This window comes from Anabaena sp. UHCC 0253 (assembly GCF_009712085.1).
Taxonomy (GTDB): Bacteria; Cyanobacteriota; Cyanobacteriia; order Cyanobacteriales; family Nostocaceae; genus Dolichospermum.
On sequence record NZ_VILD01000002.1, the window covers coordinates 801743 to 859413 of the forward strand.

Annotated in this window: 50 protein-coding genes, 1 tRNA gene, 2 pseudogenes and 1 riboswitch (1 of these 54 cut by a window edge); of the genes and pseudogenes, 32 read left to right on the forward strand and 21 right to left on the reverse strand. The window is 38.2% G+C overall.

The genetic code is table 11. From position 1 onward, the window contains the following. Positions 1-219: 219 nt before the first annotated feature. The gene (locus FJR38_RS07865; RefSeq protein ID WP_168536305.1) at positions 220-1035 is read right to left on the reverse strand and encodes an exosortase-dependent surface protein XDP2; all 816 of its coding nucleotides are present in this window, start codon (positions 1033-1035) and stop codon (positions 220-222) included. A gap of 360 nt (positions 1036-1395) precedes the next feature. Between FJR38_RS07865 and FJR38_RS07870 the strand changes: the two genes are divergently transcribed. Further along, positions 1396-2268 (forward strand): Cof-type HAD-IIB family hydrolase, encoded by an 873-nt coding sequence (locus FJR38_RS07870; protein WP_168493163.1) that lies wholly within the window; start codon positions 1396-1398, stop codon positions 2266-2268. A 451-nt stretch (positions 2269-2719) separates the two neighbouring features. Continuing rightward, complete coding sequence (gene miaB / locus FJR38_RS07875) at positions 2720-4081, forward strand: tRNA (N6-isopentenyl adenosine(37)-C2)-methylthiotransferase MiaB (RefSeq protein ID WP_168493164.1); 1362 nt, start codon at positions 2720-2722, stop codon at positions 4079-4081. 50 nt (positions 4082-4131) lie between these two features. Here miaB and ctpC read toward each other — a convergent pair whose 3' ends face one another. The 5 genes from ctpC to FJR38_RS07900 all read right to left on the reverse strand — a co-directional run bounded on the left by ctpC (position 4132) and on the right by FJR38_RS07900 (position 7903). After that, positions 4132-5415 (reverse strand): carboxyl-terminal processing protease CtpC, encoded by a 1284-nt coding sequence (ctpC, locus tag FJR38_RS07880; protein WP_168536307.1) that lies wholly within the window; start codon positions 5413-5415, stop codon positions 4132-4134. A 220-nt stretch (positions 5416-5635) separates the two neighbouring features. Further along, entirely contained in the window at positions 5636-6862 is a 1227-nt protein-coding gene (gene ispG, locus FJR38_RS07885; RefSeq protein ID WP_168536309.1) for a (E)-4-hydroxy-3-methylbut-2-enyl-diphosphate synthase, read from the reverse strand. Positions 6863-6973: 111 nt separating this feature from the next. Next, a tRNA-Pro gene (locus FJR38_RS07890) sits at positions 6974-7047 on the reverse strand. Positions 7048-7169: 122 nt separating this feature from the next. Then, positions 7170-7535, reverse strand: a complete 366-nt coding sequence (locus FJR38_RS07895) for a DUF1818 family protein (protein ID WP_168536311.1) — start codon at positions 7533-7535, stop codon at positions 7170-7172. Positions 7536-7753: 218 nt separating this feature from the next. Beyond that, on the reverse strand, positions 7754-7903 hold the full coding sequence (locus FJR38_RS07900) for a nicotinate phosphoribosyltransferase (RefSeq protein ID WP_168493168.1): 150 nt from the start codon (positions 7901-7903) through the stop codon (positions 7754-7756). A gap of 378 nt (positions 7904-8281) precedes the next feature. Between FJR38_RS07900 and FJR38_RS07905 the strand changes: the two genes are divergently transcribed. From FJR38_RS07905 to FJR38_RS07935, 7 genes are all read left to right on the forward strand, one after another. Beyond that, complete coding sequence (locus FJR38_RS07905) at positions 8282-9664, forward strand: nicotinate phosphoribosyltransferase (protein ID WP_168536313.1); 1383 nt, start codon at positions 8282-8284, stop codon at positions 9662-9664. Between the two features lie 143 nt (positions 9665-9807). Further along, the gene (locus FJR38_RS07910; protein WP_168536315.1) at positions 9808-10398 is read left to right on the forward strand and encodes a nicotinate-nucleotide adenylyltransferase; all 591 of its coding nucleotides are present in this window, start codon (positions 9808-9810) and stop codon (positions 10396-10398) included. Next, a complete protein-coding gene (locus tag FJR38_RS07915) occupies positions 10368-11114 on the forward strand; it encodes an NUDIX domain-containing protein (protein ID WP_168536317.1) in 747 nt (248 codons plus the stop codon). The genes FJR38_RS07910 and FJR38_RS07915 overlap by 31 nt, the downstream gene beginning before the upstream one ends. A 47-nt stretch (positions 11115-11161) precedes the next feature. Continuing rightward, a complete protein-coding gene (locus FJR38_RS07920; protein WP_168536319.1) occupies positions 11162-12850 on the forward strand; it encodes an NAD+ synthase in 1689 nt (562 codons plus the stop codon). 281 nt (positions 12851-13131) lie between these two features. Next, positions 13132-14304, forward strand: a complete 1173-nt coding sequence (gene moeB / locus FJR38_RS07925) for a molybdopterin-synthase adenylyltransferase MoeB (RefSeq protein WP_168536321.1) — start codon at positions 13132-13134, stop codon at positions 14302-14304. Between the two features lie 626 nt (positions 14305-14930). Continuing rightward, complete coding sequence (locus FJR38_RS07930; protein WP_168536323.1) at positions 14931-15647, forward strand: response regulator transcription factor; 717 nt, start codon at positions 14931-14933, stop codon at positions 15645-15647. A 160-nt stretch (positions 15648-15807) separates the two neighbouring features. After that, on the forward strand, positions 15808-16680 hold the full coding sequence (locus FJR38_RS07935) for an endonuclease/exonuclease/phosphatase family protein (protein WP_254445226.1): 873 nt from the start codon (positions 15808-15810) through the stop codon (positions 16678-16680). Between the two features lie 10 nt (positions 16681-16690). Here FJR38_RS07935 and FJR38_RS07940 read toward each other — a convergent pair whose 3' ends face one another. The 3 genes from FJR38_RS07940 to pdxA all read right to left on the reverse strand — a co-directional run bounded on the left by FJR38_RS07940 (position 16691) and on the right by pdxA (position 18591). Continuing rightward, a complete protein-coding gene (locus tag FJR38_RS07940) occupies positions 16691-16987 on the reverse strand; it encodes a DNA-binding protein (RefSeq protein WP_168493175.1) in 297 nt (98 codons plus the stop codon). Continuing rightward, positions 16980-17318, reverse strand: a complete 339-nt coding sequence (locus tag FJR38_RS07945) for a type II toxin-antitoxin system RelE/ParE family toxin (RefSeq protein ID WP_168493176.1) — start codon at positions 17316-17318, stop codon at positions 16980-16982. Before FJR38_RS07945 ends, FJR38_RS07940 begins: the two co-directional genes overlap by 8 nt. A gap of 235 nt (positions 17319-17553) precedes the next feature. Next, on the reverse strand, positions 17554-18591 hold the full coding sequence (gene pdxA, locus FJR38_RS07950) for a 4-hydroxythreonine-4-phosphate dehydrogenase PdxA (protein WP_168536325.1): 1038 nt from the start codon (positions 18589-18591) through the stop codon (positions 17554-17556). A 221-nt stretch (positions 18592-18812) separates the two neighbouring features. On the opposite strand from pdxA, the gene FJR38_RS07955 reads away from it, so the two are divergent. From FJR38_RS07955 to FJR38_RS07980, 6 genes are all read left to right on the forward strand, one after another. Then, on the forward strand, positions 18813-18917 hold the full coding sequence (locus FJR38_RS07955) for a PetM family cytochrome b6-f complex subunit 7 (protein ID WP_168493178.1): 105 nt from the start codon (positions 18813-18815) through the stop codon (positions 18915-18917). A gap of 223 nt (positions 18918-19140) precedes the next feature. Beyond that, a complete protein-coding gene (locus FJR38_RS07960) occupies positions 19141-20139 on the forward strand; it encodes an SDR family oxidoreductase (protein ID WP_168493179.1) in 999 nt (332 codons plus the stop codon). Positions 20140-20245: 106 nt separating this feature from the next. Beyond that, complete coding sequence (locus FJR38_RS07965) at positions 20246-21163, forward strand: NAD(+) kinase (protein ID WP_168536327.1); 918 nt, start codon at positions 20246-20248, stop codon at positions 21161-21163. Between the two features lie 508 nt (positions 21164-21671). Then, positions 21672-22385 (forward strand): response regulator transcription factor NblR, encoded by a 714-nt coding sequence (nblR, locus tag FJR38_RS07970; RefSeq protein WP_168536329.1) that lies wholly within the window; start codon positions 21672-21674, stop codon positions 22383-22385. A gap of 177 nt (positions 22386-22562) precedes the next feature. Continuing rightward, positions 22563-23081: a DUF192 domain-containing protein gene (locus FJR38_RS07975; protein WP_168536331.1), complete on the forward strand. Its 519-nt coding sequence runs from the start codon at positions 22563-22565 to the stop codon at positions 23079-23081. A gap of 695 nt (positions 23082-23776) precedes the next feature. Further along, the gene (locus FJR38_RS07980) at positions 23777-23968 is read left to right on the forward strand and encodes a DUF2949 domain-containing protein (protein WP_168493183.1); all 192 of its coding nucleotides are present in this window, start codon (positions 23777-23779) and stop codon (positions 23966-23968) included. Between the two features lie 92 nt (positions 23969-24060). Here the strand turns inward: FJR38_RS07980 and FJR38_RS07985 are convergent, their stop codons facing one another. The 5 genes from FJR38_RS07985 to lpdA form a co-directional block, all read right to left on the reverse strand. Further along, positions 24061-25212, reverse strand: coding sequence for an alanine--glyoxylate aminotransferase family protein (locus FJR38_RS07985; protein WP_168536333.1), 1152 nt, complete (start codon positions 25210-25212; stop codon positions 24061-24063). A gap of 268 nt (positions 25213-25480) precedes the next feature. Further along, on the reverse strand, positions 25481-25726 hold the full coding sequence (locus FJR38_RS07990; RefSeq protein ID WP_168493185.1) for a DUF5340 domain-containing protein: 246 nt from the start codon (positions 25724-25726) through the stop codon (positions 25481-25483). Between the two features lie 134 nt (positions 25727-25860). Then, a complete protein-coding gene (gene trpC / locus FJR38_RS07995) occupies positions 25861-26742 on the reverse strand; it encodes an indole-3-glycerol phosphate synthase TrpC (protein ID WP_168536335.1) in 882 nt (293 codons plus the stop codon). Positions 26743-26824: 82 nt separating this feature from the next. Continuing rightward, positions 26825-27208 carry a four helix bundle protein gene (locus FJR38_RS08000; protein WP_168493187.1) on the reverse strand — a complete coding sequence of 128 codons (384 nt, stop codon included), beginning with the start codon at positions 27206-27208 and terminating at the stop codon, positions 26825-26827. Between the two features lie 43 nt (positions 27209-27251). After that, on the reverse strand, positions 27252-28682 hold the full coding sequence (gene lpdA / locus FJR38_RS08005; protein ID WP_168536458.1) for a dihydrolipoyl dehydrogenase: 1431 nt from the start codon (positions 28680-28682) through the stop codon (positions 27252-27254). 374 nt (positions 28683-29056) lie between these two features. On the opposite strand from lpdA, the gene FJR38_RS08010 reads away from it, so the two are divergent. From FJR38_RS08010 to FJR38_RS08025, 4 genes are all read left to right on the forward strand, one after another. Further along, positions 29057-30166, forward strand: coding sequence for a hypothetical protein (locus FJR38_RS08010; RefSeq protein ID WP_168493188.1), 1110 nt, complete (start codon positions 29057-29059; stop codon positions 30164-30166). A 36-nt stretch (positions 30167-30202) separates the two neighbouring features. After that, on the forward strand, positions 30203-30931 hold the full coding sequence (locus tag FJR38_RS08015) for a hypothetical protein (protein ID WP_168536337.1): 729 nt from the start codon (positions 30203-30205) through the stop codon (positions 30929-30931). A gap of 178 nt (positions 30932-31109) precedes the next feature. Continuing rightward, the gene (locus tag FJR38_RS08020; RefSeq protein WP_168493190.1) at positions 31110-32600 is read left to right on the forward strand and encodes a UDP-N-acetylmuramoyl-L-alanyl-D-glutamate--2,6-diaminopimelate ligase; all 1491 of its coding nucleotides are present in this window, start codon (positions 31110-31112) and stop codon (positions 32598-32600) included. Between the two features lie 252 nt (positions 32601-32852). Further along, complete coding sequence (locus tag FJR38_RS08025) at positions 32853-34220, forward strand: DICT sensory domain-containing protein (RefSeq protein WP_168536339.1); 1368 nt, start codon at positions 32853-32855, stop codon at positions 34218-34220. Positions 34221-34405: 185 nt separating this feature from the next. Here the strand turns inward: FJR38_RS08025 and acs are convergent, their stop codons facing one another. Continuing rightward, entirely contained in the window at positions 34406-36376 is a 1971-nt protein-coding gene (acs, locus tag FJR38_RS08030) for an acetate--CoA ligase (RefSeq protein ID WP_168536341.1), read from the reverse strand. A gap of 275 nt (positions 36377-36651) precedes the next feature. Between acs and FJR38_RS08035 the strand changes: the two genes are divergently transcribed. The 5 genes and pseudogenes from FJR38_RS08035 (at position 36652) to FJR38_RS08050 (ending at position 39958) form a co-directional block, all read left to right on the forward strand. Continuing rightward, complete coding sequence (locus FJR38_RS08035) at positions 36652-37344, forward strand: hypothetical protein (protein WP_174763515.1); 693 nt, start codon at positions 36652-36654, stop codon at positions 37342-37344. 66 nt (positions 37345-37410) lie between these two features. Beyond that, positions 37411-37833: a hypothetical protein gene (locus FJR38_RS08040; protein WP_168493193.1), complete on the forward strand. Its 423-nt coding sequence runs from the start codon at positions 37411-37413 to the stop codon at positions 37831-37833. A 24-nt stretch (positions 37834-37857) separates the two neighbouring features. Then, a pseudogene (locus FJR38_RS29260) lies at positions 37858-38038 on the forward strand (hypothetical protein); the annotation flags it as partial. Positions 38039-38186: 148 nt separating this feature from the next. Next, a complete protein-coding gene (locus FJR38_RS08045) occupies positions 38187-39389 on the forward strand; it encodes a helix-hairpin-helix domain-containing protein (RefSeq protein ID WP_168536343.1) in 1203 nt (400 codons plus the stop codon). A gap of 2 nt (positions 39390-39391) precedes the next feature. Next, positions 39392-39958: a DUF4365 domain-containing protein gene (locus tag FJR38_RS08050; protein WP_168493196.1), complete on the forward strand. Its 567-nt coding sequence runs from the start codon at positions 39392-39394 to the stop codon at positions 39956-39958. 380 nt (positions 39959-40338) lie between these two features. Here FJR38_RS08050 and FJR38_RS08055 read toward each other — a convergent pair whose 3' ends face one another. From FJR38_RS08055 to FJR38_RS08070, 4 genes are all read right to left on the reverse strand, one after another. Further along, positions 40339-41145 (reverse strand): superoxide dismutase, encoded by an 807-nt coding sequence (locus FJR38_RS08055; protein WP_254449390.1) that lies wholly within the window; start codon positions 41143-41145, stop codon positions 40339-40341. Positions 41146-41191: 46 nt separating this feature from the next. Beyond that, the gene (locus FJR38_RS08060; protein WP_168493198.1) at positions 41192-41542 is read right to left on the reverse strand and encodes a phage holin family protein; all 351 of its coding nucleotides are present in this window, start codon (positions 41540-41542) and stop codon (positions 41192-41194) included. A gap of 176 nt (positions 41543-41718) precedes the next feature. Then, the gene (locus tag FJR38_RS08065) at positions 41719-42750 is read right to left on the reverse strand and encodes an AI-2E family transporter (RefSeq protein ID WP_168536345.1); all 1032 of its coding nucleotides are present in this window, start codon (positions 42748-42750) and stop codon (positions 41719-41721) included. Positions 42751-42880: 130 nt separating this feature from the next. Then, positions 42881-44221, reverse strand: a complete 1341-nt coding sequence (locus tag FJR38_RS08070) for a mechanosensitive ion channel family protein (protein WP_168536347.1) — start codon at positions 44219-44221, stop codon at positions 42881-42883. A gap of 790 nt (positions 44222-45011) precedes the next feature. On the opposite strand from FJR38_RS08070, the gene FJR38_RS08075 reads away from it, so the two are divergent. Together FJR38_RS08075 and FJR38_RS08080 are read left to right on the forward strand one after the other, a co-directional pair. After that, complete coding sequence (locus tag FJR38_RS08075; protein ID WP_168536349.1) at positions 45012-45803, forward strand: SDR family oxidoreductase; 792 nt, start codon at positions 45012-45014, stop codon at positions 45801-45803. A gap of 382 nt (positions 45804-46185) precedes the next feature. Next, positions 46186-46773 (forward strand): Uma2 family endonuclease, encoded by a 588-nt coding sequence (locus FJR38_RS08080; protein WP_168536351.1) that lies wholly within the window; start codon positions 46186-46188, stop codon positions 46771-46773. Positions 46774-47069: 296 nt separating this feature from the next. Here the strand turns inward: FJR38_RS08080 and FJR38_RS08085 are convergent, their stop codons facing one another. Continuing rightward, positions 47070-48470: a Rieske 2Fe-2S domain-containing protein gene (locus FJR38_RS08085; RefSeq protein WP_168536353.1), complete on the reverse strand. Its 1401-nt coding sequence runs from the start codon at positions 48468-48470 to the stop codon at positions 47070-47072. 118 nt (positions 48471-48588) lie between these two features. Then, positions 48589-50218 (reverse strand): annotated as a pseudogene (locus FJR38_RS08090) (cation:proton antiporter). An 88-nt stretch (positions 50219-50306) separates the two neighbouring features. Continuing rightward, a riboswitch (Fluoride riboswitch) is annotated at positions 50307-50370 on the reverse strand. 360 nt (positions 50371-50730) lie between these two features. On the opposite strand from FJR38_RS08090, the gene modA reads away from it, so the two are divergent. From modA to FJR38_RS08120, 6 genes are all read left to right on the forward strand, one after another. After that, entirely contained in the window at positions 50731-51540 is an 810-nt protein-coding gene (gene modA, locus FJR38_RS08095) for a molybdate ABC transporter substrate-binding protein (RefSeq protein WP_168536355.1), read from the forward strand. A gap of 182 nt (positions 51541-51722) precedes the next feature. Beyond that, complete coding sequence (locus tag FJR38_RS08100) at positions 51723-52586, forward strand: M48 family metalloprotease (RefSeq protein ID WP_168498598.1); 864 nt, start codon at positions 51723-51725, stop codon at positions 52584-52586. A 666-nt stretch (positions 52587-53252) separates the two neighbouring features. Then, a complete protein-coding gene (locus FJR38_RS08105) occupies positions 53253-54668 on the forward strand; it encodes a SulP family inorganic anion transporter (protein ID WP_168498611.1) in 1416 nt (471 codons plus the stop codon). A 43-nt stretch (positions 54669-54711) separates the two neighbouring features. Beyond that, entirely contained in the window at positions 54712-55575 is an 864-nt protein-coding gene (locus FJR38_RS08110; RefSeq protein WP_168536357.1) for a universal stress protein, read from the forward strand. Positions 55576-55821: 246 nt separating this feature from the next. Next, a complete protein-coding gene (locus FJR38_RS08115; protein ID WP_168536359.1) occupies positions 55822-57501 on the forward strand; it encodes a SulP family inorganic anion transporter in 1680 nt (559 codons plus the stop codon). 120 nt (positions 57502-57621) lie between these two features. Beyond that, on the forward strand, positions 57622-57671 hold the beginning of the coding sequence (locus FJR38_RS08120) for an arsenic resistance protein (RefSeq protein ID WP_168536361.1). 916 nt of this gene lie beyond the right edge of the window; the window shows 50 of its 966 coding nt (coding positions 1-50); its start codon is at positions 57622-57624; its stop codon lies beyond the right edge, outside the window.

Genomic DNA, 57671 nt, shown 5'->3' on the forward strand with positions numbered 1-57671 from the left:
GCAAACATTTAAGAAACCAAACACACACTAGTAGGAATACCAGTGTGTGTGCGAAGTCCTCCATCTCTACCTTTAGCAAAAGCGAAGTAGGAACGAAAAGCGAGGGAGTGTCCATCAACAAGGATGAATGTAGGCTTGTTTATAAATGGAGAATTAAAAGTCAATTGATTAACCGAATTAGGGAACTATTCTATTGTAAACAGACACTCCCATTAACTATTAGTTAGCAGCTTGATTTTGTTGACGACGACGCAAGAAAGCGAGTGTAGCCACTGCACCTAAGCCCATCATTGCACCAGGTTCAGGAGTAGTTTTTCTAGCAACAACTTTGAAGTCAGGACCATCAAAGCTGTCATTTGCTGTTAATTTTAAACCGCTTAATTGGGTTACTCCTAACTGCGCTAGGCTAACTCCCCATGAACCAACATTTTGAGAACCGCCAATTTCTTTTGTGTTAATTTGATATCCAGCGTCTGATTGATCCCCTCTTAATAATTTCAAAGCATTACCAATCGTATTTCCAGACGCATCTAAAGCTCGAATTCGCAAGTCACTATTTTTACCCCGTTCCCAAAAGAACAGACTATCTAATCCAGAATCATCTGCTTTAATCAGGCTATCGAAGAATATTTTAATGTTAAAAGCACCATTATCTTCGGTGTCAATGATATTGTTTAAGTTCTTGTTACCCAAGTATGCAGCAATTTCAGCGTTTGTTGGATTTTCATTGGTAGCATAACTACCAGTACCGAAAAGCTTAATAGCATTAGATGCGTTATCTCCTTTGTCTGTACTTGCTGCACCAGTATTATTATGCGTCCATGTGTCATTGCTAATTATATTAGCACTATTAACTAAGGAAAAGTTGCTGATTGTCTTGCCATTCTGTGTCACAGAATTTAACCAAGTATCACCCTTAGCACCATTGTTTTGGGTGAACTGGGTTGTAAATGTTGCAGCTTGAGCAGATGCGGACATTGCCAATACTGAGCTAACTACTAAAACAGCGGGTACTAATAAGTTCTTGACTTTCATGATGTTTGTCCTTGATCTATGATTTGCTTGAACTGTATAGTTAGTTTTGTTTTGGAAAACATCACTTAACTTATTTAGTAATAGATCGGTATGCCTATTGATGTCTATAAGTGAATCCACTAATTCACAAACTCTTTAAACAAGTAAGTTATTGGTAATATCTACAGAATACTCATGGAAAAACCTAACCGTATAGGTTCTAGTTGTATCTTGACCAACAATCCCTCTTTGGCAAATATATTGTTTTAGTAAAGTATAAACAAACAACTTAGTTGATTAGTTTTGACATTTCATCAGGTAAAGTTATTCAAAAAGAATAAACTGTGTAACGTTCTTATGGCTCTGGAATCGAGAAAACTTATGACACCATTAGAGAATTTTTTAACATCAACCGCTCATCTGACTAAAAATGGCAAAGAGATTAAATTGTTGGTTTTAGATATAGATGGGACTATTGCTGGTGATTCCAATACTGTCAGTGTCACTGTCAAACAAGCTATTGCTGCGGTACAAGCCCAAGGAATTCAAGTAGCGATCGCCACAGGAAGAATGTATCGTTCTGCTGTGCGGTTTCATCGGGAAATTGGCTCTACTCTGCCTTTAGTCGCTTATCAAGGTGCTTGGATTCAAGATCCAAATACGCAGAAAATTCACCGTCATTTACCTGTATCTAGGGAAATTTCCCACCAACTACTAGAATATTTTGAACAGTCACAATGGCGATCGCTCCTCTCGGTCCATTTTTATATCAACGATCAACTGTATGTCCGAGAAATCACTAAAGAAACGGCAATTTATGCAGAACGCTCTGGTGTTACTCCGATTCCTGTCGGTGATTTACGTAAAGTATTAAATGATGAACCTACAAAAGTTTTAGCTTTGTGTAACGACGCAAATTTAATTCAACAACTTTTAGGTAATTTACGTCGTCAATATACACCGGCAGAATTATATATGACAACATCTGTGGCTACCTTCTTAGAAGCAGCTAATACCTGTGTTAATAAAGGCAATGCTGTCCGTTACCTAGCAGAAGAGATGCTAGGACTAGAAAGCCATAACGTCATGACTATTGGTGATAATTTCAATGATGTAGAAATGCTAGATTATGCGGGAATTGGTGTAGCAATGGGTGACGCACCAGCAGAAGTTCAAGCGATCGCTCATTGGGTAGCACCCAGTGTAGAAGCAGATGGAGCAGCAGTAGCAATGGAAAAATTCTTACTTTCCTAGCTAAATTTTACCATACACATCAAAAAAGACACCGACGACTGGCCGTGTTTCGTCTCGGTGTCTTTTTTGGTTCGCTCCTCACACATTTGCACAGTTTAGCCAGAGATATTTATTTTGTCAATAGTGGTTAGTCAGACAAAATTAAATTCATAACTGGGAAAGAGGACGACAGCCGATGTTATCAATACTGCTTGTTTCACAACTGAGATCAATAGATGCTTCTTTACAAGCGTTCAATAGTAAGAATATATGTCTATGCGATGCTTGGCGTAAGTTCAAAAAGCAATAGTTGAGATTCCCAAAGAGCTAAAAACATAAATTTTGTATAATTTGCATAAAATAGACAAAAAATCTATAATTATAATCTCAACCTATAAATCTTTTAAACCAGATGTCTGTAATAAGATAGTAAACAGACTTGATATACATTACTAATTAAGCGTAATTCCTAATGACCACTAACCGCCATTACCACATCATTACCTTCGGCTGTCAAATGAACAAGGCCGACTCTGAGCGCATGGCTGGTATTTTAGAAGACATGGGCTTTGAGTGGACAGAAGACCCAAACCAAGCAGATGTAATCCTTTACAATACTTGCACCATTCGGGATAATGCAGAACAAAAAGTATATTCTTATTTAGGTAGGCAAGCTAAACGCAAGCATGAACAACCTGATTTAACACTGATTGTTGCTGGTTGTGTTGCCCAACAAGAAGGAGAAGCTTTACTGCGGCGTGTACCAGAATTGGATTTGGTGATGGGTCCTCAACACGCTAACCGTCTCAAGGACTTACTAGAGTCTGTTTTTGAGGGTAATCAAGTTGTTGCTACTGAAGAAGTTCACATTTTTGAAGATATCACCCAACCCCGTCGAGATAGTCAAGTCACAGCGTGGGTAAATATCATTTATGGCTGCAACGAACGTTGTACTTATTGCGTAGTTCCTAACGTCCGTGGTGTGGAACAGTCCCGCACACCAGAATCTATTCGTGCGGAAATCGAACAGCTAGGAAAACAAGGCTACAAAGAAATTACGCTTCTGGGTCAAAATATTGACGCTTACGGGCGAGATTTACCTGGTTCTACCCCAGAAGGTCGTCACCTGCACACATTGACAGATTTACTTTATTATGTTCATGATGTGCCAGGGATTGAGAGAATTAGATTTGCTACCAGTCATCCCCGTTATTTTACGGAAAGATTGATTAAAGCTTGTGCCGAGTTACCAAAGGTTTGTGAACATTTCCATATTCCCTTTCAATCTGGCGATAATGAGCTTTTAAAAGCCATGTCAAGAGGTTATACTCACGAAAAATATCGCCGGATTATTGATACTATTAGGCGATATATGCCGGATGCTTCTATTAGTGCGGATGCGATTGTGGGGTTTCCTGGTGAGACAGAGGCACAATTTGAAAATACTTTGAAATTAGTAGAAGATATCGGTTTTGATTTGTTGAATACTGCTGCTTATTCACCCCGTCCTGGAACACCTGCGGCTTTGTGGGATCATCAATTAAGTGAAGAAGTCAAAAGCGACAGATTGCAAAGATTAAATCATTTAGTTAATATCAAAGCAGCCGAGCGATCGCAGCGTTACTTGGGACGCACTGAAAAAGTATTAGTAGAAGATCAAAACAGCAAAGATAAAACTCAGGTCATGGGACGCACTGGTGGTAATCGTCTCACTTTCTTTACTGGTGATATTCATCAACTAAAAGGGCAAATAGTCGAAGTGAAAATTACCGAAGTTCGTGCTTTTAGCTTAACTGGAGAAGCAGTGGAAGTTCGTCAACCAGTGACTGTTTAATGACTCCTAGCTGGGCGCAGACCCTGCGCCCCTACTGCTGTGACTCCTTCTTAATTTTTCTTAATTGGATTGGTGTTTTGAGAAGCTTGTTTACCTAACAATTCCACAGCTTTGGCAAATTGGGGATCTTCAAGAGTACCTAGCTTATCCCGTTCACGCAGCCATAAATCTTGTCGTTGGGCATCAGTCAATTCCACTTTTATATCTGGGTCAATACCATGTTTATTAATATCTTTACCACTAGGAGTATGATATTTAGCGATCGTTACAGCCAAACCGGCACCAGATTTTAGAGGTTGCACCGATTGTACTAAACCCTTCCCAAAAGTCTGATCTCCAATTAAAGTCGCACGTTTATTATCTTGTAACGCACCCGAAAGAATTTCACTAGCACTAGCTGAACCTTTATCCACTAAGATCATCAACGGTTTATTAGTCAAAGCTGAACCATTGGCAACTTGTTTATCTTGACTACCTTGACGATCAATCGTAAAGACAATCGTTCCTTTATCCATCCACATTTGGGCAATTTCTATACTTGAGTATAGTAGTCCGCCAGGATTACCACGCAAATCTAAAACATATCCAGAAACCTTCTTAGCTTCTAACTTTTTAATAGCATCTTTCATTTCCTTACTAGCATTAGCACTGAATTGATTTAAACGAATATAGCCAATATTACCCGCTGGGGTGTTCTTTTCCGAATAGCGGACAGGATGGATTTCAATTCGCGCTCGTTGGATATTAAAGAGTTTTTTCTGCCCATTCCGCAGAATTGTCAGCTTCACCCGACTTCCTGCTTCACCACGAATGAGGGATACTGCATCATTAGTATCCATGCCTTTGGTACTTTTGCCATCAATTTCGATAATGGCATCTTTAGCTAAAATACCTGCTTTAAATGCAGGTGTATCTTCAATGGGGGCAATAACAACCAATTGTTTGGTTTTTTCATCCTGACTGATAGTGATACCAATACCTGTAAGTTCTCCAGAAGTATCAACTTGCATATTCTTGAATTCATCTGGGTCCATGAAGCGGGTGTAAGGATCTTCCAGCTTTTTGAGCATTTCCCGAATGGACGTATAAGCTTCTTTTTTATCAGTATAAGACTTGCTTAAATATTCTTTACGAACAGCTTGCCAATCTACTTGATTAAAAGTGCCATCTACATATCGGTAGTAAATAATTTGCCAAACTTCATCAACTAAATCCTTGTGACTATCTTGAAATAAAGCTTGACCACTTGAGTGAATACCAAGACTAGTAACAGCGATCGTCGAAAGCGTTACTACCGTAGCACTTAAAACCAGCTTACTTTTTGTAATTACCATAATGACGGTTATGTTAATGAAAAAATATATATCAAGTATGCTCAATCTAACACAGGGATTGGTGATTGGTAATGGGTAATTAGTAATGGGTAATTTGTCAGTTGTCAGTTGTTAGTCGTCAGTTGTCCGTTGTCAGTCGTCAGTTGTCCGTTGTCATTAGGAAATTCTTTCCCCTACTCCCTGTCACCTGTCACCTGTCACCTATCACCAATCACCTGATTTATGGATCAACCCAACGTCCGTCGGCTTTAATGAGGTTGATTAATTCCTCTACACCTTGTGTTTCTGGGACTTTTTTAATTTCTTCCCGTCCACGATACAAGGAAATATAACCAGGGGTTTTACCAACATAGCCATAGTCAGCATCTGCCATTTCTCCTGGACCATTGACGATACAACCCATGACAGCGATATCTAAACCAGTCAAGTGTTTAGTGGCTTCTCGGACTACGTGCAGCACTTCCTCTAGATTAAATAAAGTCCGTCCACAAGAAGGACACGCAACATACTCAACCATTGTTTTCCGCAAACCCAAAGCTTGGAGAATGCTGTAACAAACCGGAATTTCCTTTTCTGGTGCTTCTGTCAAAGATACGCGGATTGTATCACCAATGCCGTCAGCTAGTAATGTGGCAATACCGGCAGTAGATTTGATTCTGCCATATTCACCATCACCTGCTTCTGTTACGCCTAAATGTAGAGGATAATCCATACCCAAATCATCCATGCGTTTGGCCATGAGACGATATGCAGCCACCATAACCGGAACTCGTGAGGCTTTCATGGAAATTACCACATTGTGAAAATCCAAAGATTCACAAATACGAATAAATTCTATAGCTGATTCCACCATTCCTTCTGGAGTATCACCATAGGTAAATAGCATTCTTTCGGCTAAAGAACCATGATTGACGCCAATTCGCATGGCTTTACCTTGATCACGCAAGGAAATTACCAGCGGTGCTAAGGTTTCGCGGATTTTTTCGCCAATTTCATCAAATTCAGCTTTTGTATATTCGGTGCGGCTGGTATTTGGTTTTTCAAATACATACAATCCTGGATTAATTCGGACTTTTTCGATATGTTTGGCAACTTCTAAGGCAATTTTCATCCCGTTGTGATGGACATCGGCGACAATTGGCACATCACGGTAAGTTTTGATTAATTTTTGTTTGATTTCCGCTAAAGCTTTAGCGTGTCCAAGACTGGGGACTGTAACGCGGACAATTTCGCAGCCTATTTCATGGAGACGACGAATACCCGCAACTGAACCATCTATATCTAGGGTGTCTTCATTAATCATTGACTGTACCACTACTGGGTATCCTCCCCCAATGGTGACATCTCCGATTTTTACAGGACGGGTTTTGCGACGTTTGATGGTGGTGTCAAAGGCTGGTTGACTAGATGTGGTCTTATTAGTTTCAAGAGTTGGCAGAGTTTGCATAATCTAAACTGGTAGATTTTCTGTAGCTAAAATATCAAATTGCAAGGGTTCTGCTTCTCAGATTGCCACAATTGAGATGTTTTTGGTCAATAAAATCGAAAATTAATAAAATCGGAGCGGCGGGATTCGAACCCACGACCTCCACTACCCCAAAGTGGCGCGCTACCAAGCTGCGCTACGCCCCGTAAATGCAAACTGGTAACTTTAGAATTCTGGAGTTGGGGATTTTCCAAATTTGTGCATCTAAAATTAATTCAGTCACTCTTACAAAGATATCACAAGTTTCGGGAAAATAGCAAGGGGTTTTTCAAAAAACTTTGAGCATTCTTGTTGCTTGCAATAACTCAGTTACAGCAGCGGCTGCCCATGCACCTTCTGTTCCACGTCCTGTATTGAGAATGAAGCGCAGATTGTAGGCATGGGGATAACCTTCTACTTCCATCCATAGTAAGTTGCTTTCGGCTTCACAGGCAATTTTTTCCTCTGCCATTAATTCTGTCGCTAGGTGCTTCATTGTATCTGCAAGCTGATGAAGAAGGCGACAAAATTCGTTTAATTCAGCTTCTGTCAATTCTATTGCCCAATCTTCTGTACCAATTAGTCCTTTAAATTCTGGTGCGTCTGGATTCCAACCTATTCGCCAGCCAATTCCACTTTTGATCACTCGTTCCATAGTTTAGTAACTAGACAAAAATAAATCAACTTAGATTAAGTAATGTAAAAAATATTGAGATAATTTGGTAGTAAGGGCTTCAGCCTTTAAATGAGGACTAAAGTCCTCACTACAAACCTGTTTAGGGTTAAATAATAAAAAATAGGGACACATCAAAAGTTTGACAGTATCCCTATTCTGATTATTTAAAAGTAGCTTAAGTTTTACGAAGTCAATACCTACCAAGCTGCTCTACCTCTTTTATATAGATTACCTGTAAAAGGTTGCACCCCAATCACAGGATAGGCATCATTAGTAGGGGTGAAAATCCGCATAAAGCCTTCAGAAATAAATTGAGCCATATTAGCAACCATTCTGTAAATAGCCATAATCTTAAAGCCCCTTTTTTCAGGTTTTTAATCGGTGATATCTATACTTTAATACGATGATTAGCTATCTGCTCATATTCTCCATATATCTATACTCAACACAATATTTTTTAGATAACTTTGCAATACTTTATAATCAAGATTTTTCTAACTTTTCTCTTTAATTCTAATTGTAACTGAAAAATTATAATCGGGTTTTTGAGAACAAAATTATAGGTTTTACTATTAAGAAATGTAAAATAATTAAAAAAATATCTTAATACCCTTGTCAATATAGGCTTTTGGGGAATTTACCACTATTTATTAACTAAGACTTGACATTATTTATGGTAAGATTTACCATAAATGAAGAAGCATTTTTGGTAGGGGGAATCTCAGATGACAACTTTCCCAGATATAAACTATGAAAAGAAAAGCTCTCAAAATCCCGAACTAAATCTCAGTTCTGAGGACTATAGCTTGCTAACGGATTTGTATCAACTCACAATGACAGCTTGTTATGTGGGTGAAGGTATAGAACAAAAGCCATCCAGTTTTGAGTTATTTGTCAGACGCTTACCTGATGGTTTTGGCTATTTAATAGCAATGGGTTTAGCGCAAGCTTTGGAATATTTGACTAAATTCAGATTTAATGAATTGCAAATTGTAGCTTTGCAAAAAACGGGCATTTTTTCCCATGCAAATCCGGGTTTTTGGCAACTTTTGCGGGAAGGTTGTTTTACTGGAGATGTATGGGCTATTCCTGAAGGAACAGCGGTATTTGCAAATGAACCCCTGTTGAGAATAGAAGCACCATTATGGCAAGCGCAGATAGTAGAAACATATCTTTTAAATACTCTTAATTATCAAACATTAATTGCCACTAGAGCCGCAAGATTACGGGATATAGCGGGTGAAAAAGCTACTCTTTTAGAATTTGGGACGCGAAGAGCTTTTAGCCCCCAAGCCTCTCTTTGGGCGGCACGGGCGGCTTTAGCTGGTGGTTTAGATGCCACCTCTAATGTGTTAGCTGCGCTACAGCTAGGACAAAAACCAAGTGGTACAATGGCACACGCTTTAGTCATGGCTTTATCAGCTTTAGAAGGGAGCGAAGAACAAGCTTTTACAGCATTTCATCAATATTTTCCCGGTGCGCCCTTATTAATTGATACTTATGACACGGTTGCGGCTGCGGAGAAATTAGCAGAAAAGGTGAATTCTGGCAAAATGGAATTATCTGGAGTCAGGTTAGATTCTGGAGATTTAGTCAGTTTATCAAAACAAGTGCGATCGCTCTTACCGAATATTTCAATATTTGCTAGTGGCGATTTAGATGAATGGGAAATTAGTAGAATGAGAAAAGAAGGAGCAGAAATTGATAGTTATGGATTAGGAACAAAATTAGTTACAGGTTCACCAGTAAATGGAGTTTATAAACTTGTGGATATTGATGGAATCCCCGTCATGAAAGAGTCAAGTGGTAAATTCACTTATCCAGGTAAAAAACAAATTTTTCGCTCATTTACAGCAGGTAAATTAGAGAAAGATAGATTGGGCTTAATAGCTGAAAATTCTGAAAATGAAAAACCATTATTACAGTTAGTAATGAAAGATGGTAAACAATTACAATCTCCAGAAACTTTAACAATGATTCGTCAACGCACTAAGGCTTCAGTTGCTAGTTTATCTGAAGAAACACGCAGATTAGAAAATCCCATTTCTGTCAAAATTGAAATTTCCGAATCATTACAGAAATTGACAGAAAAAACGAAAAGAAAATAAACCACGTTCGCGAAGCGTGCCGAAGGCATAGGAACGAAGTAAACGTTCGCGAAGCGTCCCGTTAGGGATAGATAAGAGAGTTTTAAAGATATTTTGCGTTAGTTATGTAAATCAAATTAATGAGCAAATAAGCCTCAAAAATCATGAAAATTGCTTTGTTTGGGACAAGTGCAGATCCTCCAACTGCTGGACATTTAATAATTCTCAAGTGGTTATCTAAACATTATGATTGGGTGGCTGTGTGGGCTGCGGATAATCCTTTAAAATCCCAGCAAACGCCTTTACCACATCGGGCAGCAATGTTAGAACTGTTAATTAAAGATATCAATGTCGCCAACCAAAATATTGCCTTAGAACAGGATTTAAGTAGTTGGAAAACTCTAGAAACTGTAGGTAAAGCCAAATTTAAATGGGGTGAAAATATTGAATATACTTTAGTAATTGGTGCTGATTTAGTCAATCAATTACCGCGTTGGTATCACGTTCAACATTTATTACAACAAGTGCAATTACTGGTCATTCCCAGACCAGGATATGTAATAGATAATGCTAGTTTAGAAAAAGTTAAACAAATAGGAGGAAAAATTGCCATTGCTAATTTAATTGGTTTAGATGTTTCCTCGACCGCTTTTCGTGAACAAGGAGATACTAATACTCTCACACCTCCTGTACTTGATTATATTCATCAACAGCATTTGTACGAATGCCAATACGTAACCCAAAAAAGATTCTAAATTCCATAAATCAACAACCTTTAGCTGACTTTAAAGTTGGTGTTGATAATGTAATTTTTTCTGTAGATACTGCCCAAAATCGGCTGTTAGTTCTCTTAGTCATGCGACAGCAAGAACCATTTTTAAATTATTGGAGTCTTCCCGGTACTTTAGTCCGTCAAGGAGAATCTTTAGAAGATGCTGCTTATCGGATTATGGCTGAGAAAATAAAGGTGAATAATCTTTATTTAGAACAACTTTATACTTTTGGTGGTCCAAATCGTGATCCTAGAGAAGAAATTGATAGTTATGGAGTCCGTTATTTATCAGTTAGTTATTTTGCTTTAGTCAGGTTTGAAGAAGCAGAATTAATTGCTGATAAAGTCGCTGGTATTGCTTGGTATCCTGTTAAACAATTACCCCAATTAGCATTTGACCACAATGAAATTATCACCTATGGACATAGAAGATTAAAAAACAAATTAGAGTATAGTCCTGTAGCTTTTGAAGTCTTACCAGAAACTTTTACTTTAAACGATTTGTATCAACTATATACCACCGTTTTAGGCGAAAATTTTGCAGATTATTCTAATTTTCGAGCGCGGTTACTCAAGTTAGGTTTTCTGTCAGATACTGGAATTAAAGTATCACGAGGTGCAGGTCGTCCTGCGAGTTTGTATAAGTTTGATAAGGAAGCTTTTGCACCATTTAAAGATAAACCGTTGGTGTTTATTTAAGGAAGAATAATTAAACGCAGATGAACGCAAATAAACGCAGATAAATTATGAAAATCGCGATCGCTCAAATTAATCCTATTATTGGTGATTTAACAGGAAATGCCCAAAAAATCCTGGAAATGGCACAAGCAGCAGCGTCAACGGGTGTGCGTTTATTATTAACACCTGAGTTATCTATTTGTGGTTATCCACCCAGAGATTTATTACTAAATCCTAGTTTTATAAATGCAATAGATCAGACATTGCAAAAATTAGCCAAAGATTTACCAGAAGATTTAGCTGTATTAGTGGGAACGGTTGCTAAAAATTCCCAAGCACATATTACTGGAGAGAAAAATTTATTTAATAGTATTGCTTTATTAACATCAGGAAACATTCAACAAATTTTCCATAAAAGGTTATTACCAACTTACGATGTTTTTGATGAAAAACGCTATTTTGAACCAGGACTAGAAGCCAATTATTTTAAATTAGATGATCTCAATATTGGTGTGACAATTTGCGAAGATTTATGGAATGATGAGGAATTTTGGGGTAAGCGGAGTTACGCAGTTAATCCTATTGCTGATTTAGCAAATTTGGGTGTAGATTTAATTGTGAATTTATCCGCTTCACCCTATACCGTTGGTAAGCAACATCTGCGAGAAGCGATGTTAAAACATACTGCTGCTAATTTCCAACAGCCTCTTATTTATACTAATCAAGTTGGTGGAAATGATGATTTGATTTTTGATGGACGGAGTTTTGCTTTAAATAAACAAGGTGAAATTGTTTGTCGGGCTAAGGGTTTTGTTTCTGATTTTCTGACTGTTGAATTTAATACCGATAAACAAGATTTAGAATTAGCTGATATTTCTCCTGCTAATGAATCTGAAGATGAGGAAATTTGGAATGCTTTAGTTTTGGGAGTAAAAGATTATGTTGGTAAATGTCGCTTTTCTAAAGTATTGTTGGGTTTAAGTGGGGGAGTAGATTCTGCTTTGGTTGCGGCTATTGCGACTGCCGCATTAGGGAAAGAAAATGTGATTGGTGTGTTAATGCCTTCTCCCTATAGTTCTGAACATTCTATTAGTGATGCTTTAGCATTAGCAGCAAATTTAGATATTCAAACCCAGATTTTACCCATTGGGGAATTAATGCAAAGTTTTGATAACTCTCTTGGTGAGTTATTTGCCGGCACAGAATTTGGGATTGCGGAAGAAAATCTGCAATCTCGCATTCGTGGTAATTTATTAATGGCAATTTCTAATAAGTTCGGTTATTTGCTTTTATCTACTGGCAATAAATCAGAAGTTGCAGTTGGTTATTGTACTCTTTATGGTGATATGAATGGTGGTTTAGCGGTTATTGCTGATGTTCCGAAAACCCGCGTTTATTCTATCTGTAAATGGTTAAATTCTCATCAACAAAAAGAAGTTATTCCCGAAAATATTCTCACTAAAGCGCCTAGTGCGGAACTTAAACCTGGTCAAGTTGACCAAGATTCTTTACCACCTTATGAAATTTTAGATGATATTCTCGACCGTTTGATTCATCAACATCAATCAGCAGCACAAATTATTAGCGCAGGTCATGAACCGGCAATTGTGGATAGGGTATTACAATTATTATCTCGTGCGGAATTTAAACGCAGACAAGCTGCACCGGGATTAAAAATTACTGACCGCGCTTTTGGGACTGGTTGGAGAATGCCTATTGCTAGTAGTTGGTCTGCGTTGAGGAATATAGGTAGCTAGTAGAGAGGGGTGAAAATCCCCATTTTGGCAACTATTTGGCTAAATGAGAAAAATGATTTGGTTTAGCCAAAGCTAGGAGATCAAATTGCTATAAAATAAATAGGATATGTCCTTGTCCAAAATACTCTTATGTGATAATATCCGTACAAAATAATCAACCTGGTGAACTGCAAAGCAGGATTCTTGATGACAACCACCAGTTTCAAATCGAGACAATTAAACTAATAAAATTAGCAATTTTAAGTTAACATTAATACTCCGCGCTGATTCATACAACTGCTATGCTAAATCCCAATCTGGATGAAATCCAGTTGACAAAAGACGACTACGAACGTTATTCCCGCCACTTAATTTTGCCAGAAGTGGGAGTGGAAGGACAAAAACGCCTAAAAGCCGCCAGTGTATTGTGTATTGGTACAGGTGGACTAGGTTCACCATTACTGTTATATCTTGCAGCCGCAGGTATAGGCAGAATTGGTATTGTTGATTTTGATATTGTGGATACCTCCAACCTGCAACGTCAAGTTATTCATGGAACATCTTGGGTAGGTAAACCGAAAATCGAATCAGCAAAAAACCGGATTCATGAAATTAACCCCCATTGTCAGGTTGATTTGCATGAAACTCGTCTGAGTTCAGAAAACGCCCTCGATATTATTCGTCCTTACGATATCGTTGTTGATGGAACTGATAACTTCCCAACTCGGTATTTAGTCAATGACGCTTGCGTATTGTTAGATAAACCTAACGTTTACGGTTCTATCTTCCGTTTTGAAGGACAAGCAACCGTCTTTAATTATGAAGGTGGTCCCAACTATCGGGATTTATATCCAGAACCCCCACCACCAGGAATGGTTCCTTCTTGTGCAGAAGGTGGTGTGCTGGGAATTTTACCAGGGATGATTGGGATTATTCAAGCCACAGAAACCGTGAAAATTATCCTGGGTAATGGTACTACCCTCAGTGGTAGACTGGTGCTTTACAATGCCTTGGATATGAAATTCCGGGAGTTGAAACTGCGTCCTAATCCTATCCGTCCAATTATTGACAAGCTCATAGATTACGAACAATTCTGTGGTATTCCCCAAGCTCAAGCAGAAGAAGCGAAACAGCAGATGGAAATTCAAGAAATGACCGTGAAGGAATTGAAGACATTATTAGATAGTGGTGCAAAGGACTTTGTGCTGCTAGATGTGCGTAATCCTCATGAGTATGAAATTGCTAAAATTCCGGGTTCAGTGTTAGTACCATTGCCAGATATTGAAAATGGTGATGGTGTGGCTAAGGTAAAAGAATTACTCAACGGACACCGTTTAATTGCTCATTGTAAAATGGGTGGACGTTCTGCAAAAGCCTTGGGTATTCTCAAGGAAGCGGGAATTACTGGCACAAATGTAAAAGGGGGAATTAATGCTTGGAGTCAAGAAGTAGATGCTTCTGTTCCTCAGTATTAATACTTAGGTGTAGGATTGTTGTAGCAATCCTCAATTTAATTTACACAACAACATACCCGATTTTTTAGAGAAGTCGGGTATTTCCTGATATTAAAAATATATCAACCCCTGAGAAACTCCGAACGCAGAAAAAAGCCAAAAAATTCTTCTTTCTCAATCATCACATTTCCAGAGTAAGGTAATTAATTGTCAATTGTCAATTATTGAAATTCTACTGGTAGTGTAGTGCCAAGAAGAACACAAAAAACTTTTTTACCTTATTTTCGGTTATATATCTGAATTTATACTAAAAAATCTTGAAAAAATACCAAAATTGTACATTACTTATACTCTTTTTAAAGAGTAAAATATCTAAAGTTTGCATAAACTTCATGGAAAATTTAGTGTACATACATACGACACATATCTTCAAAACGAGTCAGGGTCATAGTCAATCTCAGTGGATACAGTTAATTAGTTTATTTTCTTTAAATCACACAAGTAAATACACTACAAGTACCTTTTTTCCTACATTCTGCCTGAAATAGCTAATTGACAAGGAATGGAGAGTAAATTCACCTTTAAGAACCTAACTTAACCAGCATCTATCGCTACAGCAAATTGCCAAAATAACAATAGATTGCATTATGGATAACCTGCCTACAACTAATCCTAAGATTCTGGTTGTTGATGACGATTTCAGTGTCCGCAACCTCATTCAGCGTTTTTTAAGTCGGAAATATCAAATAGAGTCAGCAGCGGATGGTAAAAACGCCATGGCGTTATTTGATAAAATGAATCCTGCGTTAGTGATTCTAGACTGGAATTTACCAGATGCAAATGGTTATAAACTTTGCCAAGAAATGCAGAGTCGTACCAATGTTTTAGTAATGATGCTCACTAGTCGCAATGATGAAGCGGATAAAATTAAAGTCCTGGCGGCTGGTGCGGATGATTTTTTAACTAAACCATTTAGTCTAGCCGAGGTGGAAGTCAGGGTAGAAGCCCTGTTAAGGCGTGTCCGCTATATTCAGCCCCATTCTTCTCAAAGACTCACTTTTAACCAGTTAGCGATTAACTCAGAGGCGCGAGAGGTAACGCTCAATGATAAACCTTTAGCATTAACAGCCTTAGAGTTTAATATCTTACATTTTTTGGCTAACCATCCTGGACAAGCCTGGAGTCGCGCTCAACTGATCCAAAAGATTTGGGGTTGTGACTATGTGGGAGATGGACGAGTTGTGGATGTCCATATTGGTCAGTTGCGGAAGAAAATGGAAGTTGATTCTAGTATGCCGGAGTTTATTAAAACGGTGCGGGGTTATGGTTATAAATTTGATCCACCAGAAAACACCAAAGTTTAAACTTTTGCAAACAGGATTGTGGCGATCGCTACGCCCACCGCAGGTATCGCTGCAAAAATTGGTTTAATACGTGCATTACCTAAGTGTTTATATTGGGGCTTGATTAGATGATCAGTGTGATTAATTCAGAGATGGTGAAGCTAAAGCCAGTCAGGGATTGATGTCTATTCAAGCCTCAGATAAAGGCTTTAATTTTTCTCCTTTACAAGATATTCTCAAAATATTTCCCCATCTTCAGCTTAAAACAATATCAATGCAAATTACTGTAATGACCTTTAATCTCCGCTATGACAAACCAGATTCAGGGGTGCGTCAGTGGACAAAGCGTGTAGGTGCGATCGCTTCTTTAATCCAGCACTACCAACCGGATTTAATGGGTACGCAGGAGGGAAAAACCCATCAACTGAGAGATTTACAAGCACTTTTACCAGAATATAAAATTATTGGGGGCGATCGCACGGGGACAGGACAAAGCGAACATTGTGCAATTTTCTACAAGCCTCAACGCCTGAAGCTTCAGCAAACACAAGATTTTTACCTCAGTGATACTCCAGAAATTCCTGGTAGTATTACTTGGGGAACTCGTTTACCACGTATGGCAACTTGGGGTAATTTTGAAGTTAGTAATCTTGGTATTTTTCTAACTCTTGTAAATACCCATCTAGATCATGAAAATGCCAAATCTAGAGAATTAAGTGCAGCTTTAATTAGTCAACGTTTAGCCCAATTTCCACCAGAAGATTATTTACTGTTATCAGGAGATTTTAACGCCAATCCTCACACCCCAGAACGACAAATTTTCCTATCACCTTTAGCTAATGGTAAACAATTACAAGATCCTTTAGCTACTCTTCCTCTAGAACAACAAAAAACCTTTCACGATTTTACAGGTGCTGCTTGGGATGCTATTGATACTATATATTGCGATCGCTCTTTCCAAACAGAACAAGTTATTATTGACAGTCAACAGTGGGAAGGAGTTTGGCCTTCTGACCATTTTTCGGTGATTGTAAAATTAACAATAGTTTCATGATTTGAATAATTCAAGCTGACTTCACTGTTACTGCTAACTGCAATCCCAAAGCATTAAGTACATTAGTCAAAGCATAAAACTCAATTTCTCCTTTTTCAGCAAGAATTTGTGCAAATTTATTATAGGATTGCTGTACTGTCTCTGAAAATCTATCAATTCCACCTTGAGCCTCAATTACATTTTTGAGTGCTTTATTTAACATATTAGGATCACCTTCTTCTATAACGACTTCAATATAAGCTGCTGCTTCTAGAGGATCTTGTAAGTCTTTAATTAGTTTGACGTGATAACTTGTACTTCTAGGCATTGTCTCGACTCCGATAATCTTCCCAATATTCTTTGGCTTTACGAATATCTTGGATCTGTGTGTTTTTGTCACCACCACACAAGAGCAAAATAATTTTTGATCCTTCCTGTCCAAAGTATATCCGGTAGCCTGGTCCATAGTCTATTCTCAGTTCAAATACACCTTCTCCAACGGACTTACAGTCTCCTAGATTACCATCTTCAACTCTGTCAAGTCTGGCTCTAATTTTAGCTTTTGCTCTTCTATCTCGTAGAAAATCAAACCAATTATCAAAAGGATTTGTCCCATCTACTTTTAGGTATTTTTGAATTTCTCTAGGTTGGATATTCATGTGCTTGTCTTATAAGCGACTACACTCCTAACCTATATCTTTCTGGGTTTGATTTTCAGGGGGGGTATAGCCAAAATTGCCTAATCGTTTTAGGACTTACGCAAAATATCTCTGAAACCCTCTTGTCTTCGTGTCCTTCGTTCCTTCGTGGTTCGTTCTTTCGTGACTTGTGCGTAAGTCCTACGTTTAATTCTATAGGTAAGAGTTGCGCTTTTTTTACCCCTATACATTTAAACTATACTTTCTGCTTCACCAACTCTACCGCTAATTGAATCGCTGCTTTCATACTTGTCGCATCAGCAATCCCTTTTCCCGCAATATCAAACGCTGTTCCATGATCTGGGGAAGTTCTCACAAACGGTAAACCAATGGTAGTATTTACAGCCCGATCAAAAGCCATTAACTTCACCGGAATTAAACCTTGGTCGTGATAAAGTGCTAAATAAGCATCAGCCGGATTTTTGATCACAGAATTACCATACCAAGCAATACCCGGTTTAACCCACATTGTATCAGGGGGTATAGGTCCTTCTAGCTTTAAATGGGGACGTTTTTGGCGTTCTGACTCCAACCAGGGAATTAGCCAATCAATTTCTTCTGTTCCCAATTGTCCCATTTCTCCACTATGGGGATTTAATCCAGCGATCGCAATTCTCCCATTTTTAATCCCAAAATTATTTTCTAAACACTCCACCAGCAAATCTAATTTCAAAGTTAATAATTGCGGTGTTAAAGTATCAGCTACTTGACGTAAAGGAATATGTGTGGTAGCAAGTAGAGCGCGGAGTGTCCAGCCAGTAAAAGGCGATCGCCCCACAAACAACATCCCAAAACGCTCAACACCAGCCTTTTGGGCTAAAAGTTCCGTTTGTCCTGGATAATTGTAACCCGCTGCCTTCCAAGCCGATTTAGCAATAGGTGCTGTCACAATCCCATCAAACTCACCCGCCAAAGTTTGAGCGATCGCATCTTCCATATAAGCAAAACTAGCTGCACCACTAGCCGCATTCCCTACACCATTAATAATTTCCCCAGCAGTAGGAATATCAATCATAGACAAATCAGCAGGATTCACCAAAGCTAGAGAATTGTCAGTATTTTTACTAATATGTTCATAATTTTTAGTTAATAAAGTTCTACTACCCACCACTACCAGATCACAGTTTTGAGTAACTTCTGGATCTGTTAAAGCCTTTAAAATTACTTCAGAACCAATACCTGCTGGATCTCCAAGCGTCAGTGCCAACCGTATACGTTTATTTTGATTATTCATTGGTCATTAGTCATGTTATGGGGGCGGGATTTCCCAGCCTATCCTCAATTATCACCCCTGAATTGGTTTAGAATTATTGACGAAGGTCTAACTCAATCATGCGAATAGACCAAGTTTACCTGAGTCCTCAAAGTTGAAAATGAGATTTGAGCCTTCAAATCAAGTTCAGCATTAGAGACAAGACACATAAATCAACAATCCATAAGGGAGAATTACAGCAAATGGGTGGCGAAATCTTAAATGCAGCGATGCTATCTTTCGGTCTAATCTTTGTAGGTTGGGCAATTGGTGCTTTCTTACTTAAAATTCAAGGCGCAGAAGAATAGAGGGCAGGGGCGCAGGGCGCAGGGGAAAAAATTTCTTTCTTGTTTCGTCTGACTCCTGTAAGGGCGAAGCATTCGGAAAATAGCCTTGACAAAAATGGATAATTTATCCCCCGAATGCTTCGCCCCTACGACTTCTTTCTCCTTAAAAAGATGTAAAGTTTTATTTAGATAACTAATTCTGTTAAGATTCTTTTCATAAACATTAAAATATATAACCAACCCCATGACATTATTAATAGTCGGTGCAACTGGCACCTTGGGAAGACAAGTGGCTCGTCGCGCAATTGATGAAGGTTACAAAGTCCGCTGTCTCGTTCGGAGTCCTAAAAAAGCTGCTTTTTTGAAAGAATGGGGTGCAGAACTGGTAAGGGGAGATTTATGTAATCCTCAAACCTTACCAGAGGCCTTAGTAGGTGTAACCGCAGTCATTGATGCTGCTACATCCCGTGCTACAGATTCACTGACTATTAAACAGGTTGACTGGGATGGGAAAGTAGCATTAATTCAAGCAGCTAAAACTGCTGGTGTAGAAAGATTTATTTTCTTTTCAATTCTCGATGCCGATAAATACCCGAATGTACCGCTGATGGAAATTAAGCGATGTACAGAAGCATTTTTAGCAGAATCAGGTTTAAATTATACCATTTTACGGTTAGCCGGCTTTATGCAAGGGTTAATTGGTCAGTATGGTATACCTATTCTTGAAAAACAGCCTGTGTGGGTAACAGGTACATCTTCGCCTATTGCCTATATGGACACCCAAGACATTGCTAAATTCGCTGTTCGGGCTTTGAGTGTGCCAGAAACCGAAAAACAAGCCTTCCCTGTCGTGGGAACTCGCGCTTGGAGTGCAGAGGAAATTATTAATCTTTGTGAACGGTTATCTGATAGAGATGCAAAAGTAACACGGATGCCCATAGGCTTACTGCGGACTGTGCAGAACTGTTTACGTTTCTTTCAGTGGGGATGGAATGTGGCTGATAGATTAGCTTTTACCGAAGTTTTAGCCAGTGGGAAAGCTCTAAATTCAGAAACAATGGACGAAGTATATACTGTCTTTGGGTTAGATAAAGAACAAACTACCACCCTGGAAGTTTACCTCCAAGAATACTTCAGCCGGATTATGAAGAAGCTGAAAGAGTTAGATTATGAGAAAGCTAAAACCAAAAAGCAGAAAAGTAAAAAAACTCCCTTTAAACAATCTTCCAAAATCAATAGCTAGAAAGATAGACATAGACAATAGATTTCTCACAAATGATTGAGGAATGCTATATAGTAGTCCAAAATGTGTTAAAAACATTCAATATTTGGGTATGGAATTGTAAACTGTGCCGAAAGCAGGCATCATCTATAACGACGTTAAACCGGTAGCGAGTCATGTCGCTATCGAACTGAAAGACAAACTCACCGCGGCTGGTTGGGATGTCTGTGTCACCGCGAGTATCGGTGGTATATTAGGCTATCCTCAACCAGACAGTCCTGTTTGTCACACCCCTATTGAAGGTCTTACGCCCCCTGGCTTTGACTCAGATATGAAATTTGCAGTGGTGTTAGGGGGAGATGGAACTGTGTTAGCAGCATCACGCCTAGTCGCCCCCTGTGGTATACCCATGCTGACAGTTAATACTGGTCACATGGGATTTTTGACGGAAACTTATCTCAACCAATTGCCCCAAGCCATAGAACAAGTAATGGCGGGTGAATACGAAATTGAAGATAGAGTCATGCTCACTGTCAAAGTTCTCCGGGGAGATGCAGTGACATGGGAAGCCCTTTGTTTAAATGAAATGGTGCTACATCGAGAACCTTTAACTTGTATGTGCCATTTTGAAATTGCAGTGGGGCGACATTCACCAGTGGATATTGCGGCTGATGGGATTATTGTTTCCACCCCTACGGGTTCTACAGCTTATTCATTAAGCGCAGGTGGACCAGTAATTACTCCTGGTGTCCCTGTATTACAGTTAGTACCCATTTGTCCCCATTCCCTAGCTTCTAGGGCTTTGGTGTTTCCCGATAATGAACCAGTTAATATCTATCCTGTTAATATTCCGCGATTAGTGATGGTAGTAGATGGAAATGGTGGATGTTATATTTTGCCAGAAGATCGGGTATATATGGAGCGATCGCCCTATAGCGCCCGGTTTATTCGTCTCCAGCCACCAGAGTTTTTCCGTGTTCTCCGAGAAAAATTAGGTTGGGGTTTACCGCATATTGCTAAACCCAATTCAGTAGAATTGCCTTAGTTGTCAGTGATTATTGGTAAAAACTTCAGTTTTGAGTGTTTTTCCAGAATTACTCGTCAGGTGATGGTATTGGGAATAATTCAACACGAGTCAAACAATTTTAAATTTTAGCTTGACTCCATTCTTTAATTCTGGCGCTTCGGCAAGAGAATTGGGATTTTTCCCATACTTAAAACCAGCGTATGAATTGGAGATTTTGAATCATTCAAGCCAGAATTCTCAATTTGAAATCTAAAATTCGGTCAGAAGTCAAGAGTTAGAATCTAGTAGTTACTGCATATTGCAGGTACATGAGGTACATGAGGTACAAACTGACAATTAAAACATGACTCTAGCGTTAAACATCAACTGACTTTTCATCCTGACTCGTTGAATTCTACTGTATATCATTTGAGATTTTTGATTGTCAAAGGCAGACTGCATCGGCTTTGTGTCTTTTCATTAGTTGCAATCATGATGCAAATTGGTATAAAAATTTCAAATTCCCAATCCAATCACCCAGACTGCTATGATAGCTGCTCAAAATTCCTCTGTTTTTGTGTTGGTAATTGAACCCGATGAAACTTTAGCTAATCAGTTAGCTTTTGACTTACAAGAAGCTGGCTATGATGCAATTGTGACTCATGATGCAGCCAATGGACTAGAATACTGTCGTGATGATTATGGTGGTTCTAACCATCGTCAACCCGCTCTAATTGTTGTAGATAGAATGCTAGTGGGAGAATCAGGACTATCTCTATGTAAAAATCTCAGAAACATGGGTAATCGTTCTCCTGTACTGGTTTTAATGGCTAGAGATACCGTAGATGATCGTGTAGCTTGTCTAGATGCTGGTGCTGACGATTACATCCTAAAACCTTATCGTTCAGAAGATTTTTTAAAGCTAATTCGTCTCTATCTCAAACCTGATATTGATACCACAGAACAATTACGCTTTGGCGATTTGGTATTGGATATAGGAACACGTCGCGCTATTTACAACAGCAAGGCCATTGACTTAACCATGAAAGAATTTGAACTCTTAAAATTCTTAATGGAACATCCCCGTGAAGTATTAACCCGTGAACAAATTTTAGAAAATGTTTGGGGTTATGACTTTATGGGTGAGTCTAATGTCATTGAAGTATATATTCGTTATCTTCGCCTCAAAATAGAGGAAGAAGGCCAAAAACGCCTGATTCAAACAGTGCGCGGTGTAGGTTATGTATTAAGAGACTCTTGAAATCGAGAAACGAGAAATAAAATCTAAATTTGTGGGCAATTTTGCAGAAATTAAGTAGAATAATCAAAATCTAAATTCCAGTACATAAGCTCGTGGCGATTAGGGAAGAGGTGATTTAGGAAAATTATCACTTTTTCCCTAATTCTTGTACCCTATTTCCTGTTCTTGGTATTACTTATGATTTCTTGGCTTAGTTTTTGTTCAATATTACTCAGTATTCTACTAATGGCCTGTTCACCACCCACAACAGCTAAATCTCCCTCTGTGACAATAGAATCACAAACCCAAGTACCAGTAAATGCAGGTCAAAATTTACCAATTTCGGCTGAAGCTTCTCTTCCTCAAGGGACAAAAATTCAGTTAGAAGTAGCGCAAACACAAGCACAACAAATGATGGGTTTGATGTATAGACCGGCTTTACCAGATAACCGAGGAATGCTGTTTGTTTTTCCTTCAGCACAACCCGTGCAATTTTGGATGAAAAATGTACCTGTTGCGTTAGATATGGTATTTCTCCAGAAAGGTGTAGTTAAGTATATACAAGTAGCTGCTCCTGCTTGCGATAGAGAACCTTGTCCTACCTATGGTCCGAATGTCCCCATAGATCAAGTGATTGAACTTAGATCAGGACGAGCAGGAGAATTAGGTTTAAAGAAAGGAGATAGGGTCAAAATTGATTTTTTAACCCCTCGGTAAACAGGGTATGATTATCCACTATATGAAGAGCGAAAAAAGTCCTCTGCAAGTAATAATCCCTGGAGTCGCCGAGTCATAACTTTTGTCAAATCAAGCATTGGATTGTCTAAGCATGATCTGATTTGGAGATAGCATGAGTCTTGATTCGGAATCTTTAACTGATAAATAATTATTCTGACAAAAAAAATATTACATAACCTAGCATAAATAGCAGTGAAGAGGTTAATATTTATCAGTAGTGTGAATAACATCGAATTTTAGGTTTTTTTCAGTTAAAATCACGACTTCAGAGTGAAGTAGCAAAAATCTCCCTTTTGGCGCAAGTGTAAATAGGCGCGAATAGCGGAGTATAGGCTATGAAATCTTTGTCACTTAAAAAAAAGTAAACAAGCGGATGTTAAAGCTAACGCTAACATCACGGGTAAAGTATTTCCTAATTCTTATCCTGACTAGATATAGGAGCTACTGTATTAAGGGTTTTCCCCTATTGTTATCAATAGGGTGGCGTAGTATTACCTTCAGTAAGGTTAATGCTTTACAAAAGGGTTATTGAGAAAAATACATATTTTTCTATACAACTTTTAACTCTTGAATTACTTGCAAGAGCGTAACAAATAAGATACTGGCTATAACAATACCGAGAAATGGATAAGCAAGCCCTAACTATACACTCTACCCAAGGAGGTGAGAGACAAATGACACCATCAAGATATTCACGGCTGATTAATTTTCTCCAGGAAGATTTGGCAATTTCTACGGCTTCTCTGGCTGTAGCATTACGTAATCGGGATCAAGATCCCGGTTCTTTAACAATGACTCTTTGGCAGTATGGGCTAATTACTCTAGAACAGTTAGAACAAATTTATGATTGGTTAGAAACGGCATAGGTGACAGGTGACAGGTAACAGGTGACAGTAAATAGGGAAGAAGTAGCAATTACCCATTACCCATTACCCATTACCCATTACCAGTTTAATGACTATTGGGCAAAAACTTTTGCTGCTGCTGCGATACCAGCACCGGGGGTGAAGCTTTCATGACCCACTTCTGGGAGAACAACTTCTAGGGAGGCGATACAGCTCAGGATATCGCGATCGCTCACAAAACCCAAGTGACCTATGCGGAAAATTTTATTACTCAAATGGTCTTGACCACCTGCTAAAGCAATATCAAACCGTTTTTTCATCAAAGACCGAATTTTATCTGCTTCGATTCCTGGGGTAGCTACAGCGGTAATAGCAGGACTGGCACAATTATCACCAGCAAATAATGATAAATTTAACGCTTTCATTGCTGCACGAGTAGCATTTTTTTGGCGTTCATGACGGGTAAAAATGCCTTCCAATCCTTCCTTCTTCATCATTCCCAAGGTGGTGTGTAGTGCCACCATTAAGTTAACAGGAGGAGTAAAAGGAGTGGTATTTTTAGCGGTAGCTTTGCGATATTTACCTAAATCTAAGTAATACTTGGGCAATTTCGCGGTTTTGTAGGCTTCCCAGGCTTTGGGACTGACGGAGACAAATCCTAAACCGGGAGGAATCATATAGCCTTTTTGAGAACCGGACGCGACTACATCTAGTCCCCAAGCGTCTACAGGGACGTTGTAAGCCCCTAGACTGGTGACAGCATCAACTATGATCAAAGCCTCACCATGTTCTTTAACGTGGCGGTTGATAGTTTCTAGGTCATTAATCACACCAGTTGAGGTTTCGCTGTGGGTGATAATGACAGCTTTGATTTCTTTGTTGGTATCAGCTTGGAGTTTGGCTGCAAATTGGGCTGGATCTAAGGGTTGTCCCCATTCTGCGGTGACAGTTTCCACATTTAAACCAAAAGCTTGACCGACTTCTACCCAACGTTCACCAAATTTACCATTAGAACCGACTAATATGCGATCGCCTGGAGAAAGGAAATTAATGATTCCCGCTTCTACTGCACCAGTACCGCTGACGTTTAACATCAATACATCACTTGCTGTTTGATGTAACCATTTGAGGTTTTCTGTCACCTCTCCCATCATGCTACTAAATTCACCAGTCCGGTGGCCAATGGGGTGCTTGGCCAATGCTAGTAAAGCTGCTTCTGGTACTGGGGTAGGACCAGGAATCATCAGCATCAATTTATTATCCATTTGTATTTCCTAAAATTTCAATACAATACAAAGTAACCCCTACAGGGGATAAAAACACAAAAAACAACCCACAAAATCTATTGTGGGTTTCGCTACACCGTATTTTTGGCGCTGCGCGTCGTCAATAAGCTTTTATTGTATATTACCAGGTTGAGCTTATTGAAAGTTGGATTGGGAATTTTAGATTTATGATTGATTTTTCTGGTAAGTTTGGCACAAAATCCATGGTTTTTACGACATGGTTTTGTGTTGTTGAAATATATATTCATCACGAACAATCAACTTTATTCCCAACATGATTAATAGACCAACGGTGATCAATAATTAGCGAGGAAGATTGAAAAGTTTCTTCTAGTCGCTTTTGTTGAGATGCGGCTTTTCGCAGGGTAATAATCAGTTGATTGACTTGATTGCGGAGGTCTTGGTTTTGACCGATGGAAGTCATTGTTTGCTTTTCTAAAAGTTGAAGTATAAGTTCGTAATGGATAGGAGAGGGTAAAGGAATTGGCTCCATGTAGTTTATTGTAAAATTACAACTTGGGGATTTTTAATTTACTTTTAGTTAAAGTTTAGCTAATCCCAAATTAATTGTTACACAGGAAACAAATAATTGCTGTTAGGCAAGAAACAAAAGGCAATAGTTTGTGATTAAGCAAATAGATTGGCGATCGCTAATTGAGGATCTGGTTGTTTCACCAATGATTCACCAATCAGTACAGCGGCTGCACCTGCTGTTTTAACTACACTTAAATCCTCCGGGTGATGCAATCCTGATTCACTAACTACAAGGATGTTCTTTGCTTGCAATTGTTCACTTCTGGCTGTCATTAACTGACAAGTAGTTTGCAAATCAACAGAAAAATCTTCCAAATTGCGATTATTAATCCCGACTAAAGAAACTCCATCTAAAGCTAACACCCGATCTAGTTCTTCTAAGTTATGAACTTCTATTAAAGCCACCATTTTCAAGTTTTTAGCGATTTTAATAAAGTATTGCAAATCTTGATCATTGAGAATTGCTGCTATTAATAAAACTGCATCTGCACCATGAATTCGCGCCCAATACATTTGGTAAGGATAGATAATAAAATCCTTACATAGTAAAGGTAAATCCACCGCAGAACGGACTAAAGATAGATTTTCAAAACTACCTTGAAAAAATTTGACATCTGTGAGGACAGAAAGACAACTAGCGCCACCTGCTTGATAAGATTGAGCGATCGCTACTGGATCAAAATCTGCTCTTAATACCCCTTTACTAGGAGAAGCTTTTTTCACTTCAGCAATTAAAGCCGGATTAGTTTTACCTTGACGCAAAGCAGCGACAAAATCCCGAATCGGTGGGGCTGTAAGGGCTTTTTTCTGCAATTCCCGCAAAGGCAGTTTTTCCCGCATTTGCTCAACTTCTGTTTCTTTGTGCCAAACAATTTCTTCTAAAATATTATTTGGTGCTGCCCCTTCTATAGCGGAATGATATTGAATTATAGAAACATTAATAACCGGGCTAGGTGAACGACGACGGATTTGCATATTTGTTAGTTGTCAGTTGTCAGTTGTCAGTTGTCAGTTGTCAGTTGTTAGTTGTCAGTTGTTAGTTGTCAGTTGTTAGTTGTCAGTTGTCAGAGTTTTTTTCTGAAATATTGCCAATGGAGTTAAGATAAGCGTTTAACTTAGGAGAAAGTTCATCAATGATTGGTTTGAGCCTATTTACTTCTTCATTTGTTAACAGATTTCGTCTATAAGCTCGTCGCAACCAATGTCTAGTTTCATTTAAAGAACCTCTCGCTATTCTAACGAAACGGCGATTATCCTGAAAGTTATACCTACCACAACCTTCTGCAATATTTGCGCCAATACTATCAACAGAACGGACTATTTGCTTACCAATTGTTGCTTTAGGAAATTCATCCCAATGAAGAACAATGTTCCAAATCTCATCAGCTAATTTCTCTGCTAATTGGTAAACTAGCAAATTCTCGAAGTTAGATTTCGCCATTTTTTCAACTGACCACTGACCACTGACCACTGACAATTGACTACTAACTTACCAAAGCTCGTTTATAAGCTTCATCGATAACTTCTGAAAGCGTTGGATGAGCGTGAACCAAGTAAGCGAGACTGTGGATAGATTGACGGTTAGCAACAGCGGCTGCGGCTTCATGAATTAAATCGGAAGCATGGGGTCCAAAAATATGTACTCCTAGAACTTCGCCCGTATCTTTGCGGTAAATAACCTTTGTCATCCCATCAGTATCTTTTTCCGCTAAGGCTTTGGAATTACCTTTAAAGTAACTCTTACTGGTGGCAATTTCAAAACCTTCAGTTAATCCTAAAGTTTCGGCGGCGGCTTCTGTCAAGCCCACATAACTAACTTCTGGGTGGGTAAAAGCAGCGGCAGGAATGCTGCGATAGTCAACTATTCTTTGACGACCCATAATATTTTCTACAGCAATGATACCTTGAGCAGATGCAGCATGAGCTAACATCATTTTCCCGGTAGCATCACCAATAGCCCAGAGATAGGGGATAACTTCTCCGGCTGATAATACCGCCATATTGTCATTAACTGGAATGAAATTGCGGCGGTCAAGTTCGACATTAACAGATTCTAAACCAAGATTTTGAGTAGCGGGAACACGACCTGTAGCGACTAAACAAGCATCAACTTCCAGAACTTCTAAATCTTCTTTAGTCTCAAAGTCAGCCAACTCAATGATTACTGGTGAACCAGGAATAACTTTTTTGGCATAGATACCGACTTTAGTTTCAATATCACGGGGGTTAATTAATACCCGTTCTGCCAATTTAGCAATATCCCGGTCAAATCCTGGCATTAACTCGTCTAGGGCTTCAATCAAAGTGATTTCACAACCTAAAGCCGAGTAAACATCAGAAAATTCTAACCCGATGTAACCGCTACCAATAATTGCCACCCATTGAGGGAGAGTTTCTAATTTAACGCCTTGGTCACTGGTAAACACAGTTTTGCCGTCTACTTCAATTCCTGGGGGAACGAAGGGGACAGAACCGGGAGAAAGGATGATATTTTGGGCTGTGATGGTTTTCTCACCTTGATCTGTGACAATGGTAACTTTTTGTGTACCTGCTACCTTACCCCAACCCTGGATAATATCAACTCCCAAGCGTTTGAGACTATTGGTTAAATCTCCTTGGATTTTGGAGACGAGATTGTTAGCATGATCAGCGATCGCTTGCCGCTCAAACTCGACATTACCAATTTGAATGCCCAAAGACTTGAGGTGATGGGCATTGCGTAATTCCCTCACTTTTCCCGAAGCTGCCAGTAATGCTTTAGAAGGAATACAGCCCCTGTTTACACAAGTTCCTCCCATATCCGCAGCTTCAATAATCGCTGTTTTTAGACCGCAGCTGATAGCGTGTAAGGCCGCACCATGTCCACCTACACCAGCGCCAATAATCACTAAATCGTAATCAAATCCAGCACTCACTTTTGTTTCCCCGTTTTCTTCGCCTATTGTCAATTTAACTTTTTTTTGTGAAACTTTCTGGAAGTTATCAGCCACAAGCCTAACCCATAAATAGGGATATTTTTGATAAATTCGCCATAATTATCAACATTTTCTGTAAGGATTTTACATTGTCAACTCTTCTATGATCAGTCTCTACAGATAACTGGAATTTTGCTAAATCTCACCAGGCTCGGTATGCTTACATTTATTTTGAACGCACCCTGCTTTATATAGCTATAGGGGATTACAGCATTATAAGCTAAAATTTAGCACTAAGAAAACTTTGATTTTTCCCGGAATTACGAGTATAATTTCGTATGATTTAATAGTGTATAAGTGTGAGGAGCAATACTTTGACTAAACACAAATTTTCCCAAGTAATTTCAACTAATTGGGTTCGGTTCATTAGCACACCCCTCTTGAGTTGCCTTTTATTATCTACAACCATCTCTCTTAAGCCAGCCTCTGCTGCTGAGAGCTTATTTCCTAAAAACAGCAGCTATGAATTAACTACTAATAATAAACAAACAGTCCTCACTGATTTGAACCTGAAGCCAGAAGCATTTGCTGTTGAATTTAGCAAACCACTCAAGCTAGAAAAACCAAAAATTATCGCCCAAACAGATTCCTCTAGCAGTATAGGTGATACATTTGTTCCAGCAAATAAACTGTCGGATATTCAGCAGCAAAAACCAAAAACTATCGCCCAAACAGATTCCTCTGGTAGTGTTGGTGATACTTTTGGTGAATCCAACAAACTACGTCAGGAACTACTAATTGAGCCTATTGTTGAAGGCGGCAAACCACCATTAGTTGCTGCACCTTCTTCCAGTGCTGGTACTCCCACTGCTTATGGTGCAAATTGGGGACAAGCTTTTATCGGTGGTGGACTATACTTTCCTTTTGATGGTGATGTAGATGGTTCTTTGTCCGTTGGTTTCGGGTTAGGAAATTCAGTTCAATCCGTAGGTTTGGAAGTTGCCACTAATATTATCAGTGTAGGTGGTCAAGAACCTAACTTTGGTGACTTTGGTGATAGCGGAACTATTGGATTAAAGTTACACAAATACCTGCCTAATAGTGGAACAGGAGTAGCTATCGGCTGGTCAAATGCCATTAAATGGGGAGAAGCAGATATTCCTCAAGAGACTATCTATGGAGTAGTTACCCAACAGTTTCAACAGTTAACAGCTTCTGTAGGTGTTGGTACTGGTAGCTATAGATCCAAGGGTGCAAGAAACAGCGGTGATAATGATCTTAATTTATTTGGCAGTTTAGGTTATAGACTTTCTCCAGCGGCCTCTTTGATTAGTAGTTGGACTGGAAGTAGTTTGAACTTGGGTGCGTCCTTTGTTCCCCTGAAACAAACACCTTTAGTCGTTAATGCTATTTTCACTGATGTGAGTGACAACATCAATAGTGCAGGTTTTAGTCTCAGTGCAGGTTATAGTTTCCAGTTCTAATATCCGAGTTTTTTCACTAAAATTTAAGGCAGAAGCATGATTAAGCAAAAATTGACCTTGAGCGTGGGTCTTGTTTCCTTATTATTAGGTTCTTTAGTAGCTTTTCCTCACAGAGCAAATGCCGGTCAAGTTGTTGTTCCTGGTACAACTCCAGATTCATCTACAACTTCTGGTGATACTTTCTCTATTACTACAATCACCACAACTGTAATTCAAGGATTATCTGGGGTTATTAGTTCACCCGGTCCTGTCCGGGGTTCTTTTGTTTTAACAGTTACACAGACTATTCAGATTGCGTTGAATAGTTTTGCTACTAATCTATTTAGCCAAACTACAGTTACCACTACTACCATTAGAGGTCAGGTGCGCGAACTGTTTACTCGCAGGGGAGGAAATACTCCTGCGTTGGCTAGTAGAACAACAACAAATTTACTAGGTTATGGTGTTAGCTCAATACGGGTAAGTACCTTATTTGTTGCACTATCAAATGTTTGTGTACTTACACAAGCATCTACTCCAGGTACTCCTGTAGCTCAGTTAACACCTGAATTAGTAGCAAGCACTAAGGGACTAAAAGCAGATTCTCAAGTTGCTCAAGCTGGTGATTTAGCAACTGTAGATATCAATAAGCTAAATGAAGCGATTGAGGCATACAATGCCATTGTCAAGGAAAGTGATCCTGTTACTCTTCAAAAACTCTCACAAGATGAGACTTTCGTAGAAATTGGTAGAATTCTCAAAGAATTTAGAGCAAGTTTGGTATAAATTTTTAATTGGATTAGATAGAGACTTTAATTACCATGTTTTTCTACAAAAGACATGGTAATTTTTTAATAAATAGCTGGTAAAAATTAAATATGCGTTTTCCATGGCAAATCTCTCCCAATAAATAAAAAATAATGTTTAAATAAGCGCAAGACAAGCTTGTGGCGAGGTTCACTAGATGAAATTGCGGGAATTATTAGCGGCTGTAGATGGGATTGAGTCTGTAAATATACCGGATATTGATATTCAAGGACTGAAAACGAATTCCCATGCTTGTACTATGGGAGATTTGTTTTTGGGAATGCCAGGAACTAGAGTAGATGGTGGGGAGTTTTGGCCTGGTGCTTTGGCTGCTGGTGCAGTTGCAGCCATTGTTTCCTCAGAAGCATTTGGGAAAAATCCGCCTACACCAAACTCTGTGGTAATTAGCGCCGATAATATGACAAGAGTCTGCGCTCAAATAGCCGCAACGTTTTATGGTTATCCTGGACAAAAACTGAAAATGGTGGGTGTGACAGGGACAAATGGTAAAACTACCACTACTCACTTAATTGAATATTTCTTAACTCAATCTAATTTACCAACGGCTTTAATAGGCACACTTTACACGCGCTGGCCTGGTTTTGAAGAAGTTGCTGTTAATACCACTCCTTTTGCTGTGGATTTGCAGCAGCAATTAGCTAAAGCCATAAATGCTGGTTGTGAAACTGGGGTAATGGAAGTTAGTTCTCATGCTTTAGCCCAGGGTAGGGTATTAAGTTGTGCTTTTGAAGTGGGGGTATTTACTAATCTTACTCAAGATCATTTGGACTATCACACAGATATGGAGGACTATTTTGCAGCGAAGGCGTTGTTATTTAGTGCTGATTATCTGCAAGGACAGGCAATAATTAACCTTGATGATGCTTATGGTAAAAGATTAATTGCGTCTTTAAATCCAGAACAGGTTTGGAGTTATAGCGTTAACGATCATACTGCTGATTTTTGGATGAGTGATTTAAATTACCAACCCAATGGTGTGAGTGGAATTTTACATACTCCCAAAGGAAATGTCGATTTTAGTTCGCCTTTAGTTGGTCAATATAACTTAGAAAATCTTTTAGCTGCGGTGGGGACGGTTGTCCATTTGGGGTTAGATTTGCAATTGGTAGCAAATGCTATTCCTGCATTTCCCGGCGTTCCTGGACGCATGGAACGGGTGCAAATTAACTCTGTGCAAGATATTAGCGTCATTGTGGATTATGCCCATACTCCCGACAGTTTGGAGAATTTGTTGAAAGCTGCTCGGCCGTTTATTCCTGGTAAGATGATTTGTGTATTTGGTTGTGGGGGCGATCGCGATCGCACTAAACGTCCGAAAATGGGTAAGATTGCGGCAGAACTTGCAGATGTAGCTGTGGTAACATCGGATAATCCCCGCACGGAAGATCCAGAAAAGATATTACAGGATGTATTGGCAGGTATTCCTGATATGGTACAACCATTAGTTATCAGCGATCGCTCTACTGCAATTCGGACTGCTATTTTACAAGCTCAACCCGGAGACGGTGTATTATTAGCTGGTAAAGGTCACGAAGATTATCAAATTCTCGGTACTGAGAAAATCCATTTTGACGACAGGGAACAAGCGCGGGAAGCTTTAGCACAAAGAATCAACAACCAGAATTAGATCATTAATTTTGTAGGGGTGGGGTTTCCCCACCCTTCTGAATTAGTTGTTGTATAATTTCCCTTTTTGAAAGTATAAAATCTCTATAAATTCTTACAGCAGATTGCAGATTTTGGTAGGTTGGGTTGAACAAAATACGGGCGAAGCATTCGGAAAATAAAGTTGGGAAAAACCGATAATTTATCGTCCGAATGCTTCGCCCCTACTATTCCTGCTGTATGAAATTATAAAATTATTAATTGTAGTTAACTCATGAAATATTCTCTTGTTGACGATTTATCTGTTTATAATTTGACACTGAATGTCTCAAAATCTACTACACCAATATTTTTTACTCCTGTTACACTCCTATCAATAATTAGAGCCAAAATTGATTTACTAATTGAACAGCAAATTGCTGCCACAATATTAGTCAAATTACCACCGGGAAAACTTTGGTATTCCGAAATAGAACGCTATCAAAAATGCGAGAATCTTTCTAAAAATATTTATAATTATCAAACTAATAAACAAGAATTTTCTGATCTTTATATTAATATAGAATTACTAGCAGATAATCAATTGAAAAATGAATATTTTTTATTGATTTTATCACCAGAATTTTGGAGTTTAATGGTAGCTGCAAGACAAATTCCAGAAAATCAAAGTCGGGAAAAAATTAAGTCTCAGAAAAAATCACCATTATTAACTATTAATACTTTTGAATGTGAGATTATTCAGGAAGTTGTTAATGAGATTAAACGAGTAAATCCGCCTGATGTACCTCCCATATTTACTGATTTTATTTGTCCATATCCGCCACAAGTCAGGCTGATCAATCAGTTATGGATTAAACAAATACAACGACAAGAAGAAATAAACCAACAAACCATAAATAAACAAATAATAAAAGTTCGACAAAATCATCAAAATATAGATAACAAAGAATATCTTCAAGATGAATACTTAATTAATATTTGTCAGGAATTGCGGACACCATTAACACATATAAAAACAGCATTATCATTATTGAATTCACCGCAGATAAAACCACCACAACGACAACGTTATTTACAGATGCTTAATCAAGAATGCGATCGCCAGAGTTCTCTAATTACTGGCTTATTGCATTTATTGGAATTAGAACGTAATTTAGCCGAAACCAAATTAGAAGCGGTTAATTTATCGGATATTATTCCTGGTGTAGTTAGTACATATCAATCATTAGCACAGGAAAAAGGAATTATGATTAGTTCCACAATTCCTAACGATATACCATCTGTTTATTGTGTTAACGGTGGCTTGAGAGAAATTATGATTAATCTACTACATAATAGTTTGAAATTTACTCCCACCGGTGGTCAAGTATTAGTATCTGCAAAATTACAAGGAGACTATATTCTTTTAGAAATTCGTGATACAGGAATGGGGATTCCTGAAAACGAAATTCCTAAGATTTTTGATCGTTTCTATCGAGTGAGAACAGGAATATCTGAAGATTTCAATGGTGCTGGATTAGGGTTAACAATTGTTAAACAGTTACTCCGTCATTCTCGCGGTTCAATATCTGTAAAAAGTAAGTTATATGCAGGTTCTAATTTTATAATTAAATTGGCAATTGTTAATCCAAAAACAGAATAAACAGGCTGCTTATAAATGGCAAATGTCATGCGATCGCCATTTATAAACAGCCTAGTACCGCAGGGCGGAATTAAAAATTAAAAATTAAAAAAGCAGATAACACAAGCTTTTTGAGAATTCTTAATGGTTAATTGATTTACGCCGTTGTGTACTAGTGACTGGGCGCAGACCCTGCGCCCCTACGACTATGAACCTTCTCGTAATTTATCCAAAACACTGCGGTCTTCCAAGGTTGAAGTATCTCCTGATACCTCTTGACCAGCAGCTAGATTCCGCAACAACCGCCGCATAATCTTACCAGAACGGGTTTTTGGTAAAGCATCAGTAAACCTGATTTCACCAGGACGGGCGATCGCGCCAATTTCACTAACAACGTGCTTTTTCAGTTCCTTACTCAACTCCTCACTGGCTTGATAAGTCCCTTCCAAGGTTACAAAAGCTACAACTTCTTCCCCTTTCAAATCATCCGGTTTACCGACCACCGCAGCTTCCGCCACCGCAGGATGAGATACTAACGCAGATTCTACTTCCATTGTTCCTAAGCGGTGTCCAGAGACATTCAGGACATCATCTACGCGCCCCATTACCCAGAAATAGCCATCCTCATCCTTTCTTGCACCATCACCAGCAAAGTACGTATAATTACCATCTTTGGGCGGAATATGTTCCCAGTAAGTCCGCCGAAAACGATCAGGATCACCGTATACAGTCCGCATCATTCCTGGCCAAGGATGACGAATGGCTAAATAACCACCTTCATTTTCGGGAACAGAATTGCCGTCTAAATCCACCACATCCGCAATAATACCAGGGAAAGGACGAGTTGCAGAACCTGGTTTAGTGGGAATTGCCCCAGGTAGGGGTGTAATCATAATCCCACCGGTTTCCGTTTGCCACCAAGTATCCACAATTGGACAGCGTTCACCACCAATGATTTTGTGATACCACATCCAAGCTTCGGGGTTAATGGGTTCACCGACAGTTCCCAGTAATCGCAGAGACGAAAGATTACGGGATTTGGGATGATGTTCACCCATTTTGATAAAGGCGCGAATTGCTGTAGGTGCAGTATAAAAAGTAGTTACGCCGTATTTTTCAATTACATCCCAGAAACATCCAAGATTAGAAGCACGGGGCGCACCTTCATACATGATTGTGGTTGCACCGTTAGAAAGGGGACCATAAACTATATAGCTGTGTCCCGTAATCCAACCTACATCGGCAGTACACCAGTATACATCAGTTTCTTGGAGATCGAAAATCCATTTCGTGGTGATATGGCTGTATAAGTTATAACCGCCTGTGGTATGAACAACGCCTTTCGGTTTGCCGGTACTACCAGAAGTATAAAGGACAAACAGCATATCTTCGCTGTCCATTGGTTCAGCGGGACAATCAGCGGAAACGCCTTGTTGTAAATCGTGCCACCAATGGTCACGTCCTGCTGACATCTGGGTTTTTTGATTTGTGCGTTTGACAACGAGGACATCTGTCACGCTGGGAACTGCATCATGCTCTAAAGCTTTATCTACCTGTTCTTTAAGAGGAACAATTGCATCTTTGCGCCAACCACCATCGGCAGTGATCACTAACTTAGCTTCGGCATCATTCAAGCGATCGCGTAAAGCTTCAGCACTAAATCCACCAAAAACAACGCTATGAGGTGCGCCAACTCTCGCACAGGCTAACATAGCTATGGCAGCTTCGGGAATCATCGGCATATAAATACCAATGCGATCGCCTTTTTTTGCTCCCAACTGTTTTAATACATTCGCAAACTGGCAAACTTCCCGATGCAATTGGGCATAAGTCAGCGTCCGTGAATCTCCCGGTTCTCCTTCCCAAATCAATGCTGCTTTATTTTTGCGCCAAGTAGTGAGATGTCTGTCAAGACAGTTGTAAGAAATATTAATCTTACCGTTTACAAACCACTTAGCAAAAGGTGGTTGCCAATCTAGTACAGTGTCCCATTTTTTAAACCACTCTAACTCAGTTTCTGCCAATTTTGACCAAAATAGCTGAGGATCAGCTTTGGCTTCATCATAAAGACGCTGATAGTCTTCAAGGCTTTTAATATTTGACTGTTGCGAAAAATCACTAGAAGGATAAAAGAGCCGTTTTTCCTGTAGGATAGATTCTATAGTCGGTTGAGACATGGTGATTTATGCTAATGAGATTGTGACTGAAAACTATTTTTAACTGAGTTGTGGTAAATAATCTTTAGATTTTTATGAAGTTACATCCACTGTAAAGATTATTTACTGATATGCTGATCTAGTATTACTCTAGTACGAGAATTAATTAACGCTGAATTTCTCAATGCAGCCGTCACATAAAATAATGATGATGTTTTTAACAATCCTGTTTACTGACCAATTTCAATATAAATTTTTAGCAACTGAGTTAGTAGTGTTCTACAATAGGGTATAGTTTGCAAGCAAAACAAATTAAGGATAAATTAAATCTACTGATCGAGCAAGCTTCTGGAATAGATCCCAATCTCACCGTAAAATTAAGAGAGATCAACCGTTGGATCAGACATATCAAGCTTGGTTCACTGACATCTAAACCAATCGTCGTAGCTTTTTTGCTAGAAGTAATTACGGACTCTAAGGTTTGGTTGGCTATTAAATCCTTACCTTCTGAGGAAGACCAAAAATTACAGTTTGAGCAAATGACAGCCAATGAGCGATATTGGTATGGTTGTCTATTTCCCAAATGGATAAATGCCACAGATACCAAATTTTACATTTGGAAGAAAAAAATGATGGCAGGGGAGTTTAATCAGGCTGATAGTGATATTATTAAATATATAGCTCAGGATATTGTCCATCATGAAGGGGATTTTTGGCGGCGTTATATAGCCGACCTTTCTATGGCAACAGACCTAATTGTTAGCAATCATCAAAATAAACCACTTTGTATTCAAGTCACAAGTGTTAGCGAAGAATTCCATAGCAAAAAATATCAAAATTGGCAAAATGCACTGCAATTGTGGGAAATCGAAAGAGGATTGTTTCTCAGTTACAATCCCAAAGAACATGATTTTATCAATCAGTTAGTTAATGTCGCGCTGTATAACAGTGATCATCTCGCGGCGGGGAAGTATGTGAATTTCTCCTGATTCCCAAGTATTGAAATCGAAGTCTGTGTCCTAGCCAACATCATTAATCCGCGGAAAATACCATTTATGGTTAACCAACAACAAACTAATAATAGCGCCCAACTCGAAGATTTGACCGAAGCTTTAGCAGCAGCCCGGAGAATGCAGCAAGATTGGCTAAATTATGGATTAAATTTTGTTCATATTTATGTAGAAGATGTTGAAGGTGATTGGCTAGAAACCTGGGGAGATGATGAAATATCTAATTCTTTGTTCGATGCTCTGAAAGATTTTTTAGTAAGTGATGATGATGTAGCTATCAAGATTAGAAAATATATAGGAGATACATCACTGTTCGATTTGGCAGTTAATTTAGAGGAATGTTTGAGAATTTCTAGAGAACATGACAAAACATCTGCTGTCAAAAATGTGTTAGCTAATGATCTTGATCTAATGGATGATCTAGAGTTATTAGATTTAGCTAATAATTTGGTAGATAAATTACTGTAAAAAATAATTCTTATAGGACTTACGCACCATAATAATGAGATTGGAGCGATCGCTCGTCCTGGTGAAATCAGGTTTACTGATGCTTTACTGAAAACCAGTTCTGGTAAGATTATGCGGCGTTTGTTGCGGAATTTGGCAGCAGGACAGGAAATATCGCAGTGTTTTGGATAAGTTGCAGGAAGGGTTAATTTATAATTTAGGTTAGTTTCGCGCAAAGACGCTAAGAAGCAAAGACGCAAAGTGTTTTTTGTGTCTTTGCTTTTTTTTGCTCTAAAGTAACTTAGAATTAATGAGTGTTAAGATACACTGTATAAAAGCAAGTTACTTAATAGACCCCAACTGAATTTATTTTTATGGTTAATGCAAAACAAGAGGCGATAACAATATTACATGAGGCTTTAAAAGAGTTAGAATCACCAAAGGGTAGTGTTACATCAGGTGTTCAAAAACTCTTGCGTGTTGCTCAAATACTGGATGAAGAGTCAATCGTAGTTTGGTGTGAAATCCATCTTGGTAAGCAAGATTATATATTTCCTTTAAAGGATTACTCTAATTTTGTGATACGTCAGTACAGAAATGAAAATGATCAAGATAAAAAAGAAGAAAATATAATTCAAGCCACAGAATTTCTTCAGCAAAGATATAGAATCAAAATTAACCAGGATATCGACAGAGAAGATATTGGTTTTATGGTGGATCATTATGGAGAATTTGGATGCCAAAGTATAGGTTTTTTAGAATCTAAATATGGAGAAATGGTAACAAATAAAAAAGAGAAAGATGATATTGACCACAAGTATAATTTATTAGAACGAATATCTCATGTAAAAAGAAAAGCTCATGAAAAGGCTTTGAATCTTTTTAAAAAATATGTATCTACAGATATAATTAAAACCAATTTTGATTTTCTCAAAGAGGAAGTTGATGATAAACTTCTAGATTTAAATCCTGAACTTTCCGAAAAGCTGATGATTGCTTTTAAATCTGTTTCTAGTGAGAATCCAGAAGAATGGTCACACGCTTTAACTTCTTGTAGACGACTTATTGAAGGGCTTGCAGATGAACTTTTTCCACCAATTGATAATAATGTAAATGGCAGAAAACTAGGTCAAGAGCAATATATAAACAGACTTTGGACTTTTATGGATAAAGCTATAGAAAGCGAAGCTAACAGAGAATTAGCTAAAACTCATATTGATTTTTTAGGTAGCTATTTACAAAAAACACATAAACTAATTAATAAAGGTGTTCATACTTCAATTACTAAAGTAGAAGCAGTTAAAACTGTTTTTCATACTTATTTATTAATTGCTGATCTTTTAGGTTATTTAGATAAAAGTTTTGTTAGCAGAGAAATTAAACCTAATATCTATAAAGCAACACAGCATGAATTAGAAAGTATACTAAATATTCAACGAACAACAGCAAAACAAATTATCAAATTGCGAGTAGAACATGGTACATTTACACCCGAATTACTAGGAACTATTCAGGGTATAGGGTCGAAAACAGTTGCGAAAGCTCAGGAATTATTTTCATTTGATTTAATTGAATAATTATGAACAATAAAGAACCCTGGTATATTGGCTTACGTTCAGAAGCTTTGTCAGTTGTATACTTAACTCGTCGTGATGACTTAATTGTTTCTAAAGATAAACAAAATCAAGGCTTAGATATTTTGGTTTCAATTACCAAAAATACTAAGAATGTAGATTCTATTGATAAATATTTTGGGGTGATAGTAAGAGGTACACAATCTAGTGCAAACCCTATACAAGATGATGAGATTTGTAATGTAGATTCTAAGGAATTGATATCAATAGCTAAAAAATTTAATTTTCCAATATGTCTATTTTTCTTCACCTTAGATAAAGATAATGATCATGGTTACTATAAATGGATATTAGCACCAATCATTGATAGGCAAAACAGAAAAAAATTAAACTTGAATCCAAATCTCAAATTTAGAAAATTAACGAAACAAGCAATAAATGATATTGTTTTTCTAGTTAATCAATGGTATGCAAATCAACCAAATAGTTATATAATTAATGATATTACTAGCCAAATTCCTCAAACAGAATGGGAAAAGCTACCATCTGATATGTCAAAAAATTTAGATTAGAGTATTCCAAGTAAAAAAATGCCCAATTGTCATTGCGAATGGAGCGGAGCGGAATGAAGCAATCTCTGGTTTTGGATCATTTATTGTTTGGAACACTCTTACTATTTATATGGTTCACCCAAAAGTGAAGAATGAAAAAAGTATTTAGGGATATTTTAGATATGGGTAAAAATAATAATGTTAATAATAGAAAATCTTACTATATATGCGCGGACAGATTACCACTCATAACATGAATATAGCGTATATTTTTCGTCTTGTCAAGTCTTTAACTATAAAATCCCTTAAGTTTCTTGCTCATAATAGCAAAGATAAACCCCTGGTTATACCAATTGTCAATAAACATTTATGCAGTCTGATGCACCCTACAACTATTAACTTTATTGTGAAGATACCGCCTGTACTCGCCGATTAATTTCCGTCCAGTTCACCACATTCCACCAGTTATTGAGATACTCAGCACGACGATTTTGATATCTGAGGTAATATGCGTGTTCCCACACATCATTACCCATAATAGGATACAAACCATCCATGATAGGACTATCCTGATTTGGTGTAGTCACAATTTGTAGTTGATTTTGGGGATTACGCACCAACCAAACCCAACCACTCCCAAATCTGTTTCCACCGGCTTCATTAAACTGTTTTTTAAAAGCATCAAAACTACCAAAAGTTTGATTTATCTCTTGGGCTATTTTTCCCGTTGGTTCTCCACCACCATTGGGACTCATGATTTGCCAGAAAATTGTGTGGTTAAGATGACCACCACCGTTGTTCCGTACCGTCTGCCGAATATCCTCTGGTACACTATTTAAGTCACGCAGTATTGCTTCTACACTTCTACTTTTCAACTCAGGATGCTTTTGCAATGCTTCATTTAATTTATTAACGTATGCACTATGGTGTTTGTCATGATGCAGCTTCATCGTTTGGGCATCAATAGCCTTTTCTAAAGCATTATCAGCGTAAGGTAATTTTGGTAACTCTGCGGGAGAAGCACTTAGTTCTCTGTCAGGATAAGCTACAGCGAAAAATTGAGTAGTAGCAACAACGTCTTGTACAGGTGTTGTTATGGAAGTTGATAATTCTGTTATGGGTTCAACTTGACAAGCAAATAGTAAAGATACTAGACAAACTCCTGTTATAAACAACATAACTTGTTGTTGTAAAAATTTCATGATCATATACTTCATATTTACTAGCAATGACAATGGAACACTTGTTTTTTTCTTAGGTAAGTGGTGCTATGAGTCTCAAGAGAATTGAGTTAATGATTGCTAAAGCAAGTGAGCCAAGAAAGGCACTCCAAAAACCGTATCTTAGGCGAAATCCAGGTACTAAAGCAGCGGATAAACCAAAGATAATGGAATTGATCACAAAGAAAAATAAGCCCAAAGTAATAATAATAAATGGTAAGGTGAATAAAGTTAAAATAGGCAGTAACAGTGCATTCAAAACCCCAAAAACTGCGGCGGTAATTAATGCCTTACCAAAGCCGTCTATTTCTACTCCTATCGGTAGTCGAGAAATAATTAAAAAACTGATAGATGTGACTAACCAAGTAATTATTAAACTAACCATAAGAAATAGTCCTTTGATAATTTATAATTGACAATTGACAGATAACTCCTTCCTTTCTTCTTCCTCCTTTCTCCTGACTGGGCGCAGAACCTGTCGCCCCTACCTCCTGACTCCTGACTTCTATATTTAGAATCGAAGAATTGTTGTAGGTAATCATCTATCAAAAAGATGAGTTTTTAATCTGCCTTTAACTCATCTATTTCAAATAGACTAATAATTACTCCAGCAATGGGAACAGCGAGAAAAACTCCTAGTAAACCTGCGATTCTAGCACCTATTAATAATGCGAAAAACATCACAACTGGATTAATATTTAATGAACCTTGCATAATGCGTGGCATTAGCAAATTCTCTTCTACTTGTTGAATTAAAATACAACCTATTAATACTTTTATACTGATCCAAATTCCTTGAGGTAAAACAATTAAAGCTACAATGCTAATTCCTAATGTCGCTCCAATGCCTGGAATTAAGTCAAAAATTCCAGCAATAGCTGATAAAATTAATGGATAAGGAATTTGCAAAATCAAAAAGACAATAAAGGCAGAAACTCCAAAAAATACAGATAAAATTAACCGTCCCCAAAAAAAGCCTAAAAAGTTTCGCTGGATAGAAATAGTCAAATTATTACGCAGATATTCAGGGAAAAGTTTGAGAACAAAATACCAAAGACGTTCACCATTTAGCAACATAAAGAAAGCTACCACAGCAATCAAAATTATGTCAATGAGACTGGAAAATAATCTTTGAACTGTAGCGAAACCAATACCAATTCCTTCTAAAGCTTGAGTTCGGATTTGTTCTTCAACAGCCGTTAAATTTACTTGTAAATTCCACCTAGCTAGGAAAGTTTCTAGTCTTTTTAATAAAGATATGAGAAAATCTACAAAGTCTGGAAATTGACCGAGTAAGTCTTGTCCTTGAGATAAAGCAGTAAAACCGATTGTGAATGTAAAAATAACCAGAATTGACAGACTTATTAAAAATACTAAAATAACGGCGAAACTGTGGGGCAAAAAACGCTGTATCCACTGCACAGGATAATTAAGCAAAAATGCTACAATTGCTGCTAAGATAAAAACGATAATTACTGTGGAAAAATAAGCTAAAACTTGGACTATTACCCATCCAAGGGCAAAGAGCAATAGGTAGTGAACTAATTTATTAGTACCTATTTGTTCTAATGAATTCTTTACTGAGTTGCTCATTTGTATTTGACATCTACCATAGGTTATACTAATTTATAATTTTCGTTTTTTAGGAGAAGTTGGCTATATTATCTATAATTAATATACTAATCCAAAAAATGTTTAATTAAATAAATTTTTATCATCTTAGTTAATTAACGTGATGGTTATCAATAAATGGTGGTAAACCTCGTAACCTGACAGTATAAATATCTGTTGGCATTTCCACTCCTGCTTGCATTAATGCTTCTTTAATTGATTGTGCTACATGAGAAGTCATTTCTAGAAATGGCAACCGACGAGAATCAACCCAAAATCGTACTTCAATATTTACTGTACTTGCAGCAAGTTCACGCACTAAAATATCCGGTGTTGGTTCTGATTCAACTCCTTCGACTCTCAAAACTGCATCATTAATAATTTGTTTTGCTCTACTAATATCTGAGTCATAGTCAATCCCCACCATAATTGAGCTACGGCGATGAGTACAAGCAGTATTATTAGTAATAATAGCTCTAAACACTTCCTGATTGGGAATAGAAACTACACGGCCATCATAGGTTTTTAATGTTGTTGCTCGCAACTGAATTTGAGTAACTGTACCTTCAAATTCTTTAATCACAATTTGGTCACCTAAACGAAAGGGGCGAGATGTTAATAAAACAATTCCCGAAAAATAGTTACTTAATATATCTCGTAAACTAAAACCAATTGCTACACTTGTTAATCCTAGAGTTCCTACTAAGGTAGCAAAATCAAGCCCCAAAACCCCCAAAGCAACAATTGTACCCATTACCCAAACGCTACCGTATACCAAACGACTCACAAGAATTTTAGAATTGCGGTCAACTTCCCACTGCTGGGAAGCAAATAGTGTAAAACGACGGACACTAGCAGCCATTATCCAAGTAGCAATTAAGGCTAAAAATGCACCTAAAAAGGAAGGTAGATTATCAATACTATCTCGCTGAAATTGGCGTGCAGTCCTGTATAATCTTCGCCCTATGTCAATTACTAAAGGTGGTTGTTCAAATGCTTTAGATAGTTGATTTGCCCACTTTTGTGCCAGAATTTCTACTGGTAAATTAAAGTCTTGTCCATCCTGTTTGGTAACAGTTATTAAAACCCGGTTGCCTATTTGTATGGTAGCAATACCCCGTGATTTATCAAAAACAACAGTAACATCTCTGCCTGATTGAGGTTGTGTCAAAATACCTGCAATGCGACGGTTAACTATTTGTGCGCGTTGTCTAGCACTCACATTACCCACACTACCAATTTGGAAGATAGGCTGTCCCCTCACAATAATATCAGCGAAAAATAACCCATCAATTGAAGTTGTTTTTGTTTTGTTTGGTTGAGGTGTTGCCGGATTCAGGGGAATTTCCTGTGTTAGTCCTTTGCCAAAATTTATGAGGAGTAAACAGGAAACAATAAATACGGTTGTTTTTGCAGGCAATTTGGGTTTACCAAAATTAAAGGTGTGATTCATTATGTTTTTTTTTAATAACGTAAAACTGCTATAACAGGTGTGTTGTTTTTGTCTGGGAATTTATGTGTGATTAGGTTCTTACCGTTTTAGATAAATTAACTTGACACTTAGTAATTACTCAATTACCTAAAGACATATTTTATAAATTAACAATTGATTAATTTGATTTTAATCATTGTAGAGACGTTTTTCATACAGGGATTCTTTGAAGATGTTTCATAAGTATAGGGGATTTATTCATAGGTAGAAGCGGGAAAAAATGGGAAACTCTTGTGCAAATAATTTTTATAAATACATTCCAAATTCAGCAGCATATATTTTTAAATAAGGTAAAAAAATGTGTCTTTTGTAACAAAAATCCCTAAATTGTGAGGGGATCAAGACATTAATGGTTCGGTATTCATAAAAACTTATATAAATTCAGATTGCGATATATATACTTAACGAAAACGACTGTTCAGAAATCCTGATTAAAAAATATTGCAATAACTTGATTTAGTTGCTAATGTGTGTAGGTACGACAGCACTGGTGAATGCTCGGATCATTAGAGAGGTAAAATCAATGAGCTTTATCCATCCTGCCAAAAGTCTTTTATGTTGATTGTTCCCATTATGAGGACAAATAATTTCTGCTTTCGAGAAGCAATAAAGGGGTATTGCAGATGAGCAGAAAAAGGATCTTCGATCGCAACTCGTTGAGAGTTGATTTTAGTTTACCGTTCATCCATCGTCTGACCTTGTGATTGCAAAGAACGCAAAAGGAAGACGAAGAATTTGGAGGTGAAAACCAATGAATATTCAAGGAAAAGTTGCACTAATTACCGGGGCTTCTCGTGGAATTGGCCGAGCGATCGCTTTAGAATTAGCCAAACAAGGAATGAAAAGGTTAATATTGGTAGCACGCGATCGGCAAAAGTTAGCCGAAGTAGCCCAAGAAATCGAAGCTTTGGGCGTAGAAACTACAATCATGGCCTTAGACTTAACTCACTCAATCAACGTCAACATAGCCGTAGCTCAACTTTGGCGCAGTTATGGACCAATTCATCTACTCGTAAATTGTGCCGGAGTCGCACACCAAAATTCATTTCTGCAATCAAAACTTCCCCAACTTCAAGAAGAACTATCCGTCAATTTATTGGGAATGTATACCCTCACCAGCTTGATAGCCAAACGCATGGTTAGTCAAAAAAAGGGGATCATTGTCAATGTCTCCAGTTTAATGGGGAAAGTTGCCGCACCGACAATGGCCACATATTCCGCCACTAAGTTTGCAATTGTCGGATTTACCCAAGCACTACGTCAAGAACTTGCTCAACACAATGTCCGCGTTATTGCTTTACTCCCTTCCCTCACGGAAACAGACATGGTGCGTGACTTGAATTTATTTCATGGAGTAATTCCCATGACACCGGAACAAGTCGCCCAAGCACTCGTTATCGGCATAGAAAACGATACACCAGAGATCTTAGTAGGATGGCAATCTCACTTAGCTGTATTATGCCAACGTCTCGCCCCTTGGTTACTAGAGATCATCATGCAACTAGCAACACCCAAAAAACCATTACCTGATGCTGCGGGATAAAGTTCAACCTATTTGAGTTTTGTTTTGCACCATCTCTTTTAGAGATACTAAACTCCAGTAATAAGCAAAGACACAAAAAACACTTTGCGTCTTTGCTCCCTTCCAAGTTAAAAAATGGTAGATTGGGTGAAGCGACAACGCAACCCAACTAAAAATTTGATAATGTTGATTTTTAGGCTTAACTAAACTTTATTAGCCCATAAATGATGATGAGAAGCAAAGAGAACAATATATGCAAGTAAGACAAGAAATTTTTGATACTTACTGGCGATTTGCTGCTATGCGTCAAGAAGTATTTTTTTGAAATTGATGCAGGTTTAATAACATATTAAATATGAGTAAGCTAACATCAATGGTAAAGCAATAAAAGGATCTAGATATCATGACTATTGCACAAAAAACACGCTACTACTCACCTGAAGAATACCTAGAATTTGAGGTAAATTCAGAACTACGTCACGAATATATTGATGGATTAATTATCCATAAGACAGGCGAAACACCAAATCATAATAAAATAGCTGGTAATTTATATGTTGCCATACATTTTGCCCTCAAATGCCAACCTTATGAAGTCTATGATACTGATCAACGGCTTTGGATTCCTAAACGACAGATTCATATTTATCCTGATGTAATGGTTGTCCAAACTCCCCTAGTGTTTGCAGAAGGAAGAAATGACACTATTACTAATCCAGTGATGATTGCTGAAGTCTTATCAAAATCTACCAAAGGTTGTGATAGAGATGAAAAGTTTGCAGCTTATCGGACTATTGCTAGTTTTCAAGAATATATTTTAATTGACCAATACACAATTCACGTTGAACAATATGTAAAAACTGATAATAGAAAATGGATGTTTTTAGAATATGAAAATATTAACGATACTTTAAATTTAACTTCTATTCCAGGTCAAATTTCTCTGGCTGATATTTATGAAAAAATAGACTTTACCAATGCAGAATCTTAATTATTTGTCAGAATCAGGATATCCAGGATTTTAGGATTTACAGGATGTTGTTTGAAAGTATCATGTTTTGATTTTTGATTGTCCATCTTTATCTGTGTTCATCTGCGTGCATCTGCGTTCAATTATTCTTAATCATACTGTTAAATTACCATTTTTTTAACAAACCACTCTAGACACAGAGAAAAAATATTAGTTATCTTTTAATTCACGCAATTAACTATAAGGATAAAGTTTAAATCAATCCTCTTAATTTCTCTCCGCGTCTCTGCGCCTCTGCGTGCGAAAAAGCAATTCATTTACTCATGTAAATTGCGCGGGGGGATCATTCTTCCTTGATAAAACTGCTTTTCTAATGTATTTAATTTCCACCATGCTGCACCTAATAACAGAGGAATCAATGTTTCTATCATCACTAATAAAATTGATTTTGTTTCCATCAAAAATGCAAATACAGGACTACTAGCTAAAGCGAGGATAGTCAGAACACCACACCAAAACTTTAATTGTTGAATTATCCCTAAAGCCTGGCGACAACTAGCACATTTTTCTGTGTGGGAATGATATCTTTCTAGTAGTAATTCTCTATTTAGTAACCGGGGTGGTAAAGATTCTTCTGGAAATGCTTCTCCATGATATTGATTTACCCATTTACGTAACTCGGACACAAAAGTATCTGCTTTTGTGGCTAGATAAAAGGCTTTATTAAAATTAGGACTACCACCTTTATCCGCTAAATAACGTTCTTGATAATGGAGAAAAATTTGATCATCTTCTAAAACACCATTTTGACCAATATGGACATACCAACGGGGGCGAATTTTAATAAAAAATCCGGGTATTTTAGACTTGAACTTAAAAGGAAATCTGGCAATTATTCGACATTCACCTTTGCGAATCGGGACAGCATAAACAACGGTTAAAATTCTGCCTTTTTCAGCATTAATATCATGCCACATTAAACCAGGAGCAATAAATGTTGTAGAAAGTTTTCCTGATTGTCCAGGTTTTAAACCTTGTTTCCAAATACCTTCAAAACCATATTTTCCAGATTCAACTATTTCTAATTCTAAGGGTGCAGCATTGGCGCGATTTCCAACTGTACGATGATGGGTAAAAGCAATATGGCTGGGATCAAGGATGTTTTCTAATAATGTGAGAGCATCATAAGGAACATCTCTAAAAGTGTTAATAATTACCCATCCTTCCGGTGCTGCTTCTATTGGTTCAACTAGAGGAACTTTCGTATTTACAGCCTTTTCTGGATCACCAGCATAGACAAATAATAATCCTTGTTTCTCGGTTGTTGGTAAGGATGAAACACAAGCTCTTGGAGAAGTTTCTGCTTTTCCACCTGCAACTTGTTGGGGGATTTTTTGACAAGTTCCATCTCCGGAAAATGCCCAACCATGATAAGGACATTCTAATAATCCATCTTCGTTAATTCTGCCTTCGGAAAGGGGTGCAAGACGGTGGGGACATTGATCTATAAATACTTGCCAAGATGCGATTTTTTGATCCCACCAAATGACAATATCTTTACCTAAAAGAGTGAAGGGAGTGGGTTTTGATTTATCTAAATCTTGAAGATAGTGAACTGGATACCATGCTTGGGCTAATTCAAAAGAATCTGGGTTGTTCCCTCCGGGTAATATTTCTGGTAGGGAATTTTCGTTGATAGGAGATTGTGTTTGCACCATTTTCTTTATTGATGAATTTTTCAATAGGGAGTTTTAATTATCTTAACCGCAGATAGAAGATGATGAACGCGGATAAACGCAGATAATTTTGTACTTAGGTATGTGAGTATGTTTGGAGTTATTTCAATTTCTGGTTTTCTAATAAGATGACTGGAATGGGGCTTGTTTCTAAGACTGCTTGTGATACTGAGCCAATCAGCATTTTTTCCCACGGTTGATGTCCGCGTTTTCCCATGACAATTGCAGTGACATGATACTCTTGAGCGATCCGAATAATCTCTTCGGGAACAGTTCCCGTTGTTGTCAAAAACTCATATTTAATATCCGATAGCAATTTTTTAGCTTGTGCTTCTAATTGTTTGATGGCTTGATCATTTGAGATATTAACTATATGTAAAACGATGACTTTACCATGACTACGACGGGCTAAATCTGCTACTTTTGTTAACACTTCAATTGATAAGTTAGAGGTGTCTACGGCAGCTAGGAACAGGGTATGATTGGTAATTGTGACTTTTGTGGGGTCAACTTCTCCTCTAGTTAATAATTTAGGTGCAAAAGCCATAGTTGCCCAAGCTCCTAGAGGTGCAGTGGTTAAAATAGAGAGGGCAGCGATCGCTAAAATGATCTCTCCTCCTGCTATTCCTTGCGCTAGGGGGAATCGCCCCAATGGCAGCTTGTACGGTGGCTTTAGCGGAGTTTCCTGGGAGTAAAAACAGTCTTTCACGCCAATTCCAATTACTACCTAATGTGGATAAATACCAACCGATCATCCGACCAAAAAATAAACCAATTGCTAAAATTAAAATCCCAGGTAAAAGTATTTTTCCTAATACTTGCAGTTGAATAGTTGCACCCAATAAAACAAACAGAAAAATCTCTGCTACTACCCATAAACTATCAAATCCACCGCGCAAACTTCGAGCTAAAGGTGCATCTAATTCTATTAAGAAAAATCCTAAAGCCATTGTTGCCAAATAACCAGAAAAGTAAGGTAAAATGTGAGCAACAATTACCAATAATAAAGCTATTCCAGCCGCAATAATCGTATCTTGGACGGCGTTTTGAGTCCAATTTTGTTTAGTTAATAGAGAAACTAATAACCGTGCAGCTAAGTAACCTAACAAAATTCCTAAGCATATCTGCATGATAATTTGCAGTGGGAGTAATTGCAGAGCATTTAAAGTCAAACCCCCAAACAGGGTAATTTGCTCAACTCCTCCTTTACTCAAAAAACTCAGTAAAAGGCTGAAAACTAATAACAGCAGGACATCAGATAAGGCGCTACCTGTTAAAATAGCATCGGGAATACCTTTCGTGACACCCCAACCTAAACTTTTTAGTCTCAGCATTCCTGGAACGATGACAGCGGGAGATTCGGCACCAATGATACAGCCTAAAAGTAACCCGGTGGGGAAGTCTAATTTAAAAATTACCATAGAGGCGAGGGCGATCGCGATCGCTTCTGTAGTTGCAGGTAAAAATCCCAACCGTAAGGCCACAGTCCCCTGTTGAGCCAGTTTTTCTCTATCTAACCCTAGTCCAGCTTTCATTAAAATGATCATCACTGCCACAGTTCTTAATTCATCGGCAGCATTTAATACATCTGGACTGATGACATTTCCTACTTGAGAACCTAGTATAATTCCTACTAAAATCATCCCAATTAAAGGTGGAGCGCCTAACCGACGGGCAATTTGTCCGCTAAAATAGCCCATCAATAAAATCAAAATGATACTTAATAACATTCCTAACTCCTGAAAGTGCGATTTGTAGACAGATACTTTTTACAGGGGAGTTAGGTTTTAGCCATAGCCTACTCTCCCGCAGCAAGTGGGAAAAGTAGGAACTATCAGCCTTTCAAAAGGCGGTTTTGGCGAGTTCCATCGCCGTTCATAGCTTTATTTAACTACATTACATCATTTTTATCAAATCGCTTGATGCTTAGAATCTTGCAGCACAGTAAACTTAAAGTCTAAGGATAGAAATTATATCATATATTTTGCTCCGCATAACTATATTAACGAAACAATAGGGTTTTTGATAATATAGCTCTATAAATCATATTGTGTTAACTAAACCGATAATAATGAGATATAAAGAATCTAATCCAAAATTTGATAGCTAGTTAGCACTATTTCTAAAAAGAAAATTTTGTTAAGAAAATATGACACAATTACATTGTGTAACAAATAAAAACAAACAATATTACTAGGGTGTATTGTGTATGCAAAGTTTTCTAAAAATTACCTAGTCAATCATGAAATTTAAACTTAAATTTTTCCTAGCTTTTTTCCTAACTTTAGTTTTAATAGCTTGTACACAAACCATCAACTCTAACCCAAAAGTTACTCAATCTATTTCACCAAAGGTAACATTAAATGTTTCGGCGGCTTCTGATCTCAAATATGCGTTTGAGGAAATTGGTAAAACCTTTGAAAAAGAATCGGGAAATAAAATAGTATTTAATTTTGGTTCTACAGGTCAGTTAGCTAGACAAATAGAAAATGGAGCGCCTGTAGATATATTTGCAGCAGCTAATAGAGCATTTATTGAAGAATTAGATAAAAAGGGGTTAATTATTACCGATACAAAACAAATTTATGGGATTGGGCGTATTACTTTATGGACTCGTGAAGACGCAAAACTAAAGATTCAAGATATTAAAGATTTAGTAAAACCAGAAATCAAAAAAATAGCTATTGCTAATCCTGATCATGCACCTTATGGACTTGCTGCAAAAGAAGCATTACAATCGGCGGGTTTATGGGAAAAAGTAAAACCCAAGCTAGTATTAGCGCAAAATATAAGTCAAGCTCGACAATATGGAGAAACTGGGAATGTTGATGTAACTATTTCGGCTTTATCGCTGAGTATTAATAAGCCAGGAAACTGGGTTTTAATTCCTGAAGATTTACATAAACCCCTTGAGCAAATGTTGGCTGTAATTAAAGATAGTAAACATGAATTGCAGTCTCGTAATTTTACAAATTTTATTAACAGTTCACAATCTAGAACTATTATGAAAAAATATGGTTTCATTTTACCAGGGGAAACACCTATCAAATAAAAAAAATAATTTTAGGTGCAAATGGTTTCCCCATTACCAGCGAGAAAACCGTACTTTGACGACAGGTTTTCATCACTGTACCTCAAAGTTGAACTCGATACAATTAGGGAGTGGCTAAAAAGATGCTGTTGTCCAGATAAAGTTACAAAAATTAACACAGCATTAACAGGAGAGTTATTAAGATGGGAAATCAACTGAAAACTGCTATTTTACTAGCTACTTTGAGTGGTTTATTAATAGCAATTAGTTATTGGGTAATTGGTGGTATAGGGGGTTTAGTTATCGGAATTGGGTTAGCCGCAGCAACTAACTTATTCTCTTGGTATCAATCAGATAAGATTGCTTTAGCAGTATATAAAGCCCAACCTGTCACCGCAGCAGAAGCACCGGGACTGTATCGCATCGTTCAAAAACTATCTACCCGTGCGAATATTCCCATGCCGGGAGTATACATTGTTCCTAGCCCAACAGCCAACGCTTTTGCGACAGGAAGAGATCCTGAACACTCTGCTGTAGCTGTCACCGCAGGTATTTTAGATATTCTCCCAGAAGATGAATTAGAAGGCGTAATAGCCCATGAACTTACCCACATTATTAATCGTGATACCTTAACTCAAGCAGTTGCGGCTACCGTCGCTGGGGCTGTTTCTTTCCTAGCGCAAATGCTCAGTTACAGTATGTGGTTTGGTGGCGGTTCACGGGATAATGAAAGAGGTGGAAATTTTTTGGGTGTATTAGCTACAGTTATATTTGCACCCATAGCTGCAACAGTTATTCAGTTGGCTATTTCCCGGACTAGAGAGTTTTCTGCTGATGCTGGTGCGGCCAAATTAACAGGTAATCCTCGCGCATTAGCTAGGGCTTTGCAACGGTTAGAATCTACAGCCAAACAAATGCCTTTGAATGCTAATCCAGCTTTTGAACCATTATTAATTATTAATCCCATTTCTGGGAAGTTTTTGGGAAATCTTTTCTCTAGTCACCCAGCTACTGAAGCACGAGTGGAAGCTTTACTGCAATTAGAAGGTCAAGTTATTGGTCGTTAATAATTTGTTTGTACATATCTATACAAGGTTTCTGGGGTGGGCATTTTTGCTCACCCATTTTTACTTAAGGCTTGCTGAATAAGGCTTACAGACTTTGTGTATTAGCTACTTTTAGTTGCCCAATATTTTTATTATCTCTTGCCGAGATTAACATTTCCATGATATTGTAAAAATTCATAATCAAACGCTTGTTAAACAAGTATTGTTAATATTTTCGTAATTGGTAAAATAAAGTCAGATGTTAAGACCAGAAAAGCTTTTAACCATTAATATACAAAGAAACTGTCCACCCTGAAGATTTAGTTACAACTTTGAGGGTAAAGGTAAGCGCATCAAGTTTCTAAATATGGTTTTAAGTGATTAGCCTTGTCTAAATCTGTTCAATTAAAAATTGATAATTAAAAATTAAAAAAAGCAGCTTACACAAGCTTTTTTAATTTTGCTCCTGGCTACTATTTGTGTTTGAAAATAGCCAAAAATTTCTGTGTAGGTAATTCTGTAATTGCCAAGAATTACGAATTATTAATGACGGAATTATATAGGCAAATGGGATACTTTGAGTGCAAATGATGCACTGACAATTTTAGTTTGATGAAAACGTGAGGAGGAAACTTGAACGGAACAATTTTGAAGCGGGAATGGTTTTTTAACACCCAGCGAGACATTATGGCGGGTGCTGTGGTAGGACTAGCCTTGATTCCAGAAGCGATCGCCTTTTCAATTATTGCCGGTGTCGATCCCAAAGTTGGGCTGTATGCTTCATTTATGATCGCCGTCATCACAGCCTTTTTAGGCGGCAGACCAGGCTCAATTTCCGCCGCTACAGGAGCAATGGCGCTGTTAATGATTGATTTGGTCAAAGATCATGGTTTGCAGTATTTATTCGCCGCCACCTTGTTAACAGGGGTCTTTCAAGTTGTATTTGGGTTGCTCAAACTCGGTCGCCAAATGCGATTTGTCCCCAGGGCAGTAATGATTGGCTATATCAATGCTTTAGCGGTATTAATTTTCCTTGCCCAGTTGCCTCAACTAAGTAATGTCCCACCTACCGTATATGTGTTAACTATATTGTCCTTGGCGATTATTTACATTTTGCCTCGCTTCACTAAAGCAGTTCCCTCACCCTTAGTAGCTTTAGCGGTAATGACAATAGCCGCGATCGCTCTCAAATTAGATGTTCCCACAGTTGGGGATATGGGAGAATTACCCACCGCGTTACCCAGTTTTTCTTTACCCCAAGTTCCATTCACCCTGGAAACATTAAAGATTATTCTCCCCTATTCTCTGACTTTAGCGATCGTTGGTTTGTTAGCTTCATTCCTCACCGCTTCATTAGTAGATGAACTCACAGATACCCCCAGCGATAAAAATCAAGAAGCCAAAGGACAAGGTATTGCAAACATAGTTACTGCCTTTTTTGGCGGTATGGCTGGATGTGGAATGATTGGACAATCAGTTATTAATGTCCAGTCTGGTGGTAGAGGCAGACTTTCAACTTTAGCAGCGGGTATTTTCCTATTAATTGCCATTTTATTTTTGCAAGATTGGGTAAAGCAAATGCCCATGGCTGCCTTAGTTGCTGTCATGATTATGGTGTCAATTGGTACTTTTCGTTGGTCATCGATCAAAAATCTTCCTCGCATTCCCCGCACAGAAACCGCCGTCATGTTAACGACGATGTTTGTAACAATTTTCACCCGAAATTTTGCTTTGGGTGTCGTGACAGGTATCGTCATGAGTACAGTATTTTTCTCTAACAAAATTGCCCAATTGGTATTTGTAGATAAAGTATTAAGTGAAGATGGTTTACATCGCACTTATAAAGTAGCTGGACAGATTTTCTTTTTATCAAGAGATGAATTTCTCGGATTTTTTGATTTTACAGAACTGGTTGATCGTGTCACCATTGATTTAACTCATGCTCATCTTTGGGATCAAGGAGCAGTAGAGGTACTTGATCGAGCAGTGCTGAAATTTCGCCGCAATGGAGCAGAAGTAGAACTCATTGGACTCAATGAAGCTAGTGCTACCTTGCTGAACAAATTAGCAACTTCTCAAAAATCCGGTACTTTGAAAAAGTAGTAGTTTACCTTTTACCCTTTAATTCCCAGAGAATAAAACCAGCATGAAAAATATTTTACTTTGTACCGATGGTTCAGCCTTTGCCGAAAACATTTATAAATATGGAGCTTGGTTTGCTAATCAATTCCATGCGAAAATCAATGTTTTGTTTGTCACCGATATTCGCAGCCAAAAAGTAGTTTCTACTAGTAATTTCAGCGGTAGTCTGGGACTTGGTGCTTCTGAAGAATTACTAAATGAATTAGTGAATTTAGAACATGAAAAAGCCAAACTAAACAATAAACGAGCAAGATTGATTTTACAAAATGCCGCTGAAACTCTTAAAGCAGAAGGCTTAGAAAATTTTAGTGTCACCAATAAAACTGGGTTCCTCGTGGATTGTTTTCAAGAATTTGAAGAAAATGCCGATTTGATTGTTTTAGGTAAACGGGGAGAAGCCGCAGATTTTGCATCTGCACATTTAGGAGCAAATGTAGAGCGAATTGTCCGTAGTACCAAAAAACCGTGTTTAGTTACCACCCGTGAATATAGACCCATCGAACGAATTTTAGTTGCTTATGATGGTAGTTTAACAGGGAAAAAGACACTAGAATTTTTAGTCAATTCTCCTTGTTTTCACAATTTAGAAATACATCTGTTGAAAGTAACTAAAAATGAAACATATTCCAGGGCAGAAAACAGAGTCAATGAAGCTAGACATATTTTAGAATCAGCAGGTTTGAAGATAATTTCTGATATTAGAGAAGGTGAATCAGAAGAGGTAATTAATAAATATATTTCTGAGCATAATATCAGTTTTTTACTGATGGGAGCTTACGGACATAACCGCATTCGTCATTTAGTAATTGGTAGTACAACAGCCCAATTACTGAGAAGCAGCAATATTTCTGTTTTACTGTTTCGTTAAAAGGTTATTGGCAAAGTGGTTATTGATTATCTGATGCACTTATTTATCCCCCTTAGTCCACCTTGAACAGAAAGGGAAAAAAGCAGTTATAGAGTAGGTTGGGTTGTATAGAACCAAACCCAAAATGATCAAAAATTCTGTTGGGTTTTGCTGTTGCTCAACTGGTGCAAATAAGTATTTCTTATCTGTTCCCTGTTCCCTTTTTTTGTAATCAAGCTAAAAATTCTAATTCAGAGCAATAATACAGTGTCCATCAACCTAATTAACAAAATTCATTTTCGCAATTGGCGCGGCGACCTTTTTGGTGGCTTAACTGCGGCCATTGTCGCTCTACCCTTAGCCCTAGCCTTTGGGGTTGCGTCCGGTGCTGGGGCGATCGCTGGACTCTATGGTGCTATTATTGTCGGCTTTTTTGCTGCTCTATTTGGGGGAACACCAGCCCAAGTTTCAGGACCCACCGGACCAATGACTGTAGTGGTGACAACCGTGATTGCTACTTTAGTGGCGCGTCATCCCGATACAGGGTTAGCAATGGCATTTACCGTAGTCATGTTGGGTGGGCTACTACAAATTCTATTTGGGGTGATGCGCCTGGGACAATACATCACCCTCCTGCCCTACACGGTCATTTCTGGGTTCATGTCCGGGATTGGCGTAATTATCATTTTGCTGCAATTACCCCCCTTGTTGGGTCATACAGGAACGGGTGGCGTAGTCACAACTTTGCAAGAACTACCTACCTACCTGAGTAATCCTAACTGGGTGGCTGTCGGGCTGGGATTACTAACTTTGCTGATTGTTTTTATTGTTCCTACCAAACTAAATCGGATTTTACCGTCCCCTTTATTGGCTTTGGTGGTGGTAACAATTATCTCAGTGGTGGTATTCAAAGATGCAAATGTGGCTCGCATTGGTGAAATTCCCAGGGGATTACCTACCTTCCGAATGCCCACCTTTAGTATCCGCGAGTTAGCAGATATGCTTCGGTATGGGCTGATGTTAGGGGTATTGGGAGCGATCGATTCTCTGTTAACTTCCTTGGTGGCTGATAGTATTTCCCGCACTCAGCATGATTCTGATAAAGAATTGATTGGCCAGGGGATTGGTAATATGTTGGCGGGGTTATTTGGGGGTTTACCTGGTGCTGGTGCGACTATGCGGACGGTGGTGAATGTCCAAGCTGGGGGAAAAACGCCTTTATCTGGGATAATTCACGCTTTTGTACTGCTGTTAGTCGTGTTTTGGGCAGGTCCGTTAACGGCGCAGATTCCTAATGCCGTGCTGGCAGGATTATTGTTGAAGGTAGGTATTGATATTCTTGATTGGGGGTTTATCAAACGTGCGCCCCGTATTTCTGTCAAGGGTACGGGATTGATGTATCTGGTGTTGATTTTAACGGTATTTGTGGATTTGATTACGGCGGTATTAGTAGGCGCGTTTATTGCTAATGTCCTGACTATTAAACGGTTAAGTGATGTCCAAAGTGATAATATTCAAGTCATTACTGACTCGATTGGAAATCATAATCTCACTCCCACTGAGCAGGAAATCCTCACCCAAGCAAAAGGGGATATTCTATTACTGAAATTGGGGGGACCAATGAGTTTTGGTGCGGCTAAAAGTATCTCTCGGCGGATGACGTTGGTGCAGAACTATCAAGCCCTGGTGTTAGATTTGAGTGAAGTTCCCAATATTGGCATTACGGCGGCGCTGGCCATTGAATCTATTGTCGAAGATGCGATCGCTCATCATCGTCACGTTTGGATAGTTGTCACCGCTGAACAAGTGCAGCAGCGAATTTCCCAACTTGATTTACAGCGATTCTGTAAGGATCATCGAACACAAAATGAGTCCTTGTCAGCCCAAATTAGTCAGGGAGAAAGCCGCTTGCAGGCATTAGAATCTGCATTTTCCCTAATTCAGTGATATCTTTTTACAATACTATTGCCAATTTTCCCAAATATGTCTGAAACCCAATAAAATCGTGACGATATCAATAGGGTTTCAGGGGTTTGGCAATAGTATTGTTAGCTCCCAAGTATAATAATGCCATTATTTGACAAGACGCAGCCATTGTTAGTATTGCTTTCAGTTTT

What these genes read in the sequence shown, in the direction of transcription:
- FJR38_RS07865 (WP_168536305.1), bottom strand. Translation starts at nt 1,035, where the DNA reads ATGAAAGTCAAGAACTTATTAGTACCCGCTGTTTTAGTAGTTAGCTCA.
- FJR38_RS07870 (WP_168493163.1), top strand. Translation starts at nt 1,396, where the DNA reads ATGACACCATTAGAGAATTTTTTAACATCAACCGCTCATCTGACTAAA.
- miaB (WP_168493164.1), top strand. Translation starts at nt 2,720, where the DNA reads ATGACCACTAACCGCCATTACCACATCATTACCTTCGGCTGTCAAATG.
- ctpC (WP_168536307.1), bottom strand. Translation starts at nt 5,415, where the DNA reads ATGGTAATTACAAAAAGTAAGCTGGTTTTAAGTGCTACGGTAGTAACG.
- ispG (WP_168536309.1), bottom strand. Translation starts at nt 6,862, where the DNA reads ATGCAAACTCTGCCAACTCTTGAAACTAATAAGACCACATCTAGTCAA.
- FJR38_RS07895 (WP_168536311.1), bottom strand. Translation starts at nt 7,535, where the DNA reads ATGGAACGAGTGATCAAAAGTGGAATTGGCTGGCGAATAGGTTGGAAT.
- FJR38_RS07900 (WP_168493168.1), bottom strand. Translation starts at nt 7,903, where the DNA reads ATGGCTATTTACAGAATGGTTGCTAATATGGCTCAATTTATTTCTGAA.
- FJR38_RS07905 (WP_168536313.1), top strand. Translation starts at nt 8,282, where the DNA reads ATGACAACTTTCCCAGATATAAACTATGAAAAGAAAAGCTCTCAAAAT.
- FJR38_RS07910 (WP_168536315.1), top strand. Translation starts at nt 9,808, where the DNA reads ATGAAAATTGCTTTGTTTGGGACAAGTGCAGATCCTCCAACTGCTGGA.
- FJR38_RS07915 (WP_168536317.1), top strand. Translation starts at nt 10,368, where the DNA reads ATGCCAATACGTAACCCAAAAAAGATTCTAAATTCCATAAATCAACAA.
- FJR38_RS07920 (WP_168536319.1), top strand. Translation starts at nt 11,162, where the DNA reads ATGAAAATCGCGATCGCTCAAATTAATCCTATTATTGGTGATTTAACA.
- moeB (WP_168536321.1), top strand. Translation starts at nt 13,132, where the DNA reads ATGCTAAATCCCAATCTGGATGAAATCCAGTTGACAAAAGACGACTAC.
- FJR38_RS07930 (WP_168536323.1), top strand. Translation starts at nt 14,931, where the DNA reads ATGGATAACCTGCCTACAACTAATCCTAAGATTCTGGTTGTTGATGAC.
- FJR38_RS07935 (WP_254445226.1), top strand. Translation starts at nt 15,808, where the DNA reads ATGTCTATTCAAGCCTCAGATAAAGGCTTTAATTTTTCTCCTTTACAA.
- FJR38_RS07940 (WP_168493175.1), bottom strand. Translation starts at nt 16,987, where the DNA reads ATGCCTAGAAGTACAAGTTATCACGTCAAACTAATTAAAGACTTACAA.
- FJR38_RS07945 (WP_168493176.1), bottom strand. Translation starts at nt 17,318, where the DNA reads ATGAATATCCAACCTAGAGAAATTCAAAAATACCTAAAAGTAGATGGG.
- pdxA (WP_168536325.1), bottom strand. Translation starts at nt 18,591, where the DNA reads ATGAATAATCAAAATAAACGTATACGGTTGGCACTGACGCTTGGAGAT.
- FJR38_RS07955 (WP_168493178.1), top strand. Translation starts at nt 18,813, where the DNA reads ATGGGTGGCGAAATCTTAAATGCAGCGATGCTATCTTTCGGTCTAATC.
- FJR38_RS07960 (WP_168493179.1), top strand. Translation starts at nt 19,141, where the DNA reads ATGACATTATTAATAGTCGGTGCAACTGGCACCTTGGGAAGACAAGTG.
- nblR (WP_168536329.1), top strand. Translation starts at nt 21,672, where the DNA reads ATGATAGCTGCTCAAAATTCCTCTGTTTTTGTGTTGGTAATTGAACCC.
- FJR38_RS07975 (WP_168536331.1), top strand. Translation starts at nt 22,563, where the DNA reads ATGATTTCTTGGCTTAGTTTTTGTTCAATATTACTCAGTATTCTACTA.
- FJR38_RS07980 (WP_168493183.1), top strand. Translation starts at nt 23,777, where the DNA reads ATGACACCATCAAGATATTCACGGCTGATTAATTTTCTCCAGGAAGAT.
- FJR38_RS07985 (WP_168536333.1), bottom strand. Translation starts at nt 25,212, where the DNA reads ATGGATAATAAATTGATGCTGATGATTCCTGGTCCTACCCCAGTACCA.
- FJR38_RS07990 (WP_168493185.1), bottom strand. Translation starts at nt 25,726, where the DNA reads ATGGAGCCAATTCCTTTACCCTCTCCTATCCATTACGAACTTATACTT.
- trpC (WP_168536335.1), bottom strand. Translation starts at nt 26,742, where the DNA reads ATGCAAATCCGTCGTCGTTCACCTAGCCCGGTTATTAATGTTTCTATA.
- FJR38_RS08000 (WP_168493187.1), bottom strand. Translation starts at nt 27,208, where the DNA reads ATGGCGAAATCTAACTTCGAGAATTTGCTAGTTTACCAATTAGCAGAG.
- FJR38_RS08015 (WP_168536337.1), top strand. Translation starts at nt 30,203, where the DNA reads ATGATTAAGCAAAAATTGACCTTGAGCGTGGGTCTTGTTTCCTTATTA.
- FJR38_RS08020 (WP_168493190.1), top strand. Translation starts at nt 31,110, where the DNA reads ATGAAATTGCGGGAATTATTAGCGGCTGTAGATGGGATTGAGTCTGTA.
- FJR38_RS08025 (WP_168536339.1), top strand. Translation starts at nt 32,853, where the DNA reads ATGAAATATTCTCTTGTTGACGATTTATCTGTTTATAATTTGACACTG.
- acs (WP_168536341.1), bottom strand. Translation starts at nt 36,376, where the DNA reads ATGTCTCAACCGACTATAGAATCTATCCTACAGGAAAAACGGCTCTTT.
- FJR38_RS08040 (WP_168493193.1), top strand. Translation starts at nt 37,411, where the DNA reads ATGGTTAACCAACAACAAACTAATAATAGCGCCCAACTCGAAGATTTG.
- FJR38_RS08045 (WP_168536343.1), top strand. Translation starts at nt 38,187, where the DNA reads ATGGTTAATGCAAAACAAGAGGCGATAACAATATTACATGAGGCTTTA.
- FJR38_RS08050 (WP_168493196.1), top strand. Translation starts at nt 39,392, where the DNA reads ATGAACAATAAAGAACCCTGGTATATTGGCTTACGTTCAGAAGCTTTG.
- FJR38_RS08055 (WP_254449390.1), bottom strand. Translation starts at nt 41,145, where the DNA reads ATGATCATGAAATTTTTACAACAACAAGTTATGTTGTTTATAACAGGA.
- FJR38_RS08060 (WP_168493198.1), bottom strand. Translation starts at nt 41,542, where the DNA reads ATGGTTAGTTTAATAATTACTTGGTTAGTCACATCTATCAGTTTTTTA.
- FJR38_RS08065 (WP_168536345.1), bottom strand. Translation starts at nt 42,750, where the DNA reads ATGAGCAACTCAGTAAAGAATTCATTAGAACAAATAGGTACTAATAAA.
- FJR38_RS08070 (WP_168536347.1), bottom strand. Translation starts at nt 44,221, where the DNA reads ATGAATCACACCTTTAATTTTGGTAAACCCAAATTGCCTGCAAAAACA.
- FJR38_RS08075 (WP_168536349.1), top strand. Translation starts at nt 45,012, where the DNA reads ATGAATATTCAAGGAAAAGTTGCACTAATTACCGGGGCTTCTCGTGGA.
- FJR38_RS08080 (WP_168536351.1), top strand. Translation starts at nt 46,186, where the DNA reads ATGACTATTGCACAAAAAACACGCTACTACTCACCTGAAGAATACCTA.
- FJR38_RS08085 (WP_168536353.1), bottom strand. Translation starts at nt 48,470, where the DNA reads ATGGTGCAAACACAATCTCCTATCAACGAAAATTCCCTACCAGAAATA.
- modA (WP_168536355.1), top strand. Translation starts at nt 50,731, where the DNA reads ATGAAATTTAAACTTAAATTTTTCCTAGCTTTTTTCCTAACTTTAGTT.
- FJR38_RS08100 (WP_168498598.1), top strand. Translation starts at nt 51,723, where the DNA reads ATGGGAAATCAACTGAAAACTGCTATTTTACTAGCTACTTTGAGTGGT.
- FJR38_RS08105 (WP_168498611.1), top strand. Translation starts at nt 53,253, where the DNA reads ATGGCGGGTGCTGTGGTAGGACTAGCCTTGATTCCAGAAGCGATCGCC.
- FJR38_RS08110 (WP_168536357.1), top strand. Translation starts at nt 54,712, where the DNA reads ATGAAAAATATTTTACTTTGTACCGATGGTTCAGCCTTTGCCGAAAAC.